Origin of the sequence: Halomonas sp. MES3-P3E, from assembly GCF_002836035.1 — a bacterium.
In the GTDB taxonomy this organism is placed as follows: Bacteria; Pseudomonadota; Gammaproteobacteria; order Pseudomonadales; family Halomonadaceae; genus Vreelandella; species Vreelandella arctica.
The window spans coordinates 115343-173013 of the sequence record NZ_PJBT01000193.1; the positions used below are offsets into that span (position 1 = coordinate 115343).

A 57671-nucleotide genomic window follows, 5' to 3' on the forward strand; every position below is an offset into this window, starting at 1 on the left:
ATCGAAAGCCAGCGCTGCCTCTACTGTTATGACGCGCCCTGCGTCGAGGCCTGCCCGTCGGACATTGATATCCCGAGCTTTATTCGCCAAATCAGCGACAGCAACATCAACGGTGCAGCGCAAACCATTCTTGAAGCCAATATCCTGGGCGGCAGTTGCGCACGGGTGTGCCCCACCGAAATTCTCTGCGAGCGCAGCTGCGTGCGTAACCACGACGCCGAGTGTCAGCCTGTATTAATTGGCCTGCTCCAGCGCCACGCTACTGACCATATGCAGTTTGATAGCCACCCCTTTAAGCGCGCCGCCAGCACTGGCCGCCACATCGCCGTAGTAGGTGCCGGGCCTGCCGGGCTCTCCTGCGCCCATCGCCTGGCGATGCTGGGCCACCAAGTAACGATTTTTGAAGCCGAGCAAAAGCCCGGCGGGCTCAACGAGTACGGCATCGCCCGCTACAAAATGACCGATGACTTTGCCCGCAAGGAAGTTGAGTTTTTACTGGAGGTCGGCGGCATTGACCTCCAGTATAGCCAGCGGCTCGGGTATAACCTCGAGCTTTCCACGCTGCATCAGCAGTATGACAGCGTGTTTCTCGGTTTAGGCCTGGGTGCCAGCCGCGCCCTGGGCCTAACCGGCGAAGAGGCGCCGGGTCTGATGCCCGCGGTGGACTACATCAAAACCCTGCGTCAAACCGATGACCTGGGCAGCCTCACCGTGGCCAAACGCTGCATTGTGATTGGTGCAGGCAATACTGCGATCGATATGGCAACGCAAATGGCTCGCCTGGGCGCCACCGAAGTCACGCTGGTCTATCGGCGTGGCATTGAGGCGATGTCCGCCACTGACCACGAGCAGGAGATCGCCAAAGCCAACGGTGTACGCATGGTGACCTGGGCGCAGCCCGATGAAATCTTGCTGGATGACCAGGGCCGCGTCGCGGGCATGCGCTTTGCCAAGACCATTGAGCAAGCGGGCCAATTATCCTCGACGGGCGAAACGATTGAGATTGCCGCCGACGCCATCTTCAAAGCCATAGGCCAACGCTTTGATAACACCAGCCTCGCTGATGCCACCGCCGCCGAGTTAGCCCGGGACGGCGAGCGCATTCATGTCGATGGAAGGTTCCGCACCTCGCTACCCAATGTTTATGCCGGTGGCGACTGTGTGAAACCCGGCCAGGATCTCACCGTACAAGCCGTGCAGCACGGCAAGCTGGCGGCTCACGCCATCCATCAAGCGCTCGCCGCCCAGCAGGAGGCCGCATGAACACCACGCCTTTCAACACCCTCTATTTTCCAGGCAAGAAAAACAGCGGCGACAGCGTGGTGAACGGCGTTGATCTGTCGGTGAATTTTGCCGGTATCAAAGCGCCTAACCCATTCTGGCTAGCCTCTGCACCGCCCACCGATAAAGCCTACAACGTGGTGCGCGCCTATGAAGCGGGCTGGGGCGGCGTGGTTTGGAAAACCCTCGGTGAAGAGCCACCGGCGGTCAACGTCTCCTCACGCTATTCGGCCCACTACGGTAAGAACCGTGAGGTGATCGGCTTTAACAATATCGAGCTGATTACCGACCGTTCGCTGGAGATCAACCTTCAAGAGATCACCCAGGTGAAGAAGGATTGGCCCGACCGTGCGCTAATTGTCTCCATCATGGTGCCCTGTAATGAAGAGGCCTGGGCCTACATTCTGCCGCTGGTGGAAGCTACCGGCGCAGATGGCATTGAGCTCAACTTAGGTTGCCCTCACGGCATGCCGGAGCGTGGCATGGGCGCGGCAGTAGGCCAAAACCCTGACCTGATCGAGAAAGTCACCTACTGGTGTAAAAAGCACTACTCGAAGCCAGTGATTGTAAAACTCACCCCCAACATCACCGATATTCGCGTAGGCGCTCAGGCAGCCTTGCGAGGTGGCGCCGATGCGGTGTCGCTGATTAACACCATCAATTCGATCACCAGTATCGATCTGGACAACATGGTCGCCAAACCCACCGTTGGCCATCAGAGCACCCACGGCGGTTACTGCGGGAGTGCCGTCAAACCTATTGCGATGAATATGGTGGCGGAAATTGCCCGTGATCCGGCCACACCTACACTGCCGATTTCCGGCATTGGCGGCATTTCCACCTGGCGGGATGCGGCGGAATTTATCGCCCTCGGTTCAGGCAGCGTACAGGTGTGCACGGCCGCGATGCTTAACGGCTTTCGCATTGTGGAGGAGATGAAAGATGGCCTCTCCCGCTGGATGGCGGAAAAAGGTTACGACTCAATAGAGGCATTTTCCCGCAAGGCGATCCCGCAAACCACCGACTGGAAGCATCTGGATATCAACTTCAAGACCATCGCCCATATCAACCAGGATTTGTGCATCGAGTGTGGCCGCTGCTATATCGCCTGTGAGGACACGTCCCACCAGTCGATTGCCAAACTCACCGAGCAGGACGGCGCACGCCGCTACGAGGTGATTGAAGAAGAGTGTGTAGGCTGCAACCTATGTCAGATCACCTGCCCAGTGGAGAACTGCATCACCATGGTGCCTCAAGAAACAGGTCAACCCTTTCTGGCCTGGGATAACGACCCACGTAACCCTTTCCGGGTCGCCTCTTAACCACCCACGGTTATCACTGTAACGGCCGCCTCCCTTGAAGGAGGCGGTCGCGTTTTCCGCAACGCATCGTTCCTTATGCTAAACGAGACAACGACACGGCTTGCTGCGATGATGAGAAACTATTGCATATAGAATATTTTCTCATAAAAGGAATAGCTATGACGTCTAAGCTTCTCTCCACAGCACTCTCCACAACACTCGTCGCTACTGCCACCACTACGCTGCTTTTTTCAGCTGTCAGCGCCGCTGCCGACCAGCGTATAGCCACCTTCGATCTAGGCAGCCTGGACACCCTGGATGCGCTTGGCCTTAGCGAGCAGGTGGTGGGCGTGCCAAAAGCCAGCTTGCCGAACTACCTGGAACAGTACGCAGCAGAGACATACACCGATATTGGCGGCCTGCGCTCGCCGGATATGGACGCCATCAGCGAAAGCGAACCTAGCCTGATTCTCTACACCGGTCGCCAGGGCGATTGGGAAGCCGAACTTGGCGACATCGCACCACTGCTTAACACCAGCCTGCAAGGTGACGACTACTTGGCCGCTTTTGACGCCAATGTGCGCGAACTGGCCGGCCGATTAGACGCGGATAGCCAAGCGGAAGAGGCGCTTAAAATCCTGCACGCCGAAATTGGGTCCCAGCGAGAAGCACTTAGTAATGCACCTCAAACGCTGGTGGTGACCCACAACGGCGGTAATCTGATGCTGAATCAGCACCCGGTCGTCCACGACATGCTGGGCGTAGACGCACTCGAAATGCCAGATAGCGTAACGAGCGAAACCCGTGGCACCCGCACCTTTACGCCGCTTTCTGCTGATGCCATTGCCGAAATCAATCCAGACGTGGTGCTGGTGGTTGACCGCAGCGCTGCGATCGGCGATGAACCTGCCGATGCTGACAGCCTAAGCCAAACACTTTCAGACGCCGGTGCCAAAAACGCGCGGGTAGTGATGCTGACACCCGCGCTGTGGTACCTCTCTGGCGGCGGCCTGCAGAGCCTGCGCCTACAGATTGAAGAAGTCGCCGCGGCGCTGAATTAACCCTGGTTAATCCGCATGAATCTTGATCCGGTAGAGCACGCAGTAGACCACCGGCAGTACCACCAGCGTTAACAGCGTGGCAACGCCCAGGCCTCCAATCAGCGCCACTGCCATGCTGGCGAAGAAGGCATCGCTGATCAGCGGAATCATCCCCAGCATGGTGGTCAGCGCCGCCATCGATACCGGACGTACACGGCTCACCGCTGCGCGCACTACCGCATGATAGCGATCCTGATGCAGCGGCAATTGCACGTTGATCTCCTCCACCAGCACGATGGCATTTTTGATCACCATGCCGATCAAGCTCAGCGTGCCCAGCAAGGCCATGAACGAGAACGGCAAGCCGGTGAGCAGCAGCGCGCCGACAACACCGATAATCGTCAACGGTACCAGCGACCAAATCGCCAACGGTTGGCGGAAGTTATTGAACAGCACCACGGTAAGGATGAACATCATCACGATGCCCAGCGGCAGCGAGGAAAACAGCCCGCTTTGCGCTTCGCCAGCGGTCTCGAACTCGCCGCCCCACTCCAGGCGATAGCCGGGGGGCAGCTCCAGCGCTTCTACCTGAGGGCGAATCTCCGCCAATACGCTAGCGGCGGTCACCCCGCTTAACGGGTCCGGCTCACCGTACACGGCCAGCATGCGTTCCCGGTTACGACGCATGATCAGCGGATCCGCGGCCCGGGTGGTGATGTCGCTGATCACTTGGTCGGCGGTGATATAGCGGCCCTGCTCTTCGCTCCAGACATTGAGCGAGCCCAGGTTATCCACATCGTGACGCTGCTCGGGAATCGCTCGCGCCACCATGGGAATCAGGTCGCTGCCATCGCGATAAACGCCTACCTGGCTGCCGCTGGTACTCAGTGCGAGCGTAGCGGCCAGGCCTTCGCGGGTAACACCCAACCGGCGGGCGGTGTCCTCCATGAATACCGGTTCGATCGCCTGTACCCGGTTTCGCCAGCTGGTGCGCACGCTGGTCATGTTGGCCGTCTCGCGGAACATAGCCTCCACCTGATCGCCCAGCTGGCGCAGTACTTCCGGGTCGCTGCCGTAGAAACGCGCTTCCAGCTTGGCTTTCGGCGCGGGGCCCACTTCCAGCGGAGCAATCTTGTAGTCGATATCGCTATGGTCGCGTTCCAGTACCCTTTCAACGTCGGCCATGCGCTCGCGCTGAGTCGCTTTATCGTCGGTTTCGATAATGAGCTGTGCATAGCTGGCGTAGCGGTCTTCCGGCGAGTAAGTGAGGGTAAAACGCTGGGATCCGCCGCCCACGGTGGTGGTGAGATGGCGAATGCCCGGCATCTCCATCACGCTCGTTTCCAACTCGCTAACGCGGCGCTGAGTCTCGAGGATATCGGTGCCTTCCGGCGTGCGGTAATCGACAAAAAAGATGGGGGTGTTCGAGGCCGGAAAGAAGGCATTTTTAACTGAACCAAAACCGAACAACGCGCCCGCCAATATTGCTACCACTAGCACCAACGTCACCCAACGCCAGCGTATGCCGGCAACGATGACACGGCCGACCAGGCGATAAACAACGCCTTTGTAGGGGTCCTCTTGACCATCGCCAGGTGCGATATTGCGAAAAAACAGCTTAAAGTAGAAAGGCGTTAACGTTAGCGCGGTAATCCAGCTCAGCAGCAGCGAATAGAGCAGGACAAAAAACAGCGAACCGATAAATTCACCGGTGGTGTCTGGCGACAGACCGATAGGCGCAAAGGCAGCAATCGCGATCAGCGTGGCGGCCAGCAACGGCCAGGCGTTTTGCCGCACTACCTGATGGGCCGAATCACGAATCGAGCTGCCACGCTTTAGGCCCACCAGCATCCCTTCGGTCACCACGATGGCATTATCGACCAACATACCGAGGGCGATAATCAGCGCCCCAAGGGAGATCTTTTCCAGCTGCAGACCATGAAAGCGCATCAGCATAAAGGTGCCGATAATGGTGATCAGCAGAATAAAGCCCATCAACAGACCGCTGCGCCAGCCCATAAACAGCATCAACACCACGATGACAATGGCCACCGCCTGGATCAGGCTCACCAGAAAGCCGGAGACCGCCTCATCCACGACTTGGGGCTGGTTGTAGACGATATTCAGCTCCATGCCCAGCGGCGTACGGGCTTGAAGTTGATCCAATCGTTGCTGCAGTTGTTCACCGACCGCCACAACATTCACACCGCTTTCAAACGAAACGCCCAACGATATGGCCGGCCTACCCATATCACGATAGAGCTGCTGGGGCTGCTCCGTCAGCTCTCGGCTTACATCGGCAATATCGCTCAGCCGCACCAGTTCACCGTCACCTTCGCTGACGATGAGCGCGCGCAGGTCATCGATATTTGCGGCACTGCCCGTTGGGGTAATACGAAAACGGCGACCATCCTGCTTGAGATGCCCCGCATCGGCCACGGCATTCTGGGTATCCAACAATTGCTGGAGCCGGGTGAGCGGTATATTTAACGCCCGCAGGCGCTCACGGTCGACTTCGATGTAGATGCGCTCTTCATGCTCACCGCCCAGCGAGACTTTCTCGACGCCTTCCACCAGGGTCAGCTCGCGCTTGAGAAAGTCGGCATGATCGGCCAGATCAGGCATGCTGTAGCCTTCGCCGGTCAGGTTGACCATAAAGCCAAAGACATCGCCAAAGTCGTCATTGACGCGGGATCGGCTGGCCCCCGGCGGCAATGCGGCCTGGGCATCCTGCACCTTGCGACGCAGTGAATCCCATAGCTGCTCAAGCTCTTCGTTCTGAACCGTACTCTCCAGCTCAACGGTAATTTGCGAAAGGCCGTCGGAACTCACCGAGCTCACTCGCTTAATCGACGACATCTCTTGAATCGACTCTTCCAGCGTCGAGGTGACTTCCTGCTCGACCTCTTCAGGCGTCGCGCCGGGGTACTGTGTGGTGATGAGGGCATTGCGGATGGTGAATTCGGGGAACTCCAGCTGGCCCATGCCTAAAAATGACAGCGCGCCACCGGCCAGCAGCACTACGGTCATTAAATAACTGGCCGCCCGGTGGCGTAAAAAGTAGTCGACCATCTTACAGCCCCTGCTCTTTTTCCCACGGTGTGACGTTGGTATTCGCCGTTATACGGTGAGCACCGGCCGCCACGACACGATCGCCCGCCGTCAAATCGCCGCTAACTTCCAACCCATTCGACGTTAATGCCCCGACACTCACCGGCACTGCCTCTACATGTTCTGAACCGGTATAACGCCATACCAGCGCTTGATTAGCGTCTTCACCCGCATAGCTCACGGCTTCAGGCGGCAGGTGCCAAACCGGCGTAGCGTGGTCGGATTGCAGCGCACTTAAATCCAGTCGCACGTTGGCACTCATACCATCCAGTAGGGTGATATCGTCGGGCTGAGGGAGTGTCAGCGTGACTTCATAAGCCAAGCTCTGCGCGCTGGCTTGTGTGGTATAGGACGCTAACTGGGCGAGATAGGGCTTATCGCTGTTGCCAAAGCGTACTTCATACGCCAGCTCATCACCGAAGGGGGTGCCGTTGCTGCGCGGCATGCGCTGAACAATCTGCTCGGGCAGATGAAACACTACATCCAGTTGGCCGGGCTGTTGAATGACCGCGACGGTTTCCTGCACTTGAACAATCTGGCGGTTATCTACCGGCACCTGGGCAATCACGCCATCGTAGGGTGCGCGCAGTTGCGTATGCGTCACCTGCTCTTCGGCCTGCTCAAACGTTGCGCGGGCTGCCCGCCATTCGCTTTCCGCTTCATCAAACCGGGATTGGCTGACCGCCCCGCGCTCGAGGGTATAGCGCATGCGCTCCAGGTTGGCCTTGGCGAGCTCCAGGCGCGAGCGGGCGCTATCGAGTTCGCTTTGCGCGTTACGGTTGTCAATTCGAGCGAGTACCTCGCCCTCGCTCACCCGCTGTCCGGGGCTGACATTGAGCTCCAGCAACTCGCCTGCCATACGAAATGACAGATTGCTACGCGTGGTGGCTTCCACACGCGCCGGGAATTGCCGCAGGGCAGTAGCATTGGCCGACTGTAAGGTCATCAATTTCACCGGCCTGGCCGTGTCGGTGGACTGCGCCTGGGGTTGATCGCAGCCCATCAGCATAAGCAGCACCAGTGCGGCGGGCAGGAAACGAAGAAGGGTAACGGGCACGGCAGGCTCCTTGAGGACGATCAATGCAGCGTTGCAAACCTGAATTCAAGCAATAAGGGGCGTAGTATACATTTCACTGACATTCATGAATGTCAGTGAAATGTATACTAATCACCATCCGGCGACTTTGCTATCGATCAGTGCCAAAATACGGCCAATCTATTAAGAGGAGGCGCTATGTCCCGTCGTAAGGCCGACGCTGAACGCACTCGAGAAACGATCCTGGATGCGGCTGAGACCACCTTCTTAGCCCAGGGTGTATCGCGCACGACCCTGGCCCATATTGCCGAGGCGGCGGGCGTGACGAGGGGCGCCATTTATTGGCACTTTGAAGATAAAGCAGCGGTATTCAATGCGCTCTTGGAGCGGGTACGTATCCCTTTAGATGAAATCGTCGATGATACAACCCAGCGCCTTGGTGCAACGCCAGTGGCCTGTTTAAGCGAGATTGCCCAGCGTTCGCTGGCAGGCATCTGCCATGACCTGCCATTGCAGCGGGCCGCCACCATCGTGCTGCACCGCTGCGAGAAACTGGAAGATGATCACCCGCGCATCAGCATGATCACCCGCCTTTCAGAGCACGCTGAAGTACAGGTAGAACGTCTGTTTGAACAAACACAACTGGCAGGCCAATTGCGTGCGGGGCTCTCCCCCACCAGCGCGCGCCGCCAGTTTCATGGCTTTTTGATTGGCGTCTGCTTTGACTGGCTGCAAGACCCACAGCAGTACTCACTAGCAGAGGAGTGCGACGCTATCGTCGAAACGTTAATGCGCGGGTTGTTAGTGGAAAACAGTCCTAATAAATAAAGCAAACTTGGCATGCCGGTTGCTTATATTTTCAAGAGAACCGTTTTCAACCGGAGCCTGCCATGAACCAATCGGATTACCCGCTCAGCGAAGTCCCTACCCGTGCCCGCAAAGGGTTACTCTCCACGTCAGCCGTACTGCTCGGCTTTACTTTTTTCACCGCGACCATGTGGGCCGGTGGCACGTTAGGCCAAGCGTTTCCGATTGGCCAACTGCTCTGGATCATACTGATTGGTAACCTGTTGCTGGGAACGTATGCGGCAGCCCTTGCTTATATCGCCTGTAAAAGCGGGCTTAATTCGGTGCTGATGGGGCGCTTCTGCTTTGGCGAGAAGGGCAGCAAACTTTCTGATTTTATCCTCGGCTTTACCCAGATTGGCTGGTACGCCTGGGGCACAGCGACCATCGCGCTGGTACTGGTACGCACCACGGGGATGCCTGAATGGCTGGAAATCCCCTTAATGGTGCTTTTTGGTTTTGGTTTTTGTATCACCGCAATGATTGGTTATAAGGGCATGGACTGGCTTTCGCGCGTTGCCGTCCCCGCCATGATGCTGTTTATTCTGATTAGCCTGTTCACTGGGTTGGTGGATATCCGCGGGTTTACAGGACTAAGCCAGCAAACGCCTACGGAAAGTATGGGCGTGGCGGCCGCAGTGACTGTCATCATCGGCACGTTTATCAGCGGCGGCACCCAAGCCACTAATTGGAGCCGCTTCGCCAAAACGCCGAAAATTGCCGTCATCGCGACCCTGGCAGCGTTTTTTGTGGGGAACGGTTTAATGGTGCTCACTGGTGCACTTGGCACCATGATTTACCAGCAGGCGGATATTGTCGATGTGCTGATTGCCCAGGGCTTTGTCACCATCGCCGTGCTGATGCTGTTTCTAAATATCTGGACCACCCAGGACAACACCATCTACAACTTCGCCGTGGCGGGCTGCAATTTACTGCGTACCGAAAAACGCCGGTTGGTGACGGTGGGCGGCGCAGCGATTGGCACCGTGCTCGCGGTAGGCGGCATGTACAACCTGCTTATTCCGTTTCTGGTGCTACTCGGCACGTTTATTCCGCCTATGGGTGGGGTCATCATGGCGGACTTCTGGCTCAAGCATAAAGGCCGTTACCCCGCTTTGGATACCGCTCAACTGCCTGACTTCAACCGCAGAGGGCTGGCTGCCTATGCGCTGGGTGCCGGGGCTGCCTACTTTTCCCCGTTACTACCGCCATTGGTAGGGGTCGCGATGGCAGCGGGCAGCTACGCCGTGCTGCTGCGTTTAAACCACGCTACGCTGAGCGATACACTTCCTTCACCCGCTAAACAATAAGTGAACCCTTTTTCATATGCCCATGCAGATCATTAACGCCCGCCTACGCCAGCGCCCAGAGCTTTATCGGCTGGAAATTGAGAACGGCACGTTCACCGCCATCACCGCACAAGATGCACCACAAACAGCGAGCGCGGGGCAGATTGATGCAGGCGCTAAGCTCGTCTGCGCGCCTTTTATCGAGCCCCATATTCATTTAGACGCAGCCCTCACCGCGGGTGAGCCCAGTTGGAACCAAAGCGGCACGCTGTTTGAAGGCATTGAGCGCTGGAGCGAGCGCAAACCCATGCTCACCGAAGCCGATATTCGCGAGCGCGCTCTGAAAACGCTTAATTTATTAATCGGCAACGGCGTTCAGTTCGTGCGCACCCACGCTGACACCAGCGACCCAAGCCTGATTGGCCTTAAAACGCTGTGTACCTTGCGGGATGAACTGAAGGATAAAATCGATATTCAAGTAGTCGCCTTTCCGCAAGATGGCCTGCTCTCCTACCCCGGCGGAGAAAAGCTAATGGAGGAGGCACTGGAATTCGGTGCCGACGTCGTGGGCGGCATCCCCCATTTCGAATACACCCGAGAACTGGGCGTGGCGTCCATGAAGCGGGTAATCGAACTTGCGATCAAGTACGACCGCTTGGTGGATGTGCACTGCGACGAGATCGACGACCCCAATTCGCGCTTTCTTGAAGTACTGGCCTGTGAAGCGCTATTTAATGATTTGGGCAGCCGCGTGACCGCAAGCCACACCACGGCGATGCACTCTTACGATAACGCCTACTGCTCCAAGCTGTTTCTGCTGCTCAAGCGCTCGGGCATTAATTTCGTTTCTTGCCCCACCGAAAGTATTCATTTGCAAGGGCGCTTCGACACCTACCCCAAACGGCGCGGCGTCACACGGGTAAAGGAACTCAACGAAGCGGGTATCAACGTCTGCTTTGCTGAAGACTCCATTTTTGATCCCTGGTATTCGTTGGGAAATGGCAAGCTCTTACGCACGTTGGATTTCGGCCTGCATATCTGCCAAATGATGGGTTATCAGGATTTCAGTCAGGCGCTTTCGCTGATTACTGACAATAGCGCTCGCACGCTTAACATCGAAGAACGCTACGGCATTGAGGTGGGCAAACCGGCCAGCTTCAACCTGCTGGAGGGGGAAGATGATTACAGCGTGCTGCGCAATCAAGGCGAGGTGCTGCTTTCGGTGCGCCACGGCGAGATCATCATGCAGCGCGACCCCGCCAAAATAACCACACCGCCTTGGCTCGGCTTTTAGAATAAGCGTAAAATGGTTGGGCTGATATTCAGCAAAGTTCTCAGGGCGGGGTGAAAGTCCCCACCGGCGGTGATACGGCCTTTGAACCAGGCCGCTAAGCCCGCGAGCGCTCAAGCAAGCAATTGCTTGAGGTCAGCAGATTCGGTGAGAAACCGAAGCCGACGGTGATAGTCCGGATGAAAGAGAACGGCACCTTAGACACGCAACGTTAACAGTGGCTGATGCCATCTGTTACGGCTGCCTGACGACCGGTTCCGCGTGCCCTGATTCTGGTACACCTTAGCCAAGAGAATGACCATGAATCAGACATTTCCGCTGACACTTTCTACCCACACCACGTCTCAACGCATCGCGTTTATTCAAGGCCACTGGCATCAGGATATCGTCGAGAAGGCCTATGAAGCCTTTATTGCTGAAGTAGAACGCTGTGGGCTTAACGCCGAACAAGTAGACACCTTCACCGTTTCAGGTGCTTACGAAATTCCCTTGCAAGCCAAGATCCTCGCTCAAAGTGGCCGCTATGGCGCCATTGTAGGGGCTGGCTTTGTGGTCGATGGCGGCATTTATCGCCACGACTTTGTCGCCCATGCGGTGATTGATGGCTTGATGCGGGTGCAGCTAGACACGCAAGTGCCGGTGATCTCGGCAGTATTAACACCGCACCACTTCCATGAGCACGCCACGCATCACGACTTCTACATACAACACTTTGTTACCAAAGGGAAAGAAGCCGCCCAGGCGTGCCTGAACACAATGGAAAACCTGCATAGAGCGCGCAAGCTAAGCGAGGCTTGATGCACTGCAGCTCAGGCTCGGCTAGGTGCCGAGCCTGAGCTGCTTAACTCACTTCAAATCAAACAAGTAACCATAAAACGCCGTATTACGCTGCCAGCCCAATGATTCATAAAGGTGCTGGGCACGCTCGTTCTCTACCTGCGTCATTAATATCAAGCGTGCTACGCCATGCTCTTTGGCGAGTTTTGTAGCGGCTTCCATTAACGCCCTTCCCGTGCCCTTATCGCGAGACTCTGGAAGCACAAAAAGATCATTTAGCGTCCAGCGCGCGTTTAAGCCTACCGTGGAAACCCCAGGGTAAAGCTGAACAAAGCCAGTAAGCCGACCATTCTCACTCTCACTAACGAGAATGCGTGAATCCGCCTGCCCAAATCGTTGGCGCAAAAAGGCACGAGCGGCCTCCGCATTACTAGGCTGAGCGTAGAACTGCCGATAACCATCTAGCAGCTCCGTTAGCGTATCAAGATCATTAATCGTGGCAGGGCGAACAAATGTCATACTCATCTCCAGGCTCGTTTGCTATCACGCCAATCACGTTATAGTGAGTTAACACCTAATTGCTAACTGAAAACAGCTTTTATCACCTGCTAAGGAATTGCTCTATGTCCGACTTTATCGCCCCTGATGGTCATCCCCGCTGCCTATGGTGTGGGGGCGCGGCGGAGTTTTTGCCTTACCATGACAACGAGTGGGGCTTTCCAGTGGCTAACGACCAGCGGCTGTTCGAGAAGCTGTGCCTGGAGAGTTTTCAGTCGGGGTTGAGTTGGCGCACCATTCTCAATAAACGCGAGAACTTCCGCGCCGCTTTTCACCATTTCGATTTTCATCAGGTTGCCCGGTTTGGCGAAGACGATGTGCAGCAATTGCTGCAGAACGCAGGCATTATTCGCCATCGCGGAAAAATCGAAGCGGTCATTAATAATGCTTTAAGAGCGCAAGAAATGGTCGAACAGGAAGGCTCGTTAGCCGCGTTCTTCTGGCGTTTCGAGCCAGACGCCGACTCCCTCCCCCCGCCGCAAACCCAGGTCACCTCGCCTGAATCCATCGCTCTATCCAAAGCGTTAAAAAAGCGCGGTTGGAAATTCGTTGGCCCAACAACCGCTTTTGCCTTTATGCAGGCGATGGGGCTAGTCAATGATCACTCGCTAAACTGCATCACCCGCGTGCAGGTTGCACAGGCGCGGCAGCAATTTAAGCGGCCGATATAAAAAAACAGTGATAGGGTATGGCTTTTGACACGCTTATCAATAAACCGAACAGCAAGGGGACAACACGTTCCCAATGGGGTCAACGTGGTTCAATCATTCTCTTCGCATACAGAATCCCGCACCTCACGATATAAAGCTTGGAGTGTGCATATATTCACCGCCAGCGGTGTACTACTCGGCACCATGGCACTGCTTGCACTAGTCGATAATAATCCCGTCGCCTGCCTCCTCTGGCTGGGTGCTGCGATGATGATTGATGGTATCGATGGCACTCTGGCGCGCAAGTATGAAGTGAAGACGATACTGCCCCACTTCGATGGCTCAACGCTCGATATGGTCATTGATTACCTGACCTGGGCCTTTATTCCTGCCCTCTTTATCTACTACTTTATTGAACTGCCGCCCTATTTTGCACTGCTCTCAGTGTTCATTATTCTGCTGTCGTCGATGTTCTGTTTCTGCAATGTCGATATGAAAAGCCAGGACAACTACTTCGTTGGCTTTCCAGCCGCCTGGAACATCACCGCCGCCTATTTTTACATTATTGATTTACCGCCTTTTATTACCTTTGCCACTATTGTTGTTCTTGCCATTCTCACCGTAACTAAAATGAAGTTTCTTCACCCCTTTCGCGTGCGCTTGTTCATGCCACTCAATATCGCAGTCACACTGCTATGGTGCGTGTGTGCGACGTCACTGATACTTTCCAGCCCTGAGCACACCGTATGGGCCGTATGGGGGTGGGGAATTGCCTCTGTTTACTTCGCCGGTATGTGCCTATGGCGCACGGCGCAAGAGTGGTTTGATTGAACTAGCCAAACGACAGCAGCAAGGAGCATGGACGATGTCACTGACCCCGCGGCAACAGAAGAAATTCAGGGCGCTAGCGGCAGATATCGAAGGAATCGATGTCGAGGTTTACCAGCGCTTCGAGCGCGACCCACTGGAGCCCATCATCGGCCTTGGCAAGCCGAACCTGCGCATTGGCTTTTTCGGACGCGACCCAGGGCGCGATGAGGTTCGCCATGGCGAACCCTTTATCGGCGCTGGTGGGCAGTTGGTCAGAAAGGCGCTGTATGAGCACCTTTATGATGAAAAAATGCCTGACTTCGAGGCCTCGAGCGCCGTGGGAGAGCACTTTTTCTGGATCAACACCGTGCCTTACAAGCCCGTCGGCAATAAAGCGTGGTCCATGAAGGTTAAGCGCCACTTTCATGGCCTGATGAACGAAGTACTGATCTCCCGCTGGGAAGGGCGAACCCTAATCACCCTGGGTCGAGAAGCCTTCCTGTGGTTCGGTATCGGCCGCTCAAAGGAGGAGCGTGCACGCCTGGAGGCGTTCTGGAAGCGCGAGGACCGCTTTGAAAGTAGTATTGAAGTAACACTGGAGGATGATCGGGGCGAAGCACAAACCTTTACACTCTATCCGCTGCCTCACCCTTCTCCGCTCAATCAGACTTGGTATTCCCGCTTTCCAGGCCTCTTAACGCAGCGCTTAGAGCAGTTAGATGTGCGCCAGGACAACCTCGCCTTGTAAGGCTTGCGGCTGATCCTCATCCCAGCACGGCTGCATGCGCCTGCGCTTCATCCACCATCTCGTTGGCAAGCTCGCCCACCGTACGCACGGCTTCTTCAATAGCGGGTGTTAGCGTAAACGCATAATTAAGGCGCAGGCACTGGCGAAACTTACCCGAGGCTGAAAACAGCGACCCCGGTGCTACGTGGATCGCACGCTGCGCCAAGCGCTGGTTGAGTCGTACACAGTCCACCGCAGCGGGCAGTTCTACCCAAAGTAAAAAACTGCCTTGTGGGTAGCTGATGCCTGCCCCCTGGGGGAAGTAGCGCTGCACCCAACTGATCATGATATCGCGCTGGCGCTGATACTGGCGGGTGGCGTAACGGACGTGACGCTCGTAATGCCCTTTGGCGACGAACTCCGCCACTGCCAGCTGCGGCAGCGTGGCTGAGGCGCCAGTAGAGACGTACTTCATATGCAACGCTTGGTCGCGATAGCGGCCCGGCGCCAGCCAGCCCACCCGCAAACCAGGCCCCACCGTTTTAGAAAAGCCGCTGCACAGCATCACGCGCCCATCGTCATCAAAGGATTTAACGGTGCGCGGTCTGGGCAGCGAGAATGACAAATCGCCGTAGATATCATCTTCAATAATCGCCACATCAAAACGCTGAGCGAGCTGAAACAGCGCCCGTTTACGTGCCTCACTCATGGTGTAGCCCAGTGGGTTGTTGTAGGTCGGCGTGACTTGTATCGCGCGGATCGGCCACTGCTCAAGCGCCAACTCCAGGGCTTCCAGGCTGATACCGGTTTGTGGGTCGGTGGGAATTTCCAGCGCTTTCAAGCCGTTGGCTTTAAGGATCTGCATGGTGCCGTAAAAGCTGGGCGAGTCAACGGCCACCACATCGCCGGGCTGAGTAAGGGTGCGCAGGGAAATGGCCAGCGCCTCTTGGCAACCGGTGGTAATCACAATGTCATCCGGGTGCAGCAGGCAGCCCGAGGCAATGGCCAATCGCGCCACCTGCTGTCGCAGCTCAGGGCTACCGCTTAGCTTGTCGTAGTTGAACCCGTGCAGGTCATTACTGCGATGCAGGCCAGCGAGGATTTTCGACAACGGCCGCAGCGTTTCGTACTCAAAATTCGGTACACCACGCCCAAGCAGCAGCCGCTCGTCATCTCGCTGGGTGGCGACGAGTTCAAGCACCTGATCCCATTGGGAAACATCCAATGGGCGCTGCGCTGGCCGGGAGACAGAGGGCAGCACCGCTGGCGCCCGGCTTGGCAGTACGAAGTAGCCGGATTTTGGTCGAGACTCGATCAATGCAACGTCCATCAGTTGCCGATAGGCCTCCTGAGCCGTCGAAATGCTGACGTCTAGTTCCTGACAAACCGCACGAATAGAGGGCAGGCGATCACCCACACGGTAAATACCGTGCTCTATACGCTCCCGCAAAATGGTAGCAACCTCTTCGTAGCGCGTCATGACACTCTCCCACCCCCAGCCTGAAAGCAATACAGATGAACTCTTAAGCGACCATACAGAGATATAACACAGCCATCTGTATCCTTAAAATAATAATACCTATATCTGTATCCAGGGAATAGCACTGAGTAATCTGGTGGGACACCTAACACGGAGGATTCGCCATGCCACGCTTTAGCCTCACCCAGCTTCGCTTTCAGTTACAAAGCTACCGCCAGTATCGCCGCAGCCGCCGCCAGTTACTGGCGCTTGATGACCGGCTGCTTGACGATATAGGCATTAACCGTACACAGGCGTTAAAAGAGGGCCATAAAGCCTTTTGGAAACATTCAACCTTTAAGAAGGGGACAAATGAAGAGCGCTAAGTGGCAGGGGCGTTGAACATTAATAATGTTCAACGCCCCTTTTCGAGAACAAATAACCTCTTACGCTAGTAATCTATGTAGCGATGCCTGCGATCGCTAGCATTAGGCGATGGAAACGTCTTTGGAGAGATAGACATCCTGAATGGCGTGCAGTAGGTCAACGCCTTCCTGCATCGGCTTCTGGAACGCCTTGCGCCCGGAAATCAGGCCCATGCCCCCGGCACGCTTATTGATCACCGCCGTGCGAACTGCCTCACCCAGGTCAGAATGCCCTTTAGAGCCCCCGCCGGAGTTGATCAACCCGGCGCGTCCCATAAAGCAGTTAGCTACCTGGTAACGAGCCAGGTCGATCGGGTGATCAGACGTCAGCTTGCTGTAAACATCATCGTGGGTATGGCCGAAACCAACGGCTTTGTAGCCGCCATTATTTTCAGGCAATTTCTGTTTGACGATATCCGCCTTGAGAGTGGCTGCCATATGGTTGGCCTGGCTGGTGAGGTCGGCTGCGACGTGGTAATCGGTGCCTTCCTGCTTGAAATCCGGGTTGCGTAGATACGCCCACAACACGGTGACCATGCCCAACTGGTGAGCGCGCTCAAAGGCTTCGCTGATTTCCATGATTTGCCGGCGACTCTCGTGGGAGCCAAAGTAAATGGTCGCGCCAACCGCCACGCAGCCCATGTCGTGCGCCTGCTCTACATCAGCAAATAATGTCTGGTCGTAGATGGCCGGGTAACTCAACGTCTCGTTATGGTTGAGTTTCAGCATCATCGGGATCTTGTGAGCATAGCGCCGCGCCACCGACGAAAGCACGCCAAGCGTGGAAGCTACGCCGTTGCAGCCACCTTCTATAGCCAACTCGACAATGTTGGCCGGGTCGAAATAGCGCGGGTTAGGTGCAAACGAGGCACCTGCCGAGTGTTCAATGCCCTGGTCTACCGGCAGCAGGCTAAGATAGCCGGTACCCGCCAAGCGCCCATGATTAAAGAATGCCTGCATGTTACGCAGCACCGCTGGGCTGCGGTCACTATCGGCCATCACACGATCGATGAAATCGGGGCCAGGGAGATGCAAGTCCTCACGACGAACACCCTGGCAAGTGTGGTTAAGCAAGCTATCGGCATCGCTGCCAAGCAAAGCGGCTATATCGGTCATGATGGGCTCCTCTCTACTTAATTTGTAAGAAAGTGTAAAACAAAAACTTCCTCACTAGAGCATAGAGCTTAAATAGCGCAGATGGAAAGTACCGCCCCCGTATTACAGCGAAAATACCGAGGGCGGTAGGTAGCAGCCCTGTCTTATGCTGCCTGAACATCGATACGCCGTGAGCGATGGCTATCCTTTTTCGGCAGCGTAATGGTCACGACACCATTGGTGATACTGGCCGTAATGGCATCACTGTCCACTTCATGACTAAGATTGAAGCGGCGCGCAAACCGCTGGCCACGCACCTCAGCATGCAGCGCGCTCAGCCCTTCAGGCATATTCAGGGCTATCTCACCCTCCAAGCTCAGCACGTTATTATCGAGCTCTACCTTGAGCGATTCGCGGGTCACACCAGGCATATCGGCAATTAGTTTGAGGGCGCTGGCTTCCTCAATGATATCTACTGCCGGTAGCAACGTTTCTTGAGTACGTTTTATGTCGCCGCGCTCCTGCAACGGGGACTGGGTGGCGGTACGGACAACGTTATTCATGGTTTACCCTCCTGTACCAAGGTTAATAAACATGACTTAAGCCGCCTGAACATCAATACGCCGCGGCTTGAGTTCTTCCCGCTTAGGCAGCACGATCTCAAACACACCATGGGCATGATGCGCTTCGGCACGCTCAGCATCTAAGCCATCAGGTAGTGCAATGGCCCGCACGAACTCACCGCTGGGGCGCTCACGTCGAAACACTGGGCGCGAGCTGCCATCCTCATTACTACCGATGGCGGGCTCACGCTTGCCACGCAGGGTAAGCACGTTATCCTGGATATCAATGGTCAAGTCCGAGGGCGCCAGCCCCGCAGCAAACACATAGACACGCACGGCATCATCGCTGCGAGCGAGATTGATCATCGGAAAACTGCCCCGTGGCACTGCGCGAATATCCATCGCACTGCCATCAGGCAAGAAGCCGTCCAACAGTTGGCGAAACCAATCCAACTGCTGGGACGAGCCGATTTCGAAACGCTTAATATCGTCGAACATAGCGAACACCTCCTACGTTAAGCAGATGATCGAAAGAGGCCGCCACGTCACAGAGCAGCGCCTCTATCAACTGCAAAATAGGAGCAGTTCAAAGGCTTTCAAGGGGTTCAATAGCAATTTTTCTAGCTTTTTCACCGGCCATTACGAAGTCAGCCCAATGCCCCGCAAAATCACCGAAGTAACCGACTGCACGGCTTTTTCGAACTGTAAGTCGTCCAGCGGCTGGTCGTCGTTGAGCAAGTAGATTTGGTAGTCGAAATCGGCGTAGTGCTGGGTAGAGGCCCAGATCATGTATAGAAGGTAGGAAGGTTCGACGGGATTGATCTGGCCCGACTCGACCCACTCGCGAATTTTCGATTCTTTGAGTTTGGCCCATTCATAGAGGTTATCGCGCAGGCGCTCCTTAAGGATCGGGGCGCCCTGCATCACTTCGGCGGCCCATACTTTTGAGCCGTGGGCGCGGTTGCGGGAGTGGGTCATCTTGGCGCGAATGTAGGTGGAAAGCACGACGCGAGGATCATCGTAAAGCTCAAAGCACAGCGCATCCTGTTTCCATACTTCGAGAAGCTCTAACAGTACATCTTGATACAGCGCTTTTTTGGTCGAGAAGTAGTAGTGCACATTGGATTTGGGGATCTCTGCCAGTTGTGCGATTTCACCCATTGAGGCACCTGCATAGCCTTTTTCGGCAAACAGCTGCTCTGCCGCTTGGAGAATCTTTTTTACGTTAGTTTGCCGAATTTCGTCCTGGGTTCTCGCCACGCTGTCCTCGTCCCTATACGTCTGAAGTACGCACCAAAAAAAGCACCATCGCAGGGCGACGGTGCTGAGAAGATGTCCTAGTTACCCTAAGACGTCAACTTTGATTGTTGGGGAACGAGAACTCGGCCCGAGTGGCCTCGCTCACCGACGGCCAGCGCTGGGAAACCGCTTTGCGGCGGGTATAGAAACGCACTGAGTCAGGGCCGTAGGCGTGAAGGTCACCAAACAGCGAACGCTTCCAGCCGCCAAAGCTGTGGTAGGCCACCGGCACGGGTAGCGGTACGTTCACCCCTACCATGCCAACCTCAATACCGTCGGTAAAGCGACGGGCGGCTTCGCCATCACGGGTGAATAGGCAGGTGCCATTACCATATTCATGATCGTTAATTAGCTGCATGGCGTCGTCCAAACTGCCGACCCGTACGATGCACAGCACTGGCCCGAAGATCTCTTCCTGGTAAATACGCATCTCAGCGGTAACGTTATCGAACAAGCAGCCACCAACAAAATAGCCCTCTTCATGGCCAGCCACTTTCAGGCTGCGGCCATCAGCAACCAGTGTTGCCCCGGCGTTAACGCCATCTTCGATGAAGCCGAGCACTTTATCGCGGTGCTCTGCCGTTACCAGCGGGCCCATATCCAGGCCTTTGTCAGTGCCAGGGCCCACTTTCAGCTGAGCGATTTTGGGCAGCATGGTTTCGACCAAACGATTGGCCGTTTCATCGCCAACACATACCGCCACTGAAATCGCCATGCAGCGTTCACCGCAGCTACCGTAAGCCGCGCCCATTAGCGTGTTGGCGGCGTTTTCCAAATCAGCATCCGGCAGCACCACGGCGTGGTTCTTCGCCCCGCCCAACGCTTGAACGCGCTTACCGGCGGCGGCCCCGCGAGAGTAGATCGCTTCCGCCACTGGCGTAGAGCCGACAAACGAAATGGCTTTAACGGCTTTGGCATCCAAGAGTGTTTCCACTGCTTCGCGACCGCCGTGAATGACGTTCATCACGCCTTTAGGGAGCCCCGCTTCTTGAAGCAGTTCGGCCACGGCCATTGAGGCGGACGGGTCTTTCTCAGATGGCTTGAGGATAAAGGTATTACCACAGGCAATGGCCATGGGGTACATCCACAGCGGCACCATGGCGGGGAAGTTAAACGGGGTAATGCCTGCCACCACGCCTAAGGGCTGGAAGTTTGACCATGCATCAATGCCCGGCCCTACGTTGTGGGAGTACTCGCCTTTGAGTAGTTCCGGTACGCCGCAGGCGTACTCGACGTTCTCGATGCCACGCTTGAGTTCGCCCATCGCATCTTCTGGGGTTTTGCCATGCTCTTCGCTGACCAGTTGTACTAAGCGGTCAGCGTGCTCTTCCAGCAACTGCTTAAAACGGTACATCACCTGGGCGCGCTTGGCGGGTGGCGTATCGCGCCAAGCGGGAAAAGCCGCCTGGGCGGCGGCAATGGCGCGCTCTACGTCGGCGGCATCCGCATCAGCAACCTGGCGAATCACTTTGCCCGTTGAGGGATTGGTGACATCCAGCGTGCGCTTACTCTCGACTAACTCACCGTTAATCAGGTGGGAAACAACACTCATAGTTAAACTCCAAACAGGGTTGGCCAGGGTTACGCCAGTGAATCCAGGGTGGTCGCGACGGCATCAAACAAACGCTCAAGCTCAGCTTCCGTAGTGCCAAAGGGAGGGCCAAACTGCAGGGTGTCGGCGCCGTAGCGCACGTAGAAACCTGCTTCCCAAAGCGCCATGTGCGCATCGCGGGGGCGGATCGTTGGGTCGCCGTCGCGGGGGGTTAGCTGAATGGCACCGGCCAAGCCGTAGTTACGAATATCGACAACGTGATTGCGGCCTTTCAAGGCGTGCAGCTTCTGCTCAAAAGTCGGCGCGATGGCGCTCACCTGAGCGGGGAAGTTTTCACGCTCCATCATTTCAAGCGCCGCTAGCGCCGCAGCACACGCCACTGGGTGGGCGCTATACGTGTACCCATGGGAGAACTCAACAGCGTGTTGGGGGCCACCAGCGTTCATGAAGGTGTCGAATATCTCGCTGGAAGCAATGACCGCGCCCATAGGAATGGCGCCGTTAGTGATCTGCTTGGCTACGTTCATGATATCCGGCGTCACGCCAAACGCTTCCGCGCCGGTGGTCGCACCGCTGCGCCCAAAGGCGGTGATCACTTCATCGAAAATCAGCAGGATATCGTTAGCGGTGCAGATCTCTCGCAGCCGATCCAAATAACCTTTTGGCGGTACGATCACACCCGCCGAGCCAGACATTGGCTCAACAATCACCGCCGCAATCGTAGAGGCATCGTGAAGGGCGATTTGATCGAGCAACGCATCGGCAAGCTCGGCACCGGTTTCCGCTTGACCACGGGTGAACGCATGGCCCGCTTGAAGGGTGTGGGGTAGGTGCGTCACATCCAATAACTGGCCGTAGTGTTTCCGGTTACCACCGATACCGCCCAGGCTGGTACCGCCAATATTCACCCCGTGATAGCCCTTGGCGCGGCCAATCATGCGGGTTTTCTCAGGCTTCCCTTTTAACCGCCAGTAGGCCTTGGCCATTTTGACCGAGGTATCGGCGGCTTCAGAACCCGAGTTAGTGAAAAATACATGGTCAAGCCCGGCAGGTGTGAGGCTGGCAACCTTTTCCGCCAGTTTAAACGCCAGCGGATGGCCAAGCTGAAAACCTGGCGCAAAGTCGAGGCTACCTAACTGCGCCGACACGGCTTTTTGAATCTCTTCGCGGTTATGTCCCGCGCCGCAGGTCCATAGCCCGGAAAGCGAATCGAACAGCTTACGACCCTGGTCATCAATGTAGTAACGCCCTTCCGCCCCGGCGATGACACGCGGGTTGGCGTGAAAATCGCGGTTGGCGCTAAACGGCATCCAGTAGTGCTGATTAAGTACCGTTTTTGAAGGGGCATCCCCCATCGAAGAAGGCGAGGCTTGTGTCTTGGTTTTGCTTTTTATTCCAAACATGGTGTCTAGCTCCATCGCTATGAGACATGGTCTCAGCATGCGCCACCACACACGTTTATAAAATTACGCTTTTCTTTTGTTCACGTTAGAGGATCTATACGTATTACTGGCTTTTTTATCTCTACTCTAGCAATGAGCCAAATAATAAATCGGGGAGTCGCCAGCTTCGTCCGTGCTCAATAAAAGGAATTGATATGAACTCGCTTACTGAACCGAAAATCGCTATCGCTGACTTACGCACTGACAGCGACCGACTTTGGGAATCGCTAATGGAGTTGGCCAAGCTAGGCGCCACCGCCAAAGGCGGCGTCAACCGCCAAGCGCTTACCGATTTAGAGCGCCAGGGGCGGGATCTCTTTATCCAGTGGTGCCGCGCAGAGGGCTGCACGATACGGATTGATAATATCGGCAATATTTTTGCGCGTAGGGAAGGCAGCGATCCTAACGCCAAAACCGTCATGGCGGGCAGCCACCTGGATAGTCAGCCTACCGGCGGCAAGTACGACGGCTGCTTCGGCGTACTCTCCGGCCTGGAAGTGATTCGCACCCTTAACCAGCACAACATTACTACTCAGTCCCCTATCGAAGTCGTCGCCTGGACCAACGAAGAAGGCTGCCGCTTTCCGCCCTGCATGATGGGCTCCGGCGTATTTACCGGCGAGCTGGAATTTGACGCCATGATGGCGCGCACCGATGCCGATGGCGTGACGGTTAGCGATGCTCTGGACGCCATCCACTACCGCGGTAGCGATAACGTGTCGCCCAGTGAGATAAAAGCCTACTTTGAACCACATATTGAGCAGGGCCCGATTCTGGAAGATACCGACACCACGATTGGTGTGGTGATCGGCGGGCTTGGCCAGAAGTGGTTCGATTTAACCCTGACCGGGCTGGAAGCCCACGCGGGCCCTACGCCGATGAACCTACGCCGGGATGCCATGATGGGTGCGGCGGAAGTTACTCAGGCGCTCAACCGTATTGCCAATGAGCACCAGCCCCACGGGCGCGGCACGGTAGGCTGTATGACCCTACACCCAGGTTCACGTAACGTGATTCCCGGCCAAGTCAAAATGACCCTGGATATGCGCCACTGGGAGCCTGAAGCGCTGATCTCTATGGGCCAAGCTGTCGAAGCTGCCGTAGAAGAAATTTGCCAACGTCATGGCCTGGCGTATGAATTAACGCCTACGGCGGATTTTGCCCCGGAATACTTCAATAAAGAGTGTGTTGATGCGGTTCGCCAAGGGATAGAGAAGCTCGAGCTCTCCCATATGGATATCATCAGCGGCGCAGGCCACGATGCGATGTTTGTGGGTCGCGTCGCCCCCGCCGCCATGATCTTTATTCCCTGCAAAGATGGCATCAGCCATAACGAGATCGAAAGCGCGACGCCGGAGCATGTCCATGCAGGTTGCAATGTGTTACTCCACGCTATGCTGGATGCCGCTGGCACTGACGCTGACCTAGCTGAATAAGCCGAATAAAGAGAAAGGTTTAAAAGGTCGCGTCGCTAAACGGTAAAATTTACGTGTGCCCGTGCCAGCTCAGCAAACTGCCTGCGGGAGGGTTTAAAGCCCACTCCTGGCGGCCAGGCCAGCCAGGCATCGGGCACCATAAAGCCGGGTAGCGCCTCGCGTACCCAGGCACTTATCGCCTGTTCTGTCACGGCTTCTCCATGCCAATCGATAAACGCCACTGGGCGCTCGCCCCACTCGGGGTGGGGCACCGGTACGACTAACGCCTGGGCAACGCCAGGGTGATCAACCAAGCGCTGCTCAATGGCTTCTGGCTGAATATTCTCGCCGCCGGAGATAAAACCATTATCAAGCCGCCCTTCCACCACTAGCGCGCCTTCCGTGGTGAAGTGCCCCTTATCGCGGGTGGCAAACCAGCCCTGATCGTTGAGCGCTGGGTCAACCTCGCCATTATTCAAATAACCGCAGAATAGAGTCTCGCCGCGCACCTGTATCTCACCTTCAACAACCCTCACCTCACGGCCTGGCAGCGGCCTGCCGACGACGCCCGGCGCGGTAGGTATACCAGTGCAGACTTGGCTGGCCATCTCGGATAGCCCATAGCTAACCTTCGGTGTCAGCCCCAGGAATGCCATCTGCACCACCAGCGGCGCAGGAATGGCCGCACCGCCCAGCAGCAGCTCGCGCAATTGAGTGCTCTTAGGCGTCAAGCCCGCTTTCAGCAGCCGCCAAAGCTGGGTGGGCACTAGCGAAAGATGGGTGATTGATTGCTGCTCAAGGCGCGCGGGAAGCGTTTGCGGATCGCCATCGAGAATCACCCGCCCACCGGCCATAAAAACGCGGAACGGAATAGCATAGCCACCGATATGAAACAGCGGTAGCGACAACAGCCAGCCACTGTTTTGATCAACCGGAATAACCACCGCCGATCCCCGCGCCGAGGCCAAATGATTGGCCACACGATGCAGCACCGCCTTGGGCGTGCCGCTGGAGCCGGAGGTGAAAATGGTGTTACACAGCTGGCTACCATCAAGCGCCGGAGGCTCACCTGCATCAGCTTCCGCCCGGAAATCGAGAGTGATCGGCGTTAGCTTTGAAGCGTAATCATTGTCACTTTCCGTCTGGCAAACGCGGCCAGCCCGCAAACGCTTGGCCAGGCCAAGCTGCTGAGTAACAGGAAATGCTGGGTTAAGCGGGCAGAAAATCACCCCGATCCGCAGGCAGGCCCACGCCAGCAGCAAGGATTCAAGCGAGCCTTTGGCAGGGACGACTAGCCGATCACCTGGCACAAAACCTTTCCGAGCCAGTTGCTGTGCTAAACACGCTACGCGGCGGTTGAGCGTTCGGTAACTAAGCTTCACCGAACCCGCCTCTATGGCGATTTTCTCAGGGGTCTCTTTGGCCCAGTAGAAAATAGGGCAAATATCTTTCACGCTGAATTTTCCATTTTATAGAGACAATGCAAGCTTTCTGTCATCACTCCGCCACCGGCAGTGGTCACGCGCTCGGTAAGCCAGAGGCCGGTATCCAGCCCCGGTGGCTCATGAGGCGCCCACTCGCTAGCCAACCGGGCAAGCAACCCAAGGCCTAAATCGGATTCAAAGCTGGAGGAAACTACCACGCATAGATTGACCGCCCGTGCCCGCTGAACAAGTACCTCGCAGTCGCTTAGCGAGCCAATCAGCGTGGGTTTGATCACCAGGGCTTTAAGCTGCGGGTGATAGTTCCACTCTTCCCTGCGCGAGAGGGTTTCATCCAGGGCAATGGCTACCCCAGTCGCTTCTGCCACGGCGATGGTGTCAGCAAAGGCAGCGCAGGGCTCTTCCAGGTAGTCGATTTGCGCAAGAGGTAGGCGCTCACAGAAGCGCTGGGCTTCTGTGAGCGCCCAGCCGCTATTGGCATCCAGAATCAGCTTAGTAGTGGGCAGCCGCGCGGCAAGCTTTTCGATCAGCGCCAGTTCTTCCTCCATGGCATAGCGTGCCACCTTTAACTTGAGCCGAGACGGTGGCGACGCTTGCCAATGGGAGGTTGAAAGAGACTGTATCAATGCTGCTGGCTCCCCCTGGAGCAGCGGGTAGGGCGGTAAAGGCGCTGGAAGATTGAGTGGCCAAACGCGTTGGGCGCAGCCAAACCCAAACTGCACTGACGGTAGCGTTGGGGAGACTTTTTCGCCTCGGCTCAAAGCAACCAAGCAAGCCAGACTTTCGGCTTCAGCTTCCACCAGCGTTTCAGTCGAGAATCCAGGTAGCGGGGCAATCTCGCCCCACTGGCCATTAATGGAAACTAACAGCCCCTCTCTATTCGCCAGCCGCTCTCCTTTAAACATCAACGGCTGACGGAACGGTAGAGAGTAGCGGTAGAGCGCCAGTTGCATTAAGGGTTACGGGGGTAGCGGGAGAAGTCCGGGCGACGCTTTTCGTTGAAGGCGTTACGCCCTTCCTGCCCCTCTTCGGTCATGTAGTAGAGCATGGTGGCGTTACCTGCTAGCTCCTGCAGCCCGGCCTGACCGTCGCAGTCGGCATTGAGCGCGGCTTTTAGGCAGCGCAGCGCCATGGGGCTATGCTGTAGCATTTCCCGGCACCAGCGCACGCTCTCTTTTTCCAGCTCTTCCAGCGGCACCACGTGATTAACAAGCCCCATTTCCAGCGCTTGGACGGCGCTGTACTGGCGGCACAAAAACCAGATCTCCCGGGCCTTTTTCTGGCCCACAATGCGCGCCATATAAGAGGCGCCGTAGCCGCCATCGAAGGAGCCTACTTTAGGGCCGGTTTGGCCAAAGACAGCGTTATCGGCGGCAATGGTCAGATCACACATTAGATGCAGAACATGACCGCCGCCAATGGCGTAGCCCGCCACCATGGCGATAATCGGCTTGGGGCAGGTGCGAATATCGCGCTGGAAATCCAGCACGTTGAGGTGGTGGGTGCCCTCTTCATCCTGGTAGCCGCCGTAGTCACCGCGAATGCGCTGGTCACCGCCGGAACAGAACGCTTTGTCGCCTGCACCCGTAAGCAGAATGGCGCCAATGGTGCTGTCGTGGCGAGCGCGGTTTAGCGCTTGGGCCATCTCGCTAACCGTTAGCGGGCGAAAGGCGTTGCGCACCTCGGGGCGGTTGATGGTGATGCGCGCAATGCCGTCGGCAGTGGTGTGGTACAAAATATCCTGATAGCCATCTGAGCGATCCTGCCACTCTACCGGGCCATAGAATTCCGTTTCAGTGAGTCCGTTAATCATGTCAGTCTCTTTTTATCAGTTGGGACGAATGCTGACAGCGCGCCGTTTAACCCAGCATACCTATGACGACCAAGCCCAGCGCCACCATGCTGAGCAGCGCAGCGCCACCGTACATCAGCTTTTTGTTAAGTGCGTCATTGCCCACGCTGATATCAAACATCCCATGGCGCAGGCGGTGGGCGGCATGAAATAGTGGCAAGCAAACAACTGCCCCAACAAACAGAAAGCCCGGTACGCTAAACAGCAGCTTTGAGGCCCGTTCATAGCTCAGCGCCTCGGCAGGCAACAGGCCAAGAGGCAGTAGAATAGCGATAAAGAGAATAACGGCAGGCAGGAAGACGGCAAAGCAGACACCGCCCGCGCTAAACAGCCCCCACCAGAGCGGTTCATCAAAGGCTTGTTTATGTTTACTGATGGCTATTTTTTCCATGTTCATGCCCTCCCCAATAGCCAGAAAAACAGTAGCGCGACCGCTACGACTCCCGCCCACTGCCCAGCAACAATGACTTGGTCAGGCAGGCTATGCCCGGCGATGCGCAGCGGCATGACCCGCGGAAACAGTACAAAGAAGGTGACAGCGTGAAACAAGCTGGCGGCCAGTGCGAGAAGATTAAGCACTAATACGATGGGAGAGCCCATAAAGGCGATCCACCCTTGCCAGCTTTCTGCCCCTTGCAGAAGAGCAAACATACCGGCGAGTAAGCAGAACGTGAAAAACAGCAGCGGCAGTACCGTGGCTTCACGCAGCATATAGAGCTTAAAAAAGCCGTGCTTCAGCCACCAAGTGCGTTTCAGCGGCGGCAAGCGTTGTGTTGATGATTTATCCATGATGCTCCTCCCCCTATCCTTTAAACAGCGCGATAAGCGTGTGTTTGGCCGCCTCAACCTTGCCCTGATTCACCGCCGCGGCCGGGTCAACGTGTTTGGGGCAGACCTTGGAGCAGAACCCCACAAACGTGCAACTCCACACCCCTTCATGGCGATTGAGCTCCGCCATGCGCTGCTTCTTACCGTGGTCGCGGCTATCCAGGTTGTAGCGGTGGGCCAGTGTTATCGCCGCTGGGCCAAGGAACTCAGGGTTCAGCCCAAACTGCGGGCAGGCTGAGTAACAAAGCCCACAGTTTATGCAGTTAGCAAACTGCTTATAGCGTTCAAGTTGTTCAGGTGTCTGGCGGTAGGTTTCCGGCGCTTGCGGGTCAAACGCTTTCACCGGGTTGTCGTCAATCAAATAGGGCTTCACCGCCGCCAGATGCTCCAGGAATATCTCCATATCCACCACCAGATCCCGCTGCACGGGGAAGTGGGCCAGCGGTTCAATGCGAATATCGCCCTCGTAATCGCGCAGGAAGGTTTTGCAGCCGAGCTTGGGAATGCCGTTCACCATGACCCCGCAGGAGCCGCAAATCGCCATCCGGCAGGACCAGCGGTAGCTCAAGGTGCTATCGAGCTGCTCTTTAATATGGTTGAGGGCATCCAGCAGGGATGTGCTGTCATCCACCGGTAAGTCGTACGCCTGCCAGTAGGACTCCGTCGAATTATCCGGCAGGTAGCGTTTGACGCTGATGTGCTTGGTACTTATGTTTTTAGTACTGATGTTATTAGTGCTAACACGCTTGGCAGTGATTTGATCGGTGTTCATGCTTTACTCCCCTTACCCGCATCGCCATAAGCCCGTTCAGCGGGGGCAGAAAACCGCACATCAACGTCCTGCCAGCGCAACTCAGCATGAGCATCGCCTTGATAGAACACCTGGCTGTGTTTGAGGTAGTTAACGTCATCACGTTTCTGCATACCTTCATCCAAGCGCTGGTGGGCGCCACGGGATTCACGGCGCTCCAGCGCCCCCAAACAAGAGGCTTCGGCAATATCCAGGCCACACTCTAGCTCAAGACACTCAAGCAACTCGGTATTGAAGACCTTGCTGGTATCGTTAACGCGAACCCTATTAAAGCGCTCACGTAGCTGGCGCATGGTAGCCAGCGAATGGCGCATACCCTCTTCGGTGCGGTAAATCCCACAGCCGTTCTCCATGGCTTGTACCATGGCGTGCTTGAGTGCTACCCAGTTCTCTGCACCCCCGGTTCCATCACAGAGCCGCAGCAGTTTAGCTTGTTGGCGATCGCCCTGGGCTTCCAACAGGCGCTCATCGGCCCACTCGGTTTGTGCTGCGCGCTTGCTTGCTTGTTCACCGGCTAAGCGACCAAACACCAGCAGCTCTGTCAACGAGTTGGAGCCCAGGCGGTTGGCACCGTGCAAACCGACAGAAGCACACTCCCCGGCGGCGTAGAGCCCGGCGATTGAGGTTTCGCACTTAGGATCGGTTTCAATACCGCCCATGGTGTAGTGCACCGCCGGGCGAATGGGAATCGGCTCTTTAACAGGGTCGACGTTGATGTAGGCTTTCGCCAGCTCGCAGATAAACGGCAGACGTTCCAGAATGGTCTTTTCGCCTAAATGACGCAGGTCGAGATAGACCACATCGCTGTCGCCAAACTTGCCGGTGCGGCCCGCCTGCTGCTCCTGCCAAAATGCCTGGGAAAGTTTGTCCCGTGGCCCCAGTTCCATGTACTTGTTTTCCGGCTTGCCCAGCGGAGTTTCCGGGCCCAGGCCGTAATCCTGCAGGTAACGATAGCCATCCTTATTGAGCAGAATGCCACCTTCGCCTCGGCACGCTTCGGTAATCAAAATGCCAGAACCGGGCAGGCCGGTGGGGTGGTACTGGACGAACTCCATATCCCGCAGCGCCACACCGTGACGATAGGCCATCGCCATGCCGTCACCAGTGACAATGCCCGCATTGGTATTGAAGCGGAACAAGCGCCCAGCGCCACCAGTGGCGAGCACCACCGCCTTTGCGCGCAGCAGGGTCAGTTCACCGGTGGCAATTTGAAGCGCAATCACGCCGATCACAGCGCCCTCGTGAACGGCCAGGTCGAGTACGAAGTACTCATCGAAACGCTCGATTTCAGGATATTTGAGTGAGGTCTGAAACAGCGTGTGGAGCATATGGAAGCCGGTTTTGTCAGCCGCGAACCAGGTGCGGGCCGTTTTCATGCCGCCAAAGCGGCGCACCTGCACTTGGCCATCGTCTTTTCGGCTCCAGGGGCAGCCCCATCGCTCCATCTGCACCAGTTCTTGATAAGCATGATGGACAAAGTAGTCGGCCACACCCTGTTCCACCAGCCAATCGCCGCCTGACACCGTGTCATCAAAATGTGCCTGATGCGAGTCTTCGGGGCTGGTAACCGCGGCAGCGCCACCTTCAGCAGCCACAGTATGCGAGCGCATGGGATAAACCTTGGACAGCAGCGCAATTCGTTGAGGGGTCTTGTGCTCCTTAGCGTGTTCAGCGGCACCAATAGCAGCGCGTAAGCCTGCTCCCCCACCACCCACAATAACGATATCGAAATCTCGCTGCTGCATGACAATCCCTTCCGTTCGCTAGGTTCAAAGGCCGCAAATGCGACGCTCTTCGAGGCCCTATCCTGGATTGAAACTACCATACCCCTGGTCAGCAAAATTTTTATTGCGCATTGGTCTAAAGAACTATTGACCCGCGTCAAGAAAAGTACAAACCAGGGTGGTGTTAAGCCGATATTAGGGCCATAACATCCTGGCTCTAATTTACTTCGCTCTCTGACGCTGTGCTTCTCTTACCGCTGCGCTTGGCAGAGATCCCCCTGTAAAAACGTTTACTATTAAACATAGAAGAGAGCGGCCGCATGAACAGCAATGCTCAATCCTCACCGCGATGGAAACTATTAGCACCGCTAGCCGTTACTATTATCATCGCGCTGATACCCACTCCCCCGGGGCTAGCGCCTCATGCGTGGTACTTCTTCGCTATTTTCCTGGGCTGTGTTGTGGGCCTGATTCTTGAACCATTACCAGGCGCAGTGGTGGGGCTGATCGGCGTTACCCTGGTGGCACTTCTTTCCAGATGGGTGCTGTTCTCTCCCGAGCAACTAGCGACCGAAGGATTTAATGCCGCGGGCCAAGCCTTTTCGTGGGCGGTCTCGGGCTTTACCAACTCCACTGTGTGGCTGATTTTCGGCGCTTTTATGTTTGCCCTGGGGTACGAAAAAACCGGCCTGGGCAGACGGATATCGCTCTGGCTGGTCAAGGCAATGGGGAAACGCACCTTGACCCTTGGCTACGCGGTGATGATTGCCGATGGCATTTTGGCCCCCTTTACGCCCTCCAACACCGCCCGTAGCGGGGGCACAATCTACCCCGTCATTCGCAACCTGCCGCCGCTTTACGATTCACTGCCTAACGACCCCAGCATGAAGCGCATGGGCAGCTTTTTGATGTGGACGGCGCTAGCCTCTACCTGTGTGACCAGCTCACTCTTTTTGACCGCCCTTGCACCTAACTTACTGGCCATCGCGCTAACCGAAAGCGCCACCGGCATTCAGATTAACTGGGGGCAGTGGTTTATGGCGGTAGCGCCAGTGGGCATTCTGCTGCTGCTCCTAGTGCCACTGCTGAGCTACTGGCTATGCGCGCCCGAAGTAAAAGCGGGTCATGAAATTTCCGACTGGGCGGGTGAGGAGTTAACCAAGCTGGGGGCACTGACCCGCCATGAAATAATGCTGGTCATTATGGTGGTCACTGCCCTGCTACTATGGATTTTTGCCGGCGACATTATCTCTGGGTCATTAGTAGGACTCGTAGTGATCTGTGGCATGTTGTTAACCGGCATTGTGACCTGGAGCGATATTCTCGATAACCGAGCAGCCTGGAATACCTTTGTATGGTTTGCCACCCTGGTGGCGCTAGCGGGAGGGCTGAGCCTAGTGGGGTTTGTTAACTGGTTTGGCGGCATGGTTGGCGGACAGATAAGCCACTTCGACCCGCTGATGGCGATGGTGGCGCTGGTGGTCATCTTCTATCTATTGCACTACTTCTTTGCCAGCGTGACGGCACATGTCACCGCCCTGCTACCGGTAATTCTGGCAGCGGCATCAGGCATTGCCGGGCTGGATATGCAGATGTTTATCCTGCTACTACTGCCCACACTTGGCTTTATGGGCATTCTCACGCCCTACGGCACAGGGCCAAGCCCGGTTTACTACGGCAGCGGCTACCTGCCCAGCGCACTCTTTTGGCGTCTAGGGGCGATCTTCGGACTGCTATTCCTGGTGGTTTGGTTGGTGATCGGCCTGCCCTGGTTAATGCTGATCAGCTGATAAACATTAGCCTAGCGTGCGATACCAGGCATTGAGCGGCTGAGCGATCATCTTTGGTTGCTCAGCATGAAGATTGTGGCCCCCTTCCAGCGTGATATGGCGCAGGCGCGGGGCCATCGTTGCTAGATGAGACGCCAGAGTGTGGAACTTGATGTCTCGCTGCCCCGAAAAGTAGCTCACTGGAAGCGTGGTATTTTCCAACCACGACCATAGTGACGGCTGATGACCCAAGGAAGTTGACCGCAGCATGTTAGCGATGGCTGACCCACGGTTCACTAGACGGCGCTGAATCTGCCGACTGCGCTGGCCCTCGGTAAGATCGGCGAATACAGGCTGCTGATACCAGTCGGCAAGCACATCCTCTAATGGCTCCTGCTCGAAGCGTGTTGCCCAGCGTTCATCGTGAGCAATTCGGGCAAAACGCTCACTGGCGGGCAGCCCTGGGTGAGCGCTCTCCAGCCAGAGCGCTTCCAGCCCCGGTGGCTGGCGGCTGGCGTGGTAAAGCGCCAAACGCCCGCCCAGGGAGTAGCCCAGCAGGCAGTAACGGCTAACACCTCGATCTATCAATGTGTCACAAAGCCAGTGATGAAACGCCTCAAACGAGGCTACCCGTACCCGGTGGTTCTGGCCGTGCCCTGGCAAGTCCAGCGCCAGACAATCTACCCCATCCAAGCCAGCACTCACATCCGCCCAGTCGTGGCGGTTGCCCAGCAGGCCATGCAGCATAATAAGGGTGGGCGACTGCGTCTGCGGTTTACTGCTCACGCGGCTCCCCTCGAATCTCTTCACCCAGATCCTTGAGATCATCAGCTACCTGCTGATGGGGTACGTTCACCTCGATCAACGTAACGCCCGCCTGCAATGCCTGGGTGTAGTCCGCCGAGAAGTCATCCAATGAGTTGGGCGCGAAGTAGCTAAGCCCAAACATCTTCGCCGCATGCTCGAAGCGCAAGCCATGGGGCTGGCGGTAATAGCGCTCCAGCAATTCGCCCTCTTTAGGCACCGGCAGCATATGGAAAATACTGCCGCCATCGTTATTGAGGATAATCACCACCAGGGGCTGGGAGGCCTGCTTTAAAAGCGCCAAACTGTTGAGATCATGTAGTGCACTGGTATCCCCCAGCACGATAGTCGTGGGTTCCGAGCATGTGCAGCTGAAGCCATAGGCCGTCGCGATCAGGCCATCGATACCCGACGCGCCACGATTAGCCAATACTCGCAGCGGCGTTTGGCGATGCGTACCCAGCATATTCATTAGCCGCGCGGGCAGGCTGTTGCCTATAAACAGCTGCCCTACTGCCAACTGTGCTAAAAGGTGGCAAACACCCAGTTCTGAGAATGCCGCACAACGCTCTTCCACAAGCAGGCTGGTATGTCGTTGAAGGCTCTCCAACTGATGCCAAGGCGATTGTTCGGAGTGCGTTGGCAAATCAGCGATAAAGTCGGCAGGCGAGCATATCAAACGGCGCTTAACGCAGTAGTCAGGATCCAGCCGCTGGGGTAGCGGATCAACCAACCAGACATCCTGCCAGGGCTGCTGGGCAATAAATTGGCTTAACCGCTTGGAGATTAACCGGCCGCCAAACTGCAGCAATACCCCGGCTTTAGCGAGCTCAGCGCTGAAACGCTCATCATGCAGCGCTAGATCAAAGTGAATCAGGTTGTGAGTGTCAAACCGAACCTGGCTCTGTATGTCGGCCAGCAGCGGCCAGCCGAGTTGCTTGGATAGCTCAATAGCATGCTGCGCCTGATGGGCATCATCAACACTGCCTACAACAATCAGGCCCCGCTGCTGGGCAAACGTTTTCCACTCGTTGTTAAGTGCTGGAACCGCAGGACTGGATGACCAATAACTCCACGGTTTTAAAGTCGTCAGCCAATCCCCCAGCGGGGCAAGATAGTCACTGGCATCCACCAGGCAACTGCCGGGATAAAGCGGTTCGCGATAACGGCAGTTAATGTGGATGGGCCCAGGCGTACGGCGTTGCTGGTCAACAGCTTGGTCAAGCGTGCTGAGTAGAAACGCTGCTTTGATCTCAGCATCTGGCGGCGGCAAGTCATGGTGAACAATAGTGTGGCGGGAGAAAATATCCCGCTGATCAATCGCCTGATTGCTGCCGTTATCCAGCAGTTCAATGGGGCGGTCGGCAGAGAGCACAATGAGCGGCACGCCGAGCAGTTTGGCTTCCACTACCGCCGGATAAAGGTTGGCTACAGCGGTGCCTGAGGTAGTGATAATAACGACCGGGCGCTGACTGCCCCGGGCAATACCCAGCGCCATAAACCCCAGCCCGCGCTCATCAAAGTGGCAATGGCAGCGTAGGCCGGCATGTTCGCTGGCGGCCATTGTTAAAGGCGATGAGCGCGAGCCCGGTGCCAGCACCACATCGCGCACACCTAAGCGGTAGAGTTCTTCCAGCGTCAGCGCAGCCCACACATGATTAAAGGTGGCGTGTTGGATGGCAAAACCGGTAGATACAGGTGCTGTCATATGCATTATCCCATCCCTAGTAGCGACATAATGCCAGCGATTTTCGTATCCAGTTCGCGCCACTCCTCGTCCGGTTGGGAGCCTGCCACAATGCCTGCACCGGCATAGAGTCGAATCGCTTCCGGGCCGATATGGGCGCAGCGAATGGTTACTGCTAGCTCGCTGCTGGCGTGGCTGATTTTGCCGAAGACGCCCGCGTACCAGCCGCGTTGATGACTCTCATGATGGCGAATAAATGCCAACGCAGATTCACGGGGAACGCCACCTACCGCCGGGGTAGGCGGTAGCACTGAAAGCAGTTGCTGGTCGGTGACGTCTCGGTGCAACTCGGCGTGAATCAGACGGCGGATATGCTGCACCGAGCACAGCTTAACAATATGCGCCTCGCTCATCTGGACTTGAGCAGAAAGTGGCTCAAGCTGGGTCAAAAGCTGCTGATAGACACACTGGTTTTCCAGGCTATTTTTCTTATCGGCCAGCAGTTCATCGGCAAGCGCTTGATCTTGTTGGGCATTCCGCCCACGGCGCGTGGTACCCGCCAGCGCCTCAGTCATTAAATGCCTGCCTTTACGCTTGTAGAGCCGTTCCGGCGGGCAGCCGATAAACGCCTCATGCGGTGTCAATTGAACGCCAAAGTGAAAACAGTCGGCGGCTCCGGCCTGCCAGCGTGCCAGCAACGCCCAGGGGTTGGGCGTTTCAGTTGTCGTCAGGCAGGTCTCCCGGGAGAGCACTACTTTGGGGGTGTGACTCAGATGGTCGGGATGAGTGACCCGCTCTACACACGCCGCCCACTCTTTCTGCGCAGGATGATCTTCACGCTGATAAACATGCGGCAGCAAGCAAGGCAGCGGCTGCTCCTCTTCCAGGGCAGCCAAGCAGACACGAGCCTGGACTATCTCGGCCTCTGGGCAGCGATCATCAAAGCGCAGATTGAGTGATAGCGTCGCACCAGCTTGCTGTCGCCTAAGCTCTATACGCGGCAGCAAAAAGTGACAGCCAGGAAAGTGCTGCCACCCAGGCGAATCAGGGTCAAAGGCCATACCACCAAAGTAATCCGGCTGCTCGCCGCCAATACCTGCCAGCGCGGCTAGGTCAGCCTGAAGCGCCACCAGCGAATCAAACGCTTTAACAGCCCCCAGCGTCACATGCTCGACGGCGTCCGCATCACGTGATTTCCAGTAAATGTGAGGTAACACGCTTTGCACGTTTAGCCACCCTATCAAGCTATCTACCTGGCAAGGGGTATTAAGGCGAACAAACCCCTTTTTAGCGGTTTCACCAAGCGTATCAAGCTGGTGCTTAAGTGCTTCAATAGGGCCGGTGGGGTACATAAATAACCTTTTAGGTAAGCGTTGCTAACGCCTCATATTTGTATTGTCTAAATAACCCGCCAATTCTCACGTAGACTAAAGGTGTATGGAGTATTCGCAGTGTGGCGTAAAGCGATGAGTTTTTTTTGACTTAGATCTGCTTTTCAGCAATTAATCATACATACTTGCATGTTTCTTACTGCTGCGCTTTACCCGTTTTTTACCCGCGAATAGTTAACAGGATATCGACGTAATGGAACCACTCGCTAAGCAGCGTCAACGCCAGGCTTGGCTACTCGCAGCCCGCCCCCGCACCTTACCACTGGCGTGCGCTTCTATTCTGCTGGGCAGCGGACTGGCGGCAACAACCCAGGCCTTTAATCCTGCCGTGCTGCTGCTTGCCCTGTTAACGGCTATTGCGCTGCAAGTGCTCTCAAATCTAGCTAACGACTATGGTGATGCGGCCTCGGGTGCTGACGACGAGCAGCGTATCGGCCCTGTGCGTGCAGTCTCCTCTGGCCTACTGAGCCCCCAAGCAATGCGCAAGGGAATGGTGATAACCGCGCTTGCTGCCACGCTGCTGGGGCTACTCTTACTGGTGACCGCCTTTGGCAACCAGTGGGGCGAGATTCTCACCTTCGTGCTGCTAGGGGCGGCCTCTTTATTGGCTGCAGTGACCTATACCGTTGGGCTAGGTGGCACGCCCTATGGTTATCGGGGGCTGGGGGACGTTGCGGTCTTTATTTTTTTCGGGCTACTGGGGGTAATAGGCACTTACTACCTTCATGTACAGCAGCTAAGTTGGCTACCGTTTCTACCCGCGGCGGCGTGTGGGTTGCTGGCAACCGCCGTACTCAATGTCAATAACGTGCGCGATATCGAAAGCGATGCGCGTAACGGCAAGATCACCCTGGCAGTGCGGCTGGGCCGCGCTAACGCTATTAGGTATCACTGGTCGCTGCTGGGATTGGCGCTGGCACTCACTCTAATCTATTTGGTTGCTCTGCCGGTGCCGTGGGTGGGATGGAGCTGCCTGCTGGTGGCTAAGCCGCTAATTGATGCCGCCAAAACCTTAAGCCATACCCGTGATGGCGAGATTCTAACCGGCATGCTGAAGAAAACCGCTATCTCGACGCTGCTTTACAGCGTGCTGCTGTCTATTGGCTTAGTATTGTTTTAGTTCCCCCTAACAGCGGGGCTACCACCCCGCTGCCAGTCGACTAACGTTAGCGATCTGAGCCTTACAGCACGACTTCATAACCTTCAAACTTGGGCGGGCCAAGGTAGATACCTTCCGGCGCTTTAGCATTGGCATGCGCTTTGCGGAACGCGTCTGACTTGGTCCAGTCGCGGAAGGCCGTTTCCGACTCCCAAACGCTGTGGGAGATAAACACGGTGTGGTCTTCCTGACTTTCACCCTGCAGCATCTTGAATTGCTTGAAGCCCGGCACTTCATCCAGGTGAGAGTCACGGTTGCGCCACACCTCTAAAAAGTCCTCTTCACGGCCTGGGGCAATCCGAAAACGGTTCATGGCGATATACATGGTGACGCTCCTGTTGGAAGGGTGCTGCTGAATGGATTACGCAAATGCTGGCTTGATGGTAACGTCCTGGTGTGATGACGAACAGGTATAGCGACGAATAGCCCTCAACCGCCAGGTATCGGTCTTGTTAATGACTAAGGCACCCCTCCAGGTCGTTTGGTTCAAACGCGACTTACGCATTCACGACCATTTACCGCTGGCTAACGCCGCCGCGGCAGGCACCGTGTTGCCACTCTTCGCCATCGAGCCCGGCCAGTGGCAGGCGCCAGACAGCGCCCTGCGCCACTGGCAGTTTGCCGCTGACTCGCTTATCGATCTATCAAGCGCCCTGGAAACCCTCGGCCTGCCGCTGTGTATTTGGCAGGGCGATATCGTTGATGGTTTGAACGCCCTCAAAACGCACTATGGCGAGCTGGTGCTTCACTCCCACGAAGAGACCGGCAACGCCTGGAGCTTTGCCCGCGACCTTAGCGTCAAAGCGTGGTGCCAGCAGCACGACACGCCCTGGCATGAAGCGCGCCAGCACGGCGTCGTGCGTGGTTTAACCTCCAGAGTGGCCGACCGTAACGCCTGGGAAAAACAGTGGGAAACGTTAATGACGGCACCCACCGCCACTGCCCCGCAAAACGCCCAGGCGGCTGAGGGTTGGCAAGCCTTTCACCACATTGACGCCGAACAGCTTCACGGCCTGACCCTAGGATTTGATACCACGCCCTGCCCCGAGCGCCAGCCCGGCGGCCGCAGCGAAGGCCGCGCAATATGGCGCAGCTTTATAAGCCAGCGCGGGCGGCGCTATCGCGGCTCGCTTTCCAAACCGCTGCTGGCCTGGGAATTTGGCTCACGGCTTTCCCCACACTTGGCCTGGGGCACGCTCTCCATGCGCGAAGTGGTGCAGTCGCTGCGTCGCCAGCGGAAAAAGCATGAGGAAGACACACCGTGGTCACGTTCGCTGCGCGCCTTCGCTTCCCGGCTTCACTGGCACTGCCACTTTATTCAAAAGCTGGAAAGTGAGCCCAGCATCGAGCATCAAACGCTACACCCGGCGCTGCGCGGTCTACGGGAGCGCGACCCGGAACATCCCAACCTGATTGCCTGGAAGCAAGGCCAAACCGGCGTGCCGCTGGTAGATGCCTGTATGCGCAGCTTGATCGCCACTGGCTGGATCAACTTTCGCATGCGCGCCATGCTGATCTCCCACGCCACCTTTGGCCTGGGACTGCACTGGTACGAACCTGCCCTGCACTTGGCGCGGCTATTTACCGACTTCGAGCCCGGCATTCACTACCCCCAGGTGCAGATGCAAGCAGGCGCCACCGGCACCAATGCACTGCGAGTGTATAACCCCATCAAACAGGCGGAGGATAACGACCCCAGCGGTGAGTTTGTCGCCCGCTGGGTGCCAGAATTAACCGCCCTGCCGCTAGAGTGGCGCGCCAAGCCGTGGGCACTACCCGAAAGCCTGCAAAAAAGGTTCGGCTTTCAGCCCGGTGATCACTACCCGCTGCCCAACGACTTTGAGTGTGAGGCGCGCCACTGGAAGAAGATGCTATATGAGCTTCGCCGCACCCCAGATGCCAGAGAAGCCAGCCAAGCGATTGTGGATAAACTCGCCAGCCAGCGCCGACCGCTCGCTGAGCGCGCTAAAAAAGCAAAACCCGCCAATCGTCAGCAGCTTTCGCTGTTTGACAATGGCAGGGTGGGGGATGGATAGCGGTTGTGCTTCATATAATACGTCTGTTGAGGCCACTCGGTGCCGGACGTATTATATTTGACGCTGCCAGCAGTGGAGGCGAAGCCGCAGCGGAAAAGCTTTCTGTGCTTGGCCTAGTTAGGCTTGCTCACATTTAGATAAACAGCTCACGGACAGGAATAAAAGGTTTACCTGTTTCTGCCGCTCGCCGAACTTTTGCCTCCAAAACATCTACCACAGACAGCCTTCGTCTAAGCATTTCTGACAAATCAAAACCATCCATGCACACAATCCGTTTCCCCTTACCGAAAGCCTGAAGTCCGTCGCTGGAAAAGCCACTATTACTCAAAAATAAACCTCGGGACCAGGACGCCTTCTGGCTTAACTTACCTTCAAAAGTGTGTAGATCTGCGGCTCCAGTCGGAGCATTTTGCCACTTTGCTTCCAATAGGTAAGTTTCTTTATTTAATACAAAGCTGCCATCTATTTGCTCGCCGATGAGACGAAACGAAGAGCGTGCAGAAAGTCCGTATGCATCAAACAGGTCTTTAAGGAACCTTTCGAAGGCGAATCCACGACTCTGTGGCGTTATATCAGCCAGTTCAATCAGTTGGGAGAAGATGCGTTGGCTCAGATTTTCATCAATTTGGACTCGCACTTTTTCAGCATTTGGCTGAGCCACAGGTTCACTATTTCCTCCCAGCCTTCGGATAATTTGCTTTAGAAGTTTTTCGGCAGAATTTGGAATAGGTTCATCTGAATAGATTTCCCAACCTTCGAGCAGACCGTTCAAAAACAGCAGGACTTGTTCATCCGGTGCCAGCCGCCAAAACGAACGTGTTCTGTGAGCTTTTGAGCCCGATTCTTGGTCATAGGAAGAGTCGTAAATCGAAACACCGACAACTTCTCTGAAAAAATCATCGAAAGTACGATTTGAAAAACCAAGCACGTAGCCACTCGACATGCCGAGTTCACGCTCTAACTTCTGCTTTTCTATGAGACTGAGACTACTCATTCATTGTGCCTAACGCCGCTATCAATTGCGGGAAAAAGTGTAGTGAGTGAAACGCTAGAAGCATTTTGGCGTCAATTGCATAGCTTTTTTAAGATCAGTCTATGTGTGAAGCTATAAACTGTTCAATTGAAGTCAACATTTTCTCTACATCGCTTTTACTAAATTCTTCAGTATTACCATGAGCAGCGCTATTTCTAATTCCAGCAAACGCTGTTATATGCTTTTGAACTATTTTGGTATATGTGCCTGCCTTGGTTAGATCTGCATTCATTTTATCCATCTTCCCATGAGCAATACCCTCTCGGTCACAGAGCTCTCGAAGTGCCGTCTCTAAAACGACACCACCAATAACCGCAGCGGCGACATAGTAACCGCTCTTTAATAGTTCGTAAGCTTGTTCGAGTTCGGTATCAAAGACTTCCGCTTGTACAATTGCTTTGTAGGATGATAGATAACCGCCATCAAAATCTTCTTTTGTGGCCAAGAACACCGCCTTTAACGCTTTAAACTTGGTTAAACTACCACTCCATGAACTATCTTCTTCTGCTTTTGAGAACTCTTTATAGTGTTCGGAATTTTCGCCACCAACTTTGACCATAAGATTTTTTACTTTGACCCTCCATTCCAGAAACACATCGGAATCGACATTATCAGAACGCCCAAACATTTCAGAATGAGATGTCTTATGAGTAGCAGCCACTTTTTCAGCTTGGGCCTCAAGCTCTATGAATCTTTTTGAAATCTTTTTATCCAAAACTTCTACCCCTATAATATAAGAAGCCTAAAGGTATCCTAAAGGTATTAAAAAGCGTGTTCTATGATTGGGTGATCGCGCCAGCATGATTGTCCGAAAAATGAAGCCTGCCACAACCCCCTCAAGTCTTTGATTTTTTATATTTATTATTTTCCATCAGGCTGCATATCAAAATTCCGCACTTTTACTGCATTTCCCAACGCCTAAGCTTTGAGCTATCACCTACCAAACTCAGCTTAGCACAAGGGAATGAGAGCGACTTACGATCTTAGCATTAGGCTTTCAACGCCCATAAAAATCCCGCCCAACGCCAACAGCTTTCACTGTTTGACGATGGGCGGGCTTCGTAGTGCTTAAACGATATTAGCTAAGCGCTTCCAGAGACTGCTCAATAATGCTCAGGCCCTCTTCCAACACCGCAGACGACACCGTTAGCGGTACCAGAATGCGGATGCTGTTGCCTAGAAGCTGCCTTCACCCTGCACCGGTTCAATCTCAATGGCCGCCGTAAGATGCGCGGGGCGATACTGGTTTTGAATAGCGTGCGAATGACATCCAAAAACGTTTCTTCGCTAATGCTATGCTAGGAGCTTACTTAAAATCTTTTCAAAGACTGGGCCAAGGTGAAGGAACAAATCACTGCACTACACCTTGGCTTAGGGACGATGCTATAGAGCCGCCACTGATACTGAGGGGGCAGGCTCACGCCGGACGCTGGCTAGCGGCGGGATTACTAACAATAGAGTCAATACTACTGTTACACCAATTCCCCACGCTGCCAGACTAAATCCACCAAGGGAAATCAGGCCACCTGAGATAGCTGGCCCTACTGCCAAGCCCAGGCTAAGGAAACTGCCTGCCGCAGCAGCCACACGCCCCTCACGATCAAGTTCTGCCGCCAGGCCAGTCAGATAGCTAAGTGCATAAAAGTAGGTGAGACAGATAGTCATCACACCTGCGGTATAGAGAGTCATAGAATACTCACCAAGCACATAGCTAAGGCTAGTAGCGCCAGTAAGTAGAATCGCCAGAATGACTGGCATGCTCATACCAAAGCGCTTGCCGATCATCGCTGCAATGATAGGTCCGAGTAAACCGACAAATGCTTGAAGTGATAACAGCACGCCCAGCTCTTCACCACTGTATCCAACCGTTGTACCTATGCGCTCGACGAATGCCCAGCCCATGGTGTCACGTGCCTGAAAGACAAACATGGCCAGCATCATGCAGACCGCAGGCAAACTTAACAGAATGTTATTTTTGCCTTTACTGGTGCCTTTCGCCAATAAATGGCGTTCGGCTACCGGCGCTTTTTGGGCTAACATTGGTGTGGTTAACAGCATAATAGCCATGGTCGCGGCCATAGCGTAATACAGGCCAGATAGACCAAACTGAGCCATAACCTTGGCGTACCCCAGCATCACTACTATCATCAGCAATACTGAAAGTATGTTCATATGTGCGGCAACACGGTTCGGGTTCTTAGCGCTAGAGACGGATGCGTTGCCGCAAGCCAGTGCTAGACCGGCACCCAGGCCAGCAAAGCAGCGAACTGCTGCCAAGACATATATGTTCTCGATGTTGGCGCTCGCTATATTCGCAAAAATGGCCAATATGATTCCGAATATAGTCAAGGTACGCCTAGGTGCATGACCCATAAAGGGAGCGATTACCAGCGAAGCCAACATAGTGAATCCAAACTCTGCTGACATCAGCAAACCTGCCTGTGCTTCATTGAGCTGCAGGTCAAGCATGATGGCGCTTATTAAAAAGGGTAAGGCCCATAGACCCAGTAAACCGACACCATAGGCTGCACCGGCAGCTGAGAAAACCAGACTCCAGCTTTCGGGTAAGAAGTTGCGCATTGTTTTCATAAGTGTTCCCTGTGATTAAGCACGTCGATGGGGAAAAACGCGCCAGAATTGTTACGCATTTGATACTTCTGTGTTATTGCTGACTCTCGTCGACCGGCGTGCCATCATCGTATTGGGACAACCAGGAGACCATGGCGTCCCGGTAGCGGGTAAAACCTTTGTAATCAACCAATTCCTGGTCCAAATCACGGATTACACGGTGCATACGCTTGGCCCATTGCGGAGCGTATTCGGCCAGTTCCTCAAGGCTGACTAGGTACGTACGCACTGGGAACAACACCGCATTGCTGCGCGGCAAGCGATGCAATGGCTGCAGCTCGATACGTAGGTTTACTAGCTTACCTGCATTTTCCGCTGTCACCTCGGTGCGCTCAGGCGCCCAATCCGGAAGGGTTTCGGCTGACGTTTCAAGGCGAGGATTAACGGTGACAGACCAGTTAGTGCGACGAACCGGGTGGTCTGAGCGCAGTCGAAGCAGAAACTTCAATGCCCTTTCCAGAATGCCCATTTCATGTAGCTTGGGGACTGGCCCGTGAAACTCCATGAAGCTCATGCCTAAATTGAAACGCAGTGAATAATCCGCTCGCTGCGTGGCCATGCCAGCCCCCATGACTAAAGTTTCGTCACGCTCTTCAAGGAGAATGAACTCGCCTTGAGCTTGGCGGGTGATGTATTCCATAGGATCCATAGGCAGGGTACTTGTGTCCCCGAAGGTGAAAGTATCATCAATATTCAGAGGACGATTGATCCAGTGCCATTGGCTACCGCTCTTCTCCAGAGTGAAATGCTCCGGGAAATCGCGCGAATACGATTCCATTAATAGCTCAAGCAAATCCCACTGAGCCTCCATCATGTGTGGCAGAGCTGAGTAGTGGACGCCCGGCTGAGCATCAAGTGTCTGTGCACGGTGGTGGCATTCCGAGATGTAATGTTCGTCAATGTCGAATTGAGCTCGGAGTGCACCAGTGCCGGAAGGGACATGGGGCTCGACGTTCATCGAGTACATATACTGATCTTCTGGATATGGAAAGGGCAAGCGCAGAACCGCCTCGCGGCTATTCTTGTAAGTATGGTTCGAGGCTTGATCGGCATAGGTCTCGATCGGCTTGAATACAGTCATCTTGTTTTTCTCCTGTTAGAGGTCTACGACCAGACGGCTACAATTAGCCCGAGATACGCAAGGCATAAACTTACGCTTGCTGAGTTTGTCTTCCTCGCTGAGCCAGTCGTCGCGGTGATCCAGTTCGCCTTCGATTTCCAGCACATTGGCTTCGCAATAACCACAGGCACCACCACGGCACAGGTAAGGCAATTTGTAGCCGGCCTGTTCTGCAGCCTCGAGCAGTGATTGTTCGGAAGGCACTTCGATGGTCACCCCCTGTCGCGCGAGGGTGACGCTGAAGGGTTGTCCAGTAGACCCTTGCTCGACGAAGCGTTCGAAGTGGATGTGGCTGTTAGTCCAGCCCAAGTCATGAGCCCTTTCAATGGTTTGCTCTATCATGCCATCTGGGCCGCATACATAGACGTGACTACCCAGCGGGCGCTCGGCAAGGAGGTCATGTATATCCATGGGCCCATCCTGCCCCTGAATATAAAGATGGACACGCTTGCCATATCGAGCCTGCAGCTCCAGGCCAAGAGCTGAGTGCTCCGGGCCTCTTACAGCCAAATGCAGTTCAAAGGAAGCCTGCTTAAGTTGCAGCTCTTCCAACTGCGAATACACCGGGGTAATCCCAACGCCACCCGCAATGAATAGGTGATGTCGAGCATGCTTGGCCAGCGGGAATAGGTTTGCCGGGTGCATGATTTCCAACAAGTCGCCTTCACAAACTTTGTCGTGCAGCCACTGAGAGCCACCTCGGCTTTCAGGTGCCCGGCGCACGGCGATTTGATAGGCACTGGAATCGTAGGGTGAATTCATTAATGAGTAAGCGTTGCGATAAGTCTTGTCACCATCCTGGAGAACCACGACCACATGGCTACCGCCGGAAAAGGCTGGCAAATGCTTATCGTCAGGATCGATAAGGGTAAAGCGCTTAATCTCAGGCGTGAGACACTCAATGCGGGTAACGCGGACACTTATAGTGCCGTTTTGATTATTCATGTATCAAGCTCCTCTGAATCTGGTAGTTCGCCCGGGACTTCACCGTCAGCCTTAACGCCTTGGAAAGCGGCTAGCCTTCGTGAATAGTGATCGCGTACCACAAGATCAAACTGACAGCCGGGGCAAGTGAACACCCGATAAGTCACGTTTTCGGTATAGGTATCGCAGTGGACGCACCAAACTCTTCGCACAAGAGTACCGCTGTGCTCACGCAAAACTTCATCGGGGGTCAGGTCGACGGCATTGGCCGCTTGCATAGCAGTGCCTATGAAGCTCTCCGAACCGCTTAAGTAGAGTCGGGTGCCCATATGAGCCTCATTCAGTTTCTGCGCCAGGGCTTCCATCAACGCTTGGTTGCTGGCGAAAACTTCAAGGCCGTTAGTTTCTGTCTCTTGCAGTGCTTGCAAATGGCTATGACCCGAGAATGTCTCCGTAGAGTAGAAAAAGGTGCTTTGTTGGCGTTGTGTGGGCGACATTTCTGCGTACAGTCGCAGCATTGCCTCACCACCGCTGCCTTGACCTGCGATCAGGTGGCTCGTACCACTGGACATTGGGCTCAGACGGTCATAGACCGGACGGCTTTTGATACCGGTAATAAGCATCGTGATATACCTCTTAAGCCGTTACCGCATAAGTGTTGCGGCAACAATGAAGTTCGGTTCTCAAACTGCTGCAAGATAAAAAGCATAATTCGTGACATATTACATATGAGTTTATATGTTTTATTTTATGACCACTTTAATGCGTTTTTAACAAGCCGGAGACTTTTATTTGATTAAGTAAGTGAACATAAAAGAGTAAGGTTCGCACCTAATTGGTGCCAGACGCACCATTTCAGTGCTTAAACATCACATGACGTACGCAGGTGTAATCTTCCAATCCGTACATCGACATGTCTTTGCCAAAGCCGGACTGCTTCATACCGCCGTGCGGCATTTCACTCACTAACATGAAGTGAGTGTTGACCCACGTACAGCCGTACTGCAGCCTCGAGGCCAAACGGTTGGCACGGCCAATATCCTTGGTCCATATTGAAGAGGCTAAACCGTAATCCGAGTCGTTGGCGTAGGCCAAGGCCTGCGCTTCATCGCTGAAGCGCGTTATGCTGACGACGGGTCCGAATACTTCACGCTGTACAATTTCATCTTCCTGGCGAGCATCAGCTAGCACAGTCGGCTCGAAAAAGAAGCCTGCTCCCTCGACTCGCTTACCGCCAGTCACTACACGGATGTGAGGCAAGGCTTTAGCGCGTTCGACAAAGCCTTCTACACGCTGTAGATGATCAAAGGTAATCAGTGGGCCCAATTCAGTCTCGGGATCATCCTGCAGACCATGGCGCAGAGTGGCCACTGCCTCACCGAGCTTGCTGACGAAAGCGTCGTAAACGCCATCTTGAACGTACAGGCGGCAAGCCGCAGTGCAGTCCTGGCCGGCATTGTAGAAACCGAAAGCACGGATACCTTCGACGGCGTCATCTATGTCGGCGTCATCGAAGATCAGTACAGGGGCTTTTCCACCCAGCTCCATGTGGGTACGCTTCACGCTGCTGGCTGTACTGGCAATGATCTTTGACCCGGTAGCGATAGAGCCAGTCAATGAGACCATGCGCACCTTGGGATGATTAACTAGCGGCTCTCCTACACTAGGGCCGCATCCAGAAAGAATGTTTACTACACCGGCAGGAAAGAGGTCGACCATGAGCCGCGCCAGTTCCAAAGCAGTTAGCGGGGTTTGCTCGGATGGTTTGAGCACTACGCAGTTACCAGCAGCTAGGGCGGGGGCTAGTTTCCAAGCGAGCATCATTAATGGGTAATTCCAAGGCGCGATAGATGCGACTACTCCAAGCGGATCGCGACGGATCATTGAGGTGTGCCCTGGCAGGTACTCACCACCAGCAGAGCCCGTCAAGCAACGACTAGCACCAGCGAAGTAGCGGAACACATCGGCGATAGCTGGGATCTCATCGTCAAGGGTTGCTTGGAAAGGTTTGCCGCAGTTCTGGGACTCTAAACGCGCCAAGCTCTCCGCCTTAGCTTCTATACGTTCTGCTAACGTTAGTAGCAATCGGGCGCGATCCTTGGGTGGCGTCTGCGACCAGCTTTCGAAAGCTTGATCCGCTGCGATTACAGCAGCGTCAACCTGCTCTTTGCTAGCCTCAGGGATTTTCACCAACACTGTACCCTCTGAAGGATTGTACACAGCGTACGGACTGCCCAGCCCTTCTACTAACTGCCCGTTAATCAGCATTTGGGTTTGCATGATGCATTCCTAGGTTATTATTGCCAGAAGGACAGCTGGTGGTTGATAGCACACCAGTGACCGCAAAACTAAATCATTTAAAACTATATCTTAATTTTTTTACATTTTACAACTGTCCTGTCAATGAAAATTTTAGATAGAAAAAGGCAATGAGATGGATGGATTGATAGCCAATGTTTTCCTATAAGATAATAAACTAGGTTTTTTGACCAAAGCCTTAGATAAGCCTTAGAAATGCTTCAATAGGAAGAGGAAATGACCGCGCAGGATATTACCCGCAATACCGCGTTTATCAGGTTGCGCCAGGAAGGACGGACTGATGAGGTGACGCGAAGACTTGTTGAAGCCATTGAGCTCGGCTTATTTGCCGAAGGGCAGCAGCTCCCTAGTGAATCGGAGCTGGCCCAGCAGCTGGGTGTCGCCACCGTTACGCTTCGAGAAGCATTGATTACCTTGCGGCAACGCGGCCTGATCAAGACTCGGCGAGGTCGCAACGGCGGCAGTTTCGTATGTGCGCCGGTCGAAATGCCCGAAGAATTACTATTGCAGCGCCTGCGCGAAATGAGCGGTCCCGACCTGCGTGATCTTGGCGATGAGCAGACCGCAGTCTCTGGTACCGCTGCGCGCCTCGCAGCTAAGCGCAGTTCACACGAACAGCATGAGCGCATCGCTCAGCACATCGAAACGCTTAGCCAGGCAAGTTCACGTTTGGCCCGGCACCGAGCTGATGCGCGCTTCCATATTGAGGTAGCAGCCGCCGCTCAGTCGCTACGTCTCACCAATGCAGAGATGCGACTGCAATCTGAGGTTGGAGAATTGCTCTGGATGGAGTCCGCCGGCGGTGGAAATATAATGGAGATTGAACAGGAGCATCGGGGCATACTCCAAGCACTGACGTCTGGTGATTCAGTCTTGGCCGGGGCTCTGGCTGAGGCCCACGTCACCCGTGGTATAAAACGTCTTCTAAGTTTGCGTCTCGAGCTCATGGCTGAAGCCAATGAAGGCTAACCGTTAGCTTTGGCACGCTTATTGCTTAATAAATATTAGACGAGCCTACAAACTCGAAGAACCAAGCCATACTAACTCCATATCATAACAAGAAAGCTGAACCGTGTGAGGTAATGACATGTCTCCCTTAAGCGATAGCTATCCTGTGTCGAACTGTGCCCAGCAGCTCGAAAAAACATTACAAACAACTTTCAGCCAGGTTCGTCAATTAGCAGAGGAAACCCAAGCGCTTTGGGAGCGCGTAGAGGCCGCGGGCCGTCAACCTACCGCTAAGGACTTAGCCTCGCTGCGTCCTGCAATCGACCAACAGCTGCTGGCCCCCGGTACGTTCAGTTGCGGCGGTGGTATTGTTGTGGAACCGTTCTGCTTAGCCGACCGAGAAATGCATTTAGAGTGGTGGTACTTAGCTGATACTGACCAAACTCTACCCTTGCGCCCAAATTTCGACCAGCGCCGGGAAAATTACTATGACTATACTGAGATGCCTTGGTACTGCCGACCAAGGAATACTGGCAAAAGTGTAGTGGAGGGGCCCTATATCGACCTGTACGGCACCAATATGTACGTGCTGACTTTCACCATGCCAATTCTAATTCAGGGTCGCTTCGTCGGCGTTGCTGGACTGGATCTGTCGCTACATAGTGTTGAACGTCGACTGGTACGCAGCCTAATGCGCCTGGAACATGAGGCGATGCTGGTATCCTCTGATGGCCGAATCATAGCGTCCAACACTGCTAATTGGATGGTCGGCGATCTCACTTCAAATCTGTTGAACAGCACGCCCTTGAGCGGAGATCGACTGGCCTTGACAGAGAACGAGGCAGGCTGGTCGCTGGTAACTTTGCCGGGGCTACGCAAGAGCATTTAGCGTACTTAGTACCTCTAATGGATTGAACAGTGGTTGAGCGGTGGCTCGCTCATCTTCGTTTCCCTGAGGCTTTTGTGCAGCTCCTCCGCTTGACTATGTCGAAACCGAAGCAGGAGACAAATTCCATATTAGAGTCAGAGCCACAGCAATCAGCCATGTTTATTAACCTAAAAACCCGCCCATCGCCAACAGCTTTCGCTGTCTGACGATGGCGGGTTAGATGAGGCTTAGAAAGGAGTATTAGCTAAGCGCTTCCAAAGACTGCTCAATAATGTTCAAGCCTTCCTCCAACACCGCAGAAGAGACGGTTAATGGCACCAGAATTCGGATGCTGTTGCCGTAGAAGCCACAGGAAAGCAGGATAAGGCCTTTTTCGCGGGCTTTGGCACAGAGCGCACCGGTGAGCGCTGTATCGGGTTTTCCTTCGCTATCGAGCAGTTCGAACGCTGCCATGGCACCTAGCTGGCGACCATGAGCTACGGCAGGGAAACGCTCTTCCCAAACTGCGAAACGCTCCGCCAGCATTTTGCCCATCTGCTCACTGCGGGCGAGGATGTTTTCCTCTTCAATCACCTCAATCACTGCCAGCGCCGCTGCACAAGAGAGCGGGTTGCCGCTGTAGGTGCCGCCTAGGGAGTTGGGGCCGGAGGCGTCCATTACCTTGGCGCTACCCACCACGGCAGAGAGCGGCATGCCGTTGGCCAGGCTCTTGGCGGTGGTGAGGATGTCCGCCTCAATACCGCTATGTTCGAGGGCAAACAGCTTGCCGGTACGGGCAAAGCCAGACTGCACTTCGTCGGCGATCAGCAGAATGCCGTGCTCGTCGCACAGAGCGCGCAGCGCTTTCAGGTAGTCCGGTGAGGCGATGTAGAAACCGCCTTCACCCTGTACCGGTTCAATCACGATGGCCGCCGTGCGGTGCGGAGCAATATCGGTCTTGAACAGCGTGCGAATGGCGTTCAGCGAGGCTTCTTCGCTGATGCCGTGCAGCGGGTTGGGGAACGGTGCGCGGAACACGTCGCCCGGCATGGGGCCGAAGTCGTTCTTGTAGGGCAGCACCTTGCCGGTCATTGCCAGGGTCATCATGGTGCGGCCGTGGAAGGCGCCATCGAAGGTGATGATGCCGGTGCGGCCAGTCGCTGCATGGGCGATCTTCACGGCGTTTTCCAGCGCTTCTGCACCGGTGTTGACCAGCATTGCTTTACGCTCAGGGCCGCGCACGGGGCTTAGTTCGCAGAGCTTTTGGCACAGCTGCACGTAGGGCGCGTAGGAGATCACCGCGGCGCTGGTGTGCATGACTTTATTGAGCTGCGCTTCAACGGCGGCGACGATTTTCGGATGGCGGTGGCCCAGGTTCAACACGCCAATCCCACCGGCGAAATCGATCCAGCGGTTGCCGTCGGCGTCCCATAGCTCAGCGTTTTCAGCGCGCTCGGCAAACTGGGTCGTCGGCGTGGCGGCGCCGTTGGCCACGTAGCGGATTTTCAGGTCGTTCAATTCTTGGTTCGTCATCATGATTCTCTTTACAAGCCGCCAACGCAGACGTACTTCAGTTCAGTAAACTCATCAAGGCCATGGTGTGAGCCTTCGCGGCCCAGCCCGGACTCTTTCACACCGCCAAACGGCGCGAGCTCGGTGGAGATCAGCCCCTCGTTGACGCCGACCATGCCGTATTCAAGCGCTTCCATGGTGTGCCAAATGCGGCGATAATCCGTGGCGTAGAAGTAGGCCGCCAAGCCAAAGGGCGTATCGTTAGCCATCTGGATGGCTTCTTCATCGCGGTGGAAGCGGAACACTGGTGCGACTGGGCCGAAGGTCTCTTCGTCAGCCACGGCCATCTCAGTAGTGACGTCGGCCAGCACCGTGGGCGTGTAGAAGCGCTCACCGGCAGCGTGGCGTTTGCCGCCGCACATAAGACGTGCGCCCTTGCCTTGGGCGTCGTCCACGTGGCGCTGCACTTTATCGATTGCCGCTTGGTTGATTAGCGGGCCTATAATGCTGCCATCTGCTAGGCCATCGCCCACCTTCAGGGCGTTCACACGCTCGGTGAGTTTCTCGACGAACGCATCGTAAATGCCGTCCTGCACCAGGAAACGGTTGGTGCAGACACAGGTTTGCCCAGCGTTGCGGAATTTGGAGGCGATGGCGCCATTAACAGCGGCATCTACATCGGCGTCGTCAAAGACGATAAACGGCGCGTTGCCACCCAGCTCCATGGCGGTTTTCTTCACCGTGCTGGCGCACTGGGCGAGCAGGTGTTTGCCCACCGGGGTCGAGCCGGTAAATGAAACTTTGCGCACTCGGGGGTCAGTGGTGAGCACTTCACCCACAGCGGCGGGTTTGGAAGCGGTGACCACGTTAATGGTGCCTGCGGGTAGGCCCGCTTCCAGGGCCAGATAGGCAGCGGCCAGCGCGGTGAGCGGCGTGGCTTCAGCAGGTTTGATCACCACGGTGCAGCCAGCGGCCAGGGCCGGGGCGCACTTGCGGGTGATCATCGCCAGCGGGAAGTTCCAGGGGGTAATCGCCGCGACCACACCCACCGGCTCGCGCAGTACCAGCAGGCGCTTGTCGGCGCCGTGGCTGGGCAGGGTTTCCCCCGCCATGCGCTTGGCTTCTTCAGCGAAGAACTCAATAAACGACGCGCCGTAGGTCACTTCGCCTTTGGCTTCCGCCAACGGTTTGCCCTGCTCCAGGGTCATCAGGCGGGCCAGGTCGTCGGCGTGCTCATTGATCAGCTCAAACCAGCGACGCAGCAGTGCTGAGCGCTGCTTCACCGGCGTGGCACGCCAGCCAGCGCCAGCGTTGTAGGCGGCGGCCACCGCATCGCGGGTATCGTCGGCGCCCATATCGGCTACGCGGGCAATGGTCTCACCGGTAGCGGGGTTATCCACCGCAAAGGTTTGGTGGCCTGTACGCCACTCGCTACCCACCAGGGCGGGAACCGCGTCGTGCAACCACTGTTCGATAAAGCTCATGGTCTTCTCCTAGATTAACAACACAACACTGCGTGCACGCTAGCAGTAATGTGGTTGCAGGCGAACACACCACTTTTGCGTTCAACCAGACCACTTTTCTGTTTTACTGGAAAATTGGTGAACATCGTGACGGTGAGGATAAGGATGGATGGCCAGTCAGCTTTACAACAACTTGTAAAACACTATGCACAGCAACCTGAACGCTTAAGTAAACAAGTGCGAATAGAGCAAGCGCTGAGACAAGCAGTTACCCAGGAGTGGCCTAACCAGACTCGCCTACCTTCTCACCGGCAACTAGCGTCAGCGTTAGGCGTTGCTCGGTATACACTGTCACTAGCCGTTGCGACGCTGCTTAAAGAGGGTCTGCTTAAGACTTCTCATGGCAGTGGTACTTGGAGCTGCAAAGTGTCGGCCCCTGCTGTCTCAAAACCCAGAAGTGCGCAGCTATCAAAACGTGCACAACGAGTGTTGCGTTGGCCGGGTGCGAGTACTGTCCAAAGCGGGGCCTTCGTCCCCGGCATTCCCGATATCGCCCAGTTTCCAATGCGTAAATGGCGGCAGCTCTACGCCAGCGTAACGGTGCCGCAGAATGCCCTGCTGCTTTCTTACTCCACCGGTGGCTACGGCCCGTTGAAGCGCGCGATACGCGATTTTTTGGCGCGCTGGCGCAATATCAATTGCGACACGGAGCAGATCATCATTACTGACGGCACCCATAACGGCATTGAGCTATGCGCCGTGGCGCTGGCCGATGTTGGCGACAGCGTTGCTATGGAATCGCCCTGCTACTGGGGAGCGCGCAACGTGTTTACCGCTGCGGGTTTAGAGATTCAGATGCTGGCTTGGCAGCCAGGCCAAGGGCATGCGCTGCCGCCTGCCCCTGACCCAGTAAAGCTGGCCTACCTCACAGGCTCGCACCACTATCCACTCAGCGTGCCTACCCGTGCTGCCGACAAACAACGCTTATGCGACACCTTAGCGCCTACTTATATTATCGAAGACGATTACGAGTTCACCCGCGACGACCACCCTAACCTGCTCTTCGACCCACACTCAGAGCGCCACTTGCTGGTCGGCTCGTTTTCCAAGATGATGTTTCCAGGTTTGCGGTTGGGCTATTTAGTAGTACCGCACCATTTAGCGGGGCCGATGAACCGCCTACGCAGCGAGCTTTTCCGCGAAGGGCGCATGCTGGATCAGGCCGTACTGGCACAGTTTATTTTCGATGGCGATTTAGACGCTTGGTGCCGACGCATTCAGCGCGACTATTTAGGGCGCCAGCAGGTGCTGCATGATCAACTACGCTCGCTGCCGCAGGTACGCAGCGTTTCGCCACCCAGTAGCGCCATCAGTCTGTGCGTCGAATTTGAACCGGGCATTAACGATGTAGGGATCGCTCAATCACTACTGAAAGAGCATTTGATCGTGCGGCCATTAAGCCCTGTTTGTGCACCAACAGATCCGCGAGTTGGCTTAGTGATGGGCGTCGGAATGCTGTCAGGGGAAACGTTGGTCCGTGAAGCGCAGCGCCTGCGTCGCAGCCTGGAAGCGCTGCTGCGCTAGGCGCTATTGATAGCACATGAGTAATGGCTCATTTGATTTGCTGGTAGCTCTTCTCAACACCTTACCCACAAGCTTTATAACGCTTATCCACAAACATATTCACAAGGACTTTTATGCGTTCCCCTGTTGATAATTTTATAGGCTGTTTTACCTCAAGCTCTTCAGTGGCTCTCGCTAGGCTACGTCTATGGGCGTCGCTGGCGTTCGTGTTACTGCTCTCTGGCTGCGCCACTTTTGCCCCCAACCCACCCCAGGATCAAAGCAATATCTGCGAGATATTCCGCGAGCAGCCCAGTTGGTACGACTACGCTCAGGAGTCCGAGGAGAAATGGGGGACGCCCATAGCCACACAAATGTCGTTCATCCAGCAGGAATCCTCGTTTCGCAGCCATATTCGTCCTGATCGAAAATACTACTTAGGCTTTATCCCAGGCCCGCGTCCTTCCTCTGCTAAAGGCTATGCGCAGGCACAGGACCCTGTATGGGAAGAGTATGAAGATCAAGCAGGCAGCCTCTTCTCGCGGCGTACCCATATGAAACACGCCACGGATTTTATTGGCTGGTATAACCGCCGTTCACAGCAACAGGCGGGGATATCACTCAGTAATCCCGAGCACCTCTATTACGCTTATCACGAAGGCGCTGGCGGCTATCAGCGCGGCACTTACCGCGGCAAACCTCAGGTATTGAGTGCGGGTAGGCAAGTGGCGGCGCGCGCCAACCGTTACCAAGCCCAGCTCAACGCTTGCGAGGCAGAATTTCAGTGCCGCAAGTTTTATCAGGTCTGGCCGTTTTGCCGTAGTTAAGGGATAGACGATGTCACTATGGATTGGAGCGGCCCTGGTTAGCGTGGTGTTTTTCACCTCCATGCTGTCGGGTGTATTTGGTATGGCAGGCGGCTTGGTACTGCTATGGTTTCTACTGCTGATTTTCCCAGCGGGCACTGCAATGGCGGTGCACGGTGTGATACAGCTAACGGCGAATGGGTCACGAGCATGGCTTTCACGGCATTATATTGTCTGGCGCATCGTCGCTTTTATGACGCTGGGTGTACTGAGCGCCGCAAGTCTACTGCTGCTATTCAACTACAGCCCTAATGCCGCCAGCGTATCAATTTTGATTGGCTTGATGCCCATATTGGTGTGGATGCCGAAGCGCTGGTTTCACCTGGATGCTAACCGTGCTAGCCACGCCCTGTGCTGTGGTATCGCATCTGGAGGATTGACGATAGCGGCGGGGGTTTCCGGGCCGTTGATTGATATCTTCTTTGTGCGCTCACGTATGGATCGCCGCCAAGTAGTGGCCACCAAAGCGATGATTCAGGTCGTGGCGCACAGTATTAAAATACTCTTCTACCTGGGTGCCGCCATGGCGCTTAGCGCTGGCGAATGGGGCATCGTATTGCTAGCGGCACCGTTTGCCATGCTCGGCACTCAAGCGGGGAACCGCATTTTACACCGTCTCACCGATGCCAACTTCCGCACCTGGACCCGTTGGATCGTGACCGGCATTGGGGTTTTCTACTTTCTGCAGGGGATATTTTTGCTAAGCCATTAATTTTAATTATTGTGATTTGAGCATACGGTTTAATAAATTGATGCATGAACCCGCTGTCGGGTGCCGCGTGGGCAGTAGCCACAATCGACTTGTGGCAATAGGGAAAGTGCAAAAGCAGGCGCTCCGGTCTCACCGAAGCGCTTGTCATCGCGAAGATGACTACTCACCGGCTGCCAGCCATTCATCGACCTGATCGCGGTTTTCGTCGAGCCAAGTCTGCGCACCGGTTACCGGGTCGCCCTGGGACTCGATCTCGGCCATCAGCTCGCTCAAGCTATCGTCACTCATATGCCAGGCATCGAGTACCGCGGTGAGCCACGGATCATCCTCGGAGAACCCCTCGCGTGAGAACCAGTAAATAGTGTCGCCGTCGCCATAGATATTCTCAGGGTCTTCCAGATACTTGAGGTCATAGTTGGCAAATGCCCAGTGCGGGCTCCACAGCGTCACCAAAATCGGCTGCTCGTTCTGATAGGCGCTATCGAGCGCGGACATCATCGCTGGTTCGGAACTATTCATCTGACTGATTGGCAGCTCATAGGCCTCGACGGCCTCGTCGGACAAAGCAGCGATCGCCGAGCCGGAATCGATACCCAGAATCGTTGGGCTGCCCTGGTATTCAAACTCATCAGCACGTTCGACTAATTCAGGAATAGAGTCGATATCGACATAGCTCGGCACCACAAGCCCCAATGCAGTCTTGTCATACCACGCATCGTGAACCTCAAGCGTATCCTTATAGGGCGCCAGATACTCCTTATCGGTATTGGGCAGCCAGATCTCCAGGGATAGGTCAATATCATTGCTCGCCATCCCAGCGTAGAGTGCGCTCTTGCCGACATCGGAAAGCTCAATGTCATAACCTTTATCGTCGAGAACCAGCTTCCAGAGGTTGGCGACGGCAATGTTCTCTGCCCAGTTGTTGGTGCCGATGACCAACGTTTTCTCCTCAGCGTGTACCTGGGCGGTAGCTGACAAAGTGAAAAGCACCGCCGCCGCGCAGGGATAAAAAGCAATTTTCATAACGTTTTCCTTTAGTTTATTAATATATTTAATAATTTTATGTTATGGATTTTAACTATATCATGGATACTGCGCAGTTAAATGCGTGTCAACATCATGGAAACGCCTGTCATGCTATGTAGGTAAAAAAGACATCGACTCACTATTCACCTGCGATCACAAGACACCTGCTCAGGTCTCGCCAACGGGCCTACGTTCCAGCCCCTGAAACTCGACAAACTCCTGCATGCGTTCCCACAGTCGATCGCCGTAGATATAGTTGTCATCGCCTGCCGTGCTGGCAGCCCTAATAAGGGCACCCACAGCTGGCTCGAAGAAAAACGGGATCGAGTGCCGCGAGCGGGTCCCGCCGACGATGCGGTGCTCCGTGGCCTGAATTCGCCCACCAGACCAGTCCGCCAGCAAACGGCCAAAATTAACCACCAGTGCATTGTCACGTGGAGGTACCTCTTCCCAATCACCGCTGGGCGTGCGCACCTGCAGTCCACCGACGCTGTCCTGCCACAACAACGTGATAAAGCCGTTATCAAAATGGGGCACGCCCACCAGCCAGCGGCGCGCACTATCGCTACCGTCAATCGCTGGCATGACGGCCAACTGCCCGGCCGTGCGTTCGGGATAATGAATCAGGCGCAGTGTGGAGTTGCCGTGTTCAAAGGGTTCCAGCAACTCTTCACGCGGTATTTCCAGCCCGTCGGCCAGCGCGGTGGCAATCACACCGCCAAGCGATTCCATTGCTCGGTAATAATTAGACGCATCGGTCGCCCACCCCGGCAGTACTGATTCCGGCGGTTGGGGAGTTGGCTCTCGCAACGGGTCACCGCTTAACGCATCCGCTCGCTCTGGGTGAGCAACGTCCGGACCGAGATCGACACCTTCCTTCCAGGTCGGATCCTCGTCCTGAGGCGGAAAATAGCCTCGATAGACATTAGTGTTGGCCGGTTCGAACTTGTGCCGTGCTAGTGGTTGCTTATGCGTCTCGTCAAGTTCGAAAAAGCGCAACAGCCGAGCGTGGATATCGTCGCGAAGACCGAGTTGTTCAGGCGCAATACCCACGGTCATGAAGCCAGAGTCGCATGCGGCATTGGCGATCGCCTGAACCGTCTCGGCGCGCGCCAGATCATCGACAAGGAGCGGCGTCAGATCGATATGCGGAATTAGGGTCTGAGTCATAGAAATCTCTTTTGTCTGGTGGTGGACTGAGACACTTGGCTTAATCAGC

53 protein-coding genes, 1 pseudogene and 1 riboswitch (2 of these 55 running past the window's edge) are annotated in these 57671 nt (G+C 55.4%); of the genes and pseudogenes, 21 read left to right on the forward strand and 33 right to left on the reverse strand.

Features of this window, described 5'->3' with window-relative positions:
- From CXF87_RS21225 to CXF87_RS21235, 3 genes are all read left to right on the forward strand, one after another.
- Positions 1–1263, forward strand: partial view of an NAD(P)-dependent oxidoreductase gene (locus CXF87_RS21225; protein ID WP_101148129.1) — the 3' portion only. 117 nt of this gene lie to the left of the window's left edge; 1263 of the gene's 1380 nt are visible here — the last part of the coding sequence; the start codon falls outside the window, past its left edge; its stop codon occupies positions 1261–1263.
- Positions 1260–2603 carry an NAD-dependent dihydropyrimidine dehydrogenase subunit PreA gene (gene preA / locus CXF87_RS21230; protein WP_101148130.1) on the forward strand — a complete coding sequence of 448 codons (1344 nt, stop codon included), beginning with the start codon at positions 1260–1262 and terminating at the stop codon, positions 2601–2603. The genes CXF87_RS21225 and preA overlap by 4 nt, the downstream gene beginning before the upstream one ends.
- A 158-nt stretch (positions 2604–2761) precedes the next feature.
- Positions 2762–3643 (forward strand): ABC transporter substrate-binding protein, encoded by an 882-nt coding sequence (locus CXF87_RS21235; protein WP_101148131.1) that lies wholly within the window; start codon positions 2762–2764, stop codon positions 3641–3643.
- 6 nt (positions 3644–3649) lie between these two features.
- On the opposite strand, the gene CXF87_RS21240 is transcribed toward CXF87_RS21235, so the two are convergent.
- Positions 3650–6694 carry an efflux RND transporter permease subunit gene (locus tag CXF87_RS21240; protein WP_101148132.1) on the reverse strand — a complete coding sequence of 1015 codons (3045 nt, stop codon included), beginning with the start codon at positions 6692–6694 and terminating at the stop codon, positions 3650–3652.
- 1 nt (position 6695) lies between these two features.
- Entirely contained in the window at positions 6696–7790 is a 1095-nt protein-coding gene (locus CXF87_RS21245; RefSeq protein ID WP_101148133.1) for an efflux RND transporter periplasmic adaptor subunit, read from the reverse strand.
- 177 nt (positions 7791–7967) lie between these two features.
- Between CXF87_RS21245 and CXF87_RS21250 the strand changes: the two genes are divergently transcribed.
- The 4 genes from CXF87_RS21250 (at position 7968) to CXF87_RS21265 (ending at position 11993) form a co-directional block, all read left to right on the forward strand.
- Positions 7968–8597 (forward strand): TetR family transcriptional regulator, encoded by a 630-nt coding sequence (locus CXF87_RS21250; RefSeq protein ID WP_101148134.1) that lies wholly within the window; start codon positions 7968–7970, stop codon positions 8595–8597.
- 62 nt (positions 8598–8659) lie between these two features.
- Positions 8660–9925 (forward strand): cytosine permease, encoded by a 1266-nt coding sequence (codB, locus tag CXF87_RS21255; RefSeq protein WP_101148135.1) that lies wholly within the window; start codon positions 8660–8662, stop codon positions 9923–9925.
- Positions 9926–9941: 16 nt separating this feature from the next.
- Complete coding sequence (gene codA, locus CXF87_RS21260; RefSeq protein ID WP_101148136.1) at positions 9942–11198, forward strand: cytosine deaminase; 1257 nt, start codon at positions 9942–9944, stop codon at positions 11196–11198.
- Positions 11199–11230: 32 nt separating this feature from the next.
- A riboswitch (FMN riboswitch) is annotated at positions 11231–11390 on the forward strand.
- A 105-nt stretch (positions 11391–11495) separates the two neighbouring features.
- Positions 11496–11993, forward strand: a complete 498-nt coding sequence (locus CXF87_RS21265) for a 6,7-dimethyl-8-ribityllumazine synthase (RefSeq protein ID WP_101148137.1) — start codon at positions 11496–11498, stop codon at positions 11991–11993.
- 48 nt (positions 11994–12041) lie between these two features.
- Here CXF87_RS21265 and CXF87_RS21270 read toward each other — a convergent pair whose 3' ends face one another.
- Complete coding sequence (locus CXF87_RS21270; RefSeq protein WP_101148138.1) at positions 12042–12491, reverse strand: GNAT family N-acetyltransferase; 450 nt, start codon at positions 12489–12491, stop codon at positions 12042–12044.
- 104 nt (positions 12492–12595) lie between these two features.
- On the opposite strand from CXF87_RS21270, the gene CXF87_RS21275 reads away from it, so the two are divergent.
- The 3 genes from CXF87_RS21275 to CXF87_RS21285 all read left to right on the forward strand — a co-directional run bounded on the left by CXF87_RS21275 (position 12596) and on the right by CXF87_RS21285 (position 14738).
- The gene (locus CXF87_RS21275; protein ID WP_101148139.1) at positions 12596–13201 is read left to right on the forward strand and encodes a DNA-3-methyladenine glycosylase I; all 606 of its coding nucleotides are present in this window, start codon (positions 12596–12598) and stop codon (positions 13199–13201) included.
- Between the two features lie 84 nt (positions 13202–13285).
- The gene (pcsA, locus tag CXF87_RS21280; RefSeq protein ID WP_348534544.1) at positions 13286–14011 is read left to right on the forward strand and encodes a phosphatidylcholine synthase; all 726 of its coding nucleotides are present in this window, start codon (positions 13286–13288) and stop codon (positions 14009–14011) included.
- 34 nt (positions 14012–14045) lie between these two features.
- The gene (locus CXF87_RS21285; protein ID WP_101148141.1) at positions 14046–14738 is read left to right on the forward strand and encodes a uracil-DNA glycosylase family protein; all 693 of its coding nucleotides are present in this window, start codon (positions 14046–14048) and stop codon (positions 14736–14738) included.
- Positions 14739–14754: 16 nt separating this feature from the next.
- Here the strand turns inward: CXF87_RS21285 and CXF87_RS21290 are convergent, their stop codons facing one another.
- The gene (locus CXF87_RS21290; RefSeq protein WP_101148142.1) at positions 14755–16197 is read right to left on the reverse strand and encodes an aminotransferase-like domain-containing protein; all 1443 of its coding nucleotides are present in this window, start codon (positions 16195–16197) and stop codon (positions 14755–14757) included.
- A 164-nt stretch (positions 16198–16361) separates the two neighbouring features.
- Here CXF87_RS21290 and CXF87_RS21295 point away from each other — a divergent pair, with 164 nt between their 5' ends.
- The gene (locus tag CXF87_RS21295) at positions 16362–16562 is read left to right on the forward strand and encodes a DUF1127 domain-containing protein (protein WP_101148143.1); all 201 of its coding nucleotides are present in this window, start codon (positions 16362–16364) and stop codon (positions 16560–16562) included.
- Between the two features lie 102 nt (positions 16563–16664).
- Here CXF87_RS21295 and CXF87_RS21300 read toward each other — a convergent pair whose 3' ends face one another.
- The 6 genes from CXF87_RS21300 to CXF87_RS21325 form a co-directional block, all read right to left on the reverse strand.
- Complete coding sequence (locus CXF87_RS21300) at positions 16665–17717, reverse strand: class I fructose-bisphosphate aldolase (protein WP_101148144.1); 1053 nt, start codon at positions 17715–17717, stop codon at positions 16665–16667.
- 143 nt (positions 17718–17860) lie between these two features.
- Positions 17861–18259, reverse strand: coding sequence for an Hsp20/alpha crystallin family protein (locus CXF87_RS21305; RefSeq protein ID WP_101148145.1), 399 nt, complete (start codon positions 18257–18259; stop codon positions 17861–17863).
- 36 nt (positions 18260–18295) lie between these two features.
- Positions 18296–18757, reverse strand: a complete 462-nt coding sequence (locus CXF87_RS21310) for an Hsp20/alpha crystallin family protein (RefSeq protein WP_101148146.1) — start codon at positions 18755–18757, stop codon at positions 18296–18298.
- 141 nt (positions 18758–18898) lie between these two features.
- A complete protein-coding gene (locus tag CXF87_RS21315; protein WP_008959320.1) occupies positions 18899–19519 on the reverse strand; it encodes a TetR/AcrR family transcriptional regulator in 621 nt (206 codons plus the stop codon).
- A 94-nt stretch (positions 19520–19613) separates the two neighbouring features.
- Complete coding sequence (locus CXF87_RS21320; protein ID WP_101148147.1) at positions 19614–21110, reverse strand: CoA-acylating methylmalonate-semialdehyde dehydrogenase; 1497 nt, start codon at positions 21108–21110, stop codon at positions 19614–19616.
- A 29-nt stretch (positions 21111–21139) separates the two neighbouring features.
- Positions 21140–22513, reverse strand: coding sequence for an aminotransferase class III-fold pyridoxal phosphate-dependent enzyme (locus CXF87_RS21325; RefSeq protein WP_198556163.1), 1374 nt, complete (start codon positions 22511–22513; stop codon positions 21140–21142).
- A gap of 194 nt (positions 22514–22707) precedes the next feature.
- Here CXF87_RS21325 and CXF87_RS21330 point away from each other — a divergent pair, with 194 nt between their 5' ends.
- On the forward strand, positions 22708–23988 hold the full coding sequence (locus CXF87_RS21330; protein WP_101148148.1) for a Zn-dependent hydrolase: 1281 nt from the start codon (positions 22708–22710) through the stop codon (positions 23986–23988).
- Between the two features lie 35 nt (positions 23989–24023).
- Here the strand turns inward: CXF87_RS21330 and CXF87_RS21335 are convergent, their stop codons facing one another.
- The 7 genes from CXF87_RS21335 to frdA are packed head-to-tail and all read right to left on the reverse strand — an operon-like array spanning position 24024 to position 30645.
- Entirely contained in the window at positions 24024–25421 is a 1398-nt protein-coding gene (locus tag CXF87_RS21335; RefSeq protein ID WP_101148149.1) for an AMP-binding protein, read from the reverse strand.
- On the reverse strand, positions 25418–26362 hold the full coding sequence (gene menC / locus CXF87_RS21340) for an o-succinylbenzoate synthase (protein WP_101148150.1): 945 nt from the start codon (positions 26360–26362) through the stop codon (positions 25418–25420). The genes CXF87_RS21335 and menC overlap by 4 nt, the downstream gene beginning before the upstream one ends.
- Entirely contained in the window at positions 26362–27222 is an 861-nt protein-coding gene (gene menB / locus CXF87_RS21345) for a 1,4-dihydroxy-2-naphthoyl-CoA synthase (protein ID WP_101148151.1), read from the reverse strand. Before menB ends, menC begins: the two co-directional genes overlap by 1 nt.
- A gap of 46 nt (positions 27223–27268) precedes the next feature.
- Positions 27269–27652: a fumarate reductase subunit FrdD gene (gene frdD, locus CXF87_RS21350; protein ID WP_232774987.1), complete on the reverse strand. Its 384-nt coding sequence runs from the start codon at positions 27650–27652 to the stop codon at positions 27269–27271.
- Positions 27653–27654: 2 nt separating this feature from the next.
- On the reverse strand, positions 27655–28050 hold the full coding sequence (locus tag CXF87_RS21355; RefSeq protein ID WP_101148153.1) for a fumarate reductase subunit C: 396 nt from the start codon (positions 28048–28050) through the stop codon (positions 27655–27657).
- A 13-nt stretch (positions 28051–28063) separates the two neighbouring features.
- Positions 28064–28861 carry a succinate dehydrogenase/fumarate reductase iron-sulfur subunit gene (locus tag CXF87_RS21360; RefSeq protein WP_101148154.1) on the reverse strand — a complete coding sequence of 266 codons (798 nt, stop codon included), beginning with the start codon at positions 28859–28861 and terminating at the stop codon, positions 28064–28066.
- The gene (gene frdA, locus CXF87_RS21365; protein WP_101148155.1) at positions 28858–30645 is read right to left on the reverse strand and encodes a fumarate reductase (quinol) flavoprotein subunit; all 1788 of its coding nucleotides are present in this window, start codon (positions 30643–30645) and stop codon (positions 28858–28860) included. The genes CXF87_RS21360 and frdA overlap by 4 nt, the downstream gene beginning before the upstream one ends.
- A gap of 299 nt (positions 30646–30944) precedes the next feature.
- Between frdA and CXF87_RS21370 the strand changes: the two genes are divergently transcribed.
- Entirely contained in the window at positions 30945–32414 is a 1470-nt protein-coding gene (locus CXF87_RS21370) for an anion permease (protein WP_101148156.1), read from the forward strand.
- Between the two features lie 6 nt (positions 32415–32420).
- Here the strand turns inward: CXF87_RS21370 and menH are convergent, their stop codons facing one another.
- The 3 genes from menH to CXF87_RS21385 are packed head-to-tail and all read right to left on the reverse strand — an operon-like array spanning position 32421 to position 36236.
- Complete coding sequence (menH, locus tag CXF87_RS21375; RefSeq protein WP_101148157.1) at positions 32421–33179, reverse strand: 2-succinyl-6-hydroxy-2,4-cyclohexadiene-1-carboxylate synthase; 759 nt, start codon at positions 33177–33179, stop codon at positions 32421–32423.
- A complete protein-coding gene (menD, locus tag CXF87_RS21380; protein ID WP_232774988.1) occupies positions 33169–34905 on the reverse strand; it encodes a 2-succinyl-5-enolpyruvyl-6-hydroxy-3-cyclohexene-1-carboxylic-acid synthase in 1737 nt (578 codons plus the stop codon). The genes menH and menD overlap by 11 nt, the downstream gene beginning before the upstream one ends.
- 5 nt (positions 34906–34910) lie before the next feature.
- Positions 34911–36236: an isochorismate synthase gene (locus CXF87_RS21385; protein ID WP_101148159.1), complete on the reverse strand. Its 1326-nt coding sequence runs from the start codon at positions 36234–36236 to the stop codon at positions 34911–34913.
- Between the two features lie 232 nt (positions 36237–36468).
- On the opposite strand from CXF87_RS21385, the gene CXF87_RS21390 reads away from it, so the two are divergent.
- Entirely contained in the window at positions 36469–37395 is a 927-nt protein-coding gene (locus tag CXF87_RS21390; protein WP_008959305.1) for a 1,4-dihydroxy-2-naphthoate polyprenyltransferase, read from the forward strand.
- A 61-nt stretch (positions 37396–37456) separates the two neighbouring features.
- Here the strand turns inward: CXF87_RS21390 and CXF87_RS21395 are convergent, their stop codons facing one another.
- Positions 37457–37759, reverse strand: coding sequence for an antibiotic biosynthesis monooxygenase family protein (locus tag CXF87_RS21395; RefSeq protein WP_008959304.1), 303 nt, complete (start codon positions 37757–37759; stop codon positions 37457–37459).
- A 130-nt stretch (positions 37760–37889) separates the two neighbouring features.
- Between CXF87_RS21395 and CXF87_RS21400 the strand changes: the two genes are divergently transcribed.
- The gene (locus tag CXF87_RS21400) at positions 37890–39470 is read left to right on the forward strand and encodes a cryptochrome/deoxyribodipyrimidine photo-lyase family protein (protein ID WP_101148160.1); all 1581 of its coding nucleotides are present in this window, start codon (positions 37890–37892) and stop codon (positions 39468–39470) included.
- Positions 39471–39603: 133 nt separating this feature from the next.
- On the opposite strand, the gene CXF87_RS21405 is transcribed toward CXF87_RS21400, so the two are convergent.
- From CXF87_RS21405 to CXF87_RS21435, 7 genes are all read right to left on the reverse strand, one after another.
- Positions 39604–40464, reverse strand: coding sequence for a restriction endonuclease (locus tag CXF87_RS21405; RefSeq protein ID WP_198556164.1), 861 nt, complete (start codon positions 40462–40464; stop codon positions 39604–39606).
- A 94-nt stretch (positions 40465–40558) separates the two neighbouring features.
- A complete protein-coding gene (locus CXF87_RS21410) occupies positions 40559–41218 on the reverse strand; it encodes a DUF4145 domain-containing protein (RefSeq protein ID WP_101148161.1) in 660 nt (219 codons plus the stop codon).
- Between the two features lie 668 nt (positions 41219–41886).
- On the reverse strand, positions 41887–43092 hold the full coding sequence (locus tag CXF87_RS21415; RefSeq protein ID WP_101148162.1) for an MFS transporter: 1206 nt from the start codon (positions 43090–43092) through the stop codon (positions 41887–41889).
- Positions 43093–43165: 73 nt separating this feature from the next.
- Positions 43166–44098 carry a heme-dependent oxidative N-demethylase family protein gene (locus CXF87_RS21420; protein ID WP_269801121.1) on the reverse strand — a complete coding sequence of 311 codons (933 nt, stop codon included), beginning with the start codon at positions 44096–44098 and terminating at the stop codon, positions 43166–43168.
- 129 nt (positions 44099–44227) lie between these two features.
- The gene (locus CXF87_RS21425; protein WP_101148164.1) at positions 44228–45196 is read right to left on the reverse strand and encodes a PDR/VanB family oxidoreductase; all 969 of its coding nucleotides are present in this window, start codon (positions 45194–45196) and stop codon (positions 44228–44230) included.
- Entirely contained in the window at positions 45193–45798 is a 606-nt protein-coding gene (locus CXF87_RS21430) for a dimethylamine monooxygenase subunit DmmA family protein (protein ID WP_101148165.1), read from the reverse strand. The genes CXF87_RS21425 and CXF87_RS21430 overlap by 4 nt, the downstream gene beginning before the upstream one ends.
- Before the next feature lie 232 nt (positions 45799–46030).
- Entirely contained in the window at positions 46031–47455 is a 1425-nt protein-coding gene (locus CXF87_RS21435) for a gamma-aminobutyraldehyde dehydrogenase (RefSeq protein WP_101148166.1), read from the reverse strand.
- A gap of 255 nt (positions 47456–47710) precedes the next feature.
- Between CXF87_RS21435 and CXF87_RS21440 the strand changes: the two genes are divergently transcribed.
- Both CXF87_RS21440 and CXF87_RS21445 read left to right on the forward strand, forming a co-directional pair.
- Entirely contained in the window at positions 47711–48463 is a 753-nt protein-coding gene (locus tag CXF87_RS21440; protein ID WP_101148167.1) for a FadR/GntR family transcriptional regulator, read from the forward strand.
- Positions 48464–48581: 118 nt separating this feature from the next.
- Positions 48582–49331, forward strand: a complete 750-nt coding sequence (locus CXF87_RS21445; RefSeq protein ID WP_101148168.1) for a cache domain-containing protein — start codon at positions 48582–48584, stop codon at positions 49329–49331.
- Between the two features lie 240 nt (positions 49332–49571).
- On the opposite strand, the gene gabT is transcribed toward CXF87_RS21445, so the two are convergent.
- Positions 49572–50843, reverse strand: coding sequence for a 4-aminobutyrate--2-oxoglutarate transaminase (gene gabT / locus CXF87_RS21450; RefSeq protein WP_101148169.1), 1272 nt, complete (start codon positions 50841–50843; stop codon positions 49572–49574).
- A gap of 11 nt (positions 50844–50854) precedes the next feature.
- The gene (locus CXF87_RS21455; protein ID WP_101148170.1) at positions 50855–52306 is read right to left on the reverse strand and encodes an NAD-dependent succinate-semialdehyde dehydrogenase; all 1452 of its coding nucleotides are present in this window, start codon (positions 52304–52306) and stop codon (positions 50855–50857) included.
- Positions 52307–52450: 144 nt separating this feature from the next.
- Between CXF87_RS21455 and CXF87_RS22210 the strand changes: the two are divergent.
- The 4 genes and pseudogenes from CXF87_RS22210 to CXF87_RS21470 form a co-directional block, all read left to right on the forward strand.
- Positions 52451–52687: pseudogene (locus tag CXF87_RS22210) on the forward strand (GntR family transcriptional regulator); the annotation flags it as partial.
- Between the two features lie 84 nt (positions 52688–52771).
- Positions 52772–53869 carry an aminotransferase-like domain-containing protein gene (locus CXF87_RS21460; RefSeq protein ID WP_232774990.1) on the forward strand — a complete coding sequence of 366 codons (1098 nt, stop codon included), beginning with the start codon at positions 52772–52774 and terminating at the stop codon, positions 53867–53869.
- Between the two features lie 113 nt (positions 53870–53982).
- On the forward strand, positions 53983–54675 hold the full coding sequence (locus tag CXF87_RS21465; RefSeq protein WP_198556165.1) for a transglycosylase SLT domain-containing protein: 693 nt from the start codon (positions 53983–53985) through the stop codon (positions 54673–54675).
- Positions 54676–54685: 10 nt separating this feature from the next.
- On the forward strand, positions 54686–55426 hold the full coding sequence (locus tag CXF87_RS21470) for a sulfite exporter TauE/SafE family protein (RefSeq protein WP_101148172.1): 741 nt from the start codon (positions 54686–54688) through the stop codon (positions 55424–55426).
- A gap of 159 nt (positions 55427–55585) precedes the next feature.
- Here the strand turns inward: CXF87_RS21470 and CXF87_RS21475 are convergent, their stop codons facing one another.
- From CXF87_RS21475 to CXF87_RS21485, 3 genes are all read right to left on the reverse strand, one after another.
- Positions 55586–56449 (reverse strand): glycine betaine ABC transporter substrate-binding protein, encoded by an 864-nt coding sequence (locus CXF87_RS21475; protein ID WP_101148173.1) that lies wholly within the window; start codon positions 56447–56449, stop codon positions 55586–55588.
- A gap of 171 nt (positions 56450–56620) precedes the next feature.
- Complete coding sequence (locus CXF87_RS21480) at positions 56621–57622, reverse strand: isopenicillin N synthase family dioxygenase (protein ID WP_101148174.1); 1002 nt, start codon at positions 57620–57622, stop codon at positions 56621–56623.
- 44 nt (positions 57623–57666) lie between these two features.
- Positions 57667–57671, reverse strand: the end of a protein-coding gene (locus tag CXF87_RS21485) for a M24 family metallopeptidase (RefSeq protein WP_232774989.1). The gene runs 1273 nt beyond the window's last position; the window shows 5 of its 1278 coding nt (coding positions 1274–1278); the start codon falls outside the window, past its right edge; its stop codon occupies positions 57667–57669.

Excerpts from the sequence above, each read along its gene's own strand:
- preA (WP_101148130.1), top strand. The coding sequence starts at position 1,260 with ATGAACACCACGCCTTTCAACACCCTCTATTTTCCAGGCAAGAAAAAC.
- CXF87_RS21235 (WP_101148131.1), top strand. The coding sequence starts at position 2,762 with ATGACGTCTAAGCTTCTCTCCACAGCACTCTCCACAACACTCGTCGCT.
- CXF87_RS21240 (WP_101148132.1), bottom strand. The coding sequence starts at position 6,694 with ATGGTCGACTACTTTTTACGCCACCGGGCGGCCAGTTATTTAATGACC.
- CXF87_RS21250 (WP_101148134.1), top strand. The coding sequence starts at position 7,968 with ATGTCCCGTCGTAAGGCCGACGCTGAACGCACTCGAGAAACGATCCTG.
- codB (WP_101148135.1), top strand. The coding sequence starts at position 8,660 with ATGAACCAATCGGATTACCCGCTCAGCGAAGTCCCTACCCGTGCCCGC.
- codA (WP_101148136.1), top strand. The coding sequence starts at position 9,942 with ATGCCCATGCAGATCATTAACGCCCGCCTACGCCAGCGCCCAGAGCTT.
- CXF87_RS21265 (WP_101148137.1), top strand. The coding sequence starts at position 11,496 with ATGAATCAGACATTTCCGCTGACACTTTCTACCCACACCACGTCTCAA.
- CXF87_RS21270 (WP_101148138.1), bottom strand. The coding sequence starts at position 12,491 with ATGACATTTGTTCGCCCTGCCACGATTAATGATCTTGATACGCTAACG.
- CXF87_RS21275 (WP_101148139.1), top strand. The coding sequence starts at position 12,596 with ATGTCCGACTTTATCGCCCCTGATGGTCATCCCCGCTGCCTATGGTGT.
- CXF87_RS21285 (WP_101148141.1), top strand. The coding sequence starts at position 14,046 with ATGTCACTGACCCCGCGGCAACAGAAGAAATTCAGGGCGCTAGCGGCA.
- CXF87_RS21290 (WP_101148142.1), bottom strand. The coding sequence starts at position 16,197 with ATGACGCGCTACGAAGAGGTTGCTACCATTTTGCGGGAGCGTATAGAG.
- CXF87_RS21295 (WP_101148143.1), top strand. The coding sequence starts at position 16,362 with ATGCCACGCTTTAGCCTCACCCAGCTTCGCTTTCAGTTACAAAGCTAC.
- CXF87_RS21300 (WP_101148144.1), bottom strand. The coding sequence starts at position 17,717 with ATGACCGATATAGCCGCTTTGCTTGGCAGCGATGCCGATAGCTTGCTT.
- CXF87_RS21305 (WP_101148145.1), bottom strand. The coding sequence starts at position 18,259 with ATGAATAACGTTGTCCGTACCGCCACCCAGTCCCCGTTGCAGGAGCGC.
- CXF87_RS21310 (WP_101148146.1), bottom strand. The coding sequence starts at position 18,757 with ATGTTCGACGATATTAAGCGTTTCGAAATCGGCTCGTCCCAGCAGTTG.
- CXF87_RS21320 (WP_101148147.1), bottom strand. The coding sequence starts at position 21,110 with ATGAGTGTTGTTTCCCACCTGATTAACGGTGAGTTAGTCGAGAGTAAG.
- CXF87_RS21325 (WP_198556163.1), bottom strand. The coding sequence starts at position 22,513 with ATGTTTGGAATAAAAAGCAAAACCAAGACACAAGCCTCGCCTTCTTCG.
- CXF87_RS21330 (WP_101148148.1), top strand. The coding sequence starts at position 22,708 with ATGAACTCGCTTACTGAACCGAAAATCGCTATCGCTGACTTACGCACT.
- menC (WP_101148150.1), bottom strand. The coding sequence starts at position 26,362 with ATGCAACTGGCGCTCTACCGCTACTCTCTACCGTTCCGTCAGCCGTTG.
- menB (WP_101148151.1), bottom strand. The coding sequence starts at position 27,222 with ATGATTAACGGACTCACTGAAACGGAATTCTATGGCCCGGTAGAGTGG.
- frdD (WP_232774987.1), bottom strand. The coding sequence starts at position 27,652 with ATGGAAAAAATAGCCATCAGTAAACATAAACAAGCCTTTGATGAACCG.
- CXF87_RS21355 (WP_101148153.1), bottom strand. The coding sequence starts at position 28,050 with ATGGATAAATCATCAACACAACGCTTGCCGCCGCTGAAACGCACTTGG.
- CXF87_RS21360 (WP_101148154.1), bottom strand. The coding sequence starts at position 28,861 with ATGAACACCGATCAAATCACTGCCAAGCGTGTTAGCACTAATAACATC.
- frdA (WP_101148155.1), bottom strand. The coding sequence starts at position 30,645 with ATGCAGCAGCGAGATTTCGATATCGTTATTGTGGGTGGTGGGGGAGCA.
- CXF87_RS21370 (WP_101148156.1), top strand. The coding sequence starts at position 30,945 with ATGAACAGCAATGCTCAATCCTCACCGCGATGGAAACTATTAGCACCG.
- menD (WP_232774988.1), bottom strand. The coding sequence starts at position 34,905 with ATGACAGCACCTGTATCTACCGGTTTTGCCATCCAACACGCCACCTTT.
- CXF87_RS21385 (WP_101148159.1), bottom strand. The coding sequence starts at position 36,236 with ATGTACCCCACCGGCCCTATTGAAGCACTTAAGCACCAGCTTGATACG.
- CXF87_RS21390 (WP_008959305.1), top strand. The coding sequence starts at position 36,469 with ATGGAACCACTCGCTAAGCAGCGTCAACGCCAGGCTTGGCTACTCGCA.
- CXF87_RS21395 (WP_008959304.1), bottom strand. The coding sequence starts at position 37,759 with ATGTATATCGCCATGAACCGTTTTCGGATTGCCCCAGGCCGTGAAGAG.
- CXF87_RS21400 (WP_101148160.1), top strand. The coding sequence starts at position 37,890 with ATGACTAAGGCACCCCTCCAGGTCGTTTGGTTCAAACGCGACTTACGC.
- CXF87_RS21405 (WP_198556164.1), bottom strand. The coding sequence starts at position 40,464 with ATGAGTAGTCTCAGTCTCATAGAAAAGCAGAAGTTAGAGCGTGAACTC.
- CXF87_RS21415 (WP_101148162.1), bottom strand. The coding sequence starts at position 43,092 with ATGAAAACAATGCGCAACTTCTTACCCGAAAGCTGGAGTCTGGTTTTC.
- CXF87_RS21420 (WP_269801121.1), bottom strand. The coding sequence starts at position 44,098 with ATGTACTCGATGAACGTCGAGCCCCATGTCCCTTCCGGCACTGGTGCA.
- CXF87_RS21425 (WP_101148164.1), bottom strand. The coding sequence starts at position 45,196 with ATGAATAATCAAAACGGCACTATAAGTGTCCGCGTTACCCGCATTGAG.
- CXF87_RS21430 (WP_101148165.1), bottom strand. The coding sequence starts at position 45,798 with ATGCTTATTACCGGTATCAAAAGCCGTCCGGTCTATGACCGTCTGAGC.
- CXF87_RS21435 (WP_101148166.1), bottom strand. The coding sequence starts at position 47,455 with ATGCAAACCCAAATGCTGATTAACGGGCAGTTAGTAGAAGGGCTGGGC.
- CXF87_RS21440 (WP_101148167.1), top strand. The coding sequence starts at position 47,711 with ATGACCGCGCAGGATATTACCCGCAATACCGCGTTTATCAGGTTGCGC.
- CXF87_RS21445 (WP_101148168.1), top strand. The coding sequence starts at position 48,582 with ATGTCTCCCTTAAGCGATAGCTATCCTGTGTCGAACTGTGCCCAGCAG.
- gabT (WP_101148169.1), bottom strand. The coding sequence starts at position 50,843 with ATGACGAACCAAGAATTGAACGACCTGAAAATCCGCTACGTGGCCAAC.
- CXF87_RS21455 (WP_101148170.1), bottom strand. The coding sequence starts at position 52,306 with ATGAGCTTTATCGAACAGTGGTTGCACGACGCGGTTCCCGCCCTGGTG.
- CXF87_RS21465 (WP_198556165.1), top strand. The coding sequence starts at position 53,983 with ATGCGTTCCCCTGTTGATAATTTTATAGGCTGTTTTACCTCAAGCTCT.
- CXF87_RS21470 (WP_101148172.1), top strand. The coding sequence starts at position 54,686 with ATGTCACTATGGATTGGAGCGGCCCTGGTTAGCGTGGTGTTTTTCACC.
- CXF87_RS21475 (WP_101148173.1), bottom strand. The coding sequence starts at position 56,449 with ATGAAAATTGCTTTTTATCCCTGCGCGGCGGCGGTGCTTTTCACTTTG.
- CXF87_RS21480 (WP_101148174.1), bottom strand. The coding sequence starts at position 57,622 with ATGACTCAGACCCTAATTCCGCATATCGATCTGACGCCGCTCCTTGTC.